Origin of the sequence: Kitasatospora phosalacinea (assembly GCF_000717185.1) — a bacterium.
Classification (GTDB): domain Bacteria; phylum Actinomycetota; class Actinomycetes; order Streptomycetales; family Streptomycetaceae; genus Kitasatospora; species Kitasatospora phosalacinea_A.
This window is the reverse complement of record NZ_JNYE01000068.1, coordinates 1-42,996: the sequence shown is the minus strand read 5'-3', so window position 1 is coordinate 42,996 and position 42,996 is coordinate 1. Positions and strand designations below refer to the sequence as shown.

41 protein-coding genes, 2 pseudogenes and 1 riboswitch are annotated in these 42,996 nt (G+C 75.2%); of the genes and pseudogenes, 26 read left to right on the top strand and 17 right to left on the bottom strand.

The features are described from left to right. Positions 1-635: carbohydrate binding domain-containing protein (locus OO57_RS25890; RefSeq protein ID WP_033255059.1), on the bottom strand; the 635-nt coding region annotated here is incomplete at its 3' end. Positions 636-1,050: 415 nt separating this feature from the next. Here OO57_RS25890 and tdh point away from each other — a divergent pair. The 4 genes from tdh to OO57_RS25870 all read left to right on the top strand — a co-directional run bounded on the left by tdh (position 1,051) and on the right by OO57_RS25870 (position 5,962). Further along, a complete protein-coding gene (gene tdh / locus OO57_RS25885) occupies positions 1,051-2,082 on the top strand; it encodes an L-threonine 3-dehydrogenase (protein WP_033255058.1) in 1,032 nt (343 codons plus the stop codon). Between the two features lie 63 nt (positions 2,083-2,145). Further along, positions 2,146-3,336 carry a glycine C-acetyltransferase gene (locus OO57_RS25880; RefSeq protein ID WP_033255057.1) on the top strand — a complete coding sequence of 397 codons (1,191 nt, stop codon included), beginning with the start codon at positions 2,146-2,148 and terminating at the stop codon, positions 3,334-3,336. A gap of 197 nt (positions 3,337-3,533) precedes the next feature. After that, positions 3,534-4,454, top strand: a complete 921-nt coding sequence (locus OO57_RS25875; protein WP_033255056.1) for a LysR family transcriptional regulator — start codon at positions 3,534-3,536, stop codon at positions 4,452-4,454. Positions 4,455-5,026: 572 nt separating this feature from the next. Next, the gene (locus tag OO57_RS25870; RefSeq protein ID WP_051778251.1) at positions 5,027-5,962 is read left to right on the top strand and encodes a Gfo/Idh/MocA family protein; all 936 of its coding nucleotides are present in this window, start codon (positions 5,027-5,029) and stop codon (positions 5,960-5,962) included. A gap of 68 nt (positions 5,963-6,030) precedes the next feature. Here OO57_RS25870 and OO57_RS25865 read toward each other — a convergent pair whose 3' ends face one another. After that, on the bottom strand, positions 6,031-7,161 hold the full coding sequence (locus OO57_RS25865; protein WP_033255055.1) for an LCP family protein: 1,131 nt from the start codon (positions 7,159-7,161) through the stop codon (positions 6,031-6,033). 301 nt (positions 7,162-7,462) lie between these two features. Then, positions 7,463-7,545, top strand: a riboswitch (ZMP/ZTP riboswitch). Positions 7,546-7,569: 24 nt separating this feature from the next. On the opposite strand from OO57_RS25865, the gene OO57_RS25860 reads away from it, so the two are divergent. From OO57_RS25860 to OO57_RS25850, 3 genes are all read left to right on the top strand, one after another. Next, positions 7,570-8,433 (top strand): bifunctional 5,10-methylenetetrahydrofolate dehydrogenase/5,10-methenyltetrahydrofolate cyclohydrolase, encoded by an 864-nt coding sequence (locus OO57_RS25860; protein WP_033255054.1) that lies wholly within the window; start codon positions 7,570-7,572, stop codon positions 8,431-8,433. A gap of 122 nt (positions 8,434-8,555) precedes the next feature. Continuing rightward, positions 8,556-9,590: a nucleotidyl transferase AbiEii/AbiGii toxin family protein gene (locus OO57_RS25855; RefSeq protein WP_033255053.1), complete on the top strand. Its 1,035-nt coding sequence runs from the start codon at positions 8,556-8,558 to the stop codon at positions 9,588-9,590. A gap of 77 nt (positions 9,591-9,667) precedes the next feature. After that, positions 9,668-10,324 carry an MBL fold metallo-hydrolase gene (locus OO57_RS25850; RefSeq protein WP_033255052.1) on the top strand — a complete coding sequence of 219 codons (657 nt, stop codon included), beginning with the start codon at positions 9,668-9,670 and terminating at the stop codon, positions 10,322-10,324. 25 nt (positions 10,325-10,349) lie between these two features. On the opposite strand, the gene OO57_RS25845 is transcribed toward OO57_RS25850, so the two are convergent. Both OO57_RS25845 and OO57_RS25840 read right to left on the bottom strand, forming a co-directional pair. After that, a complete protein-coding gene (locus tag OO57_RS25845; RefSeq protein WP_033255051.1) occupies positions 10,350-11,114 on the bottom strand; it encodes a glucose 1-dehydrogenase in 765 nt (254 codons plus the stop codon). Between the two features lie 203 nt (positions 11,115-11,317). After that, a complete protein-coding gene (locus OO57_RS25840) occupies positions 11,318-12,031 on the bottom strand; it encodes a TetR/AcrR family transcriptional regulator (RefSeq protein ID WP_081973966.1) in 714 nt (237 codons plus the stop codon). Between the two features lie 151 nt (positions 12,032-12,182). Between OO57_RS25840 and OO57_RS25835 the strand changes: the two genes are divergently transcribed. Then, the gene (locus OO57_RS25835; protein ID WP_051778250.1) at positions 12,183-13,205 is read left to right on the top strand and encodes a phosphatase PAP2 family protein; all 1,023 of its coding nucleotides are present in this window, start codon (positions 12,183-12,185) and stop codon (positions 13,203-13,205) included. 438 nt (positions 13,206-13,643) lie between these two features. After that, positions 13,644-13,838, top strand: coding sequence for a hypothetical protein (locus tag OO57_RS25830; RefSeq protein WP_033255050.1), 195 nt, complete (start codon positions 13,644-13,646; stop codon positions 13,836-13,838). 12 nt (positions 13,839-13,850) lie between these two features. On the opposite strand, the gene OO57_RS25825 is transcribed toward OO57_RS25830, so the two are convergent. The 5 genes and pseudogenes from OO57_RS25825 to OO57_RS44105 form a co-directional block, all read right to left on the bottom strand. Further along, the gene (locus tag OO57_RS25825; RefSeq protein ID WP_234337506.1) at positions 13,851-14,207 is read right to left on the bottom strand and encodes a hypothetical protein; all 357 of its coding nucleotides are present in this window, start codon (positions 14,205-14,207) and stop codon (positions 13,851-13,853) included. Positions 14,208-14,367: 160 nt separating this feature from the next. After that, complete coding sequence (locus OO57_RS25820) at positions 14,368-14,871, bottom strand: hypothetical protein (RefSeq protein WP_033255049.1); 504 nt, start codon at positions 14,869-14,871, stop codon at positions 14,368-14,370. A 10-nt stretch (positions 14,872-14,881) separates the two neighbouring features. Continuing rightward, the gene (locus OO57_RS25815) at positions 14,882-15,403 is read right to left on the bottom strand and encodes a GNAT family N-acetyltransferase (protein WP_033255048.1); all 522 of its coding nucleotides are present in this window, start codon (positions 15,401-15,403) and stop codon (positions 14,882-14,884) included. 62 nt (positions 15,404-15,465) lie between these two features. Next, positions 15,466-16,239: an HAD family hydrolase gene (locus OO57_RS25810; RefSeq protein WP_051778249.1), complete on the bottom strand. Its 774-nt coding sequence runs from the start codon at positions 16,237-16,239 to the stop codon at positions 15,466-15,468. A gap of 163 nt (positions 16,240-16,402) precedes the next feature. Beyond that, a pseudogene (locus OO57_RS44105) lies at positions 16,403-16,744 on the bottom strand (transposase); the annotation flags it as partial. Positions 16,745-16,862: 118 nt separating this feature from the next. Here OO57_RS44105 and OO57_RS44100 point away from each other — a divergent pair. The 7 genes and pseudogenes from OO57_RS44100 (at position 16,863) to OO57_RS25775 (ending at position 25,263) form a co-directional block, all read left to right on the top strand. Beyond that, a complete protein-coding gene (locus OO57_RS44100) occupies positions 16,863-17,615 on the top strand; it encodes a hypothetical protein (RefSeq protein ID WP_051778247.1) in 753 nt (250 codons plus the stop codon). Between the two features lie 60 nt (positions 17,616-17,675). After that, a pseudogene (locus tag OO57_RS41500) lies at positions 17,676-17,939 on the top strand (hypothetical protein); the annotation flags it as partial. Between the two features lie 168 nt (positions 17,940-18,107). Continuing rightward, the gene (locus OO57_RS25795; protein WP_199811325.1) at positions 18,108-19,709 is read left to right on the top strand and encodes an AMP-binding protein; all 1,602 of its coding nucleotides are present in this window, start codon (positions 18,108-18,110) and stop codon (positions 19,707-19,709) included. A 61-nt stretch (positions 19,710-19,770) separates the two neighbouring features. Next, positions 19,771-20,403, top strand: coding sequence for a TetR/AcrR family transcriptional regulator (locus OO57_RS25790; protein ID WP_033255047.1), 633 nt, complete (start codon positions 19,771-19,773; stop codon positions 20,401-20,403). Positions 20,404-20,735: 332 nt separating this feature from the next. Beyond that, entirely contained in the window at positions 20,736-23,078 is a 2,343-nt protein-coding gene (locus OO57_RS25785) for a SpoIIE family protein phosphatase (protein WP_234337505.1), read from the top strand. Between the two features lie 117 nt (positions 23,079-23,195). Then, the gene (locus OO57_RS25780; RefSeq protein ID WP_033255045.1) at positions 23,196-23,762 is read left to right on the top strand and encodes a hypothetical protein; all 567 of its coding nucleotides are present in this window, start codon (positions 23,196-23,198) and stop codon (positions 23,760-23,762) included. 97 nt (positions 23,763-23,859) lie between these two features. Continuing rightward, positions 23,860-25,263, top strand: coding sequence for an MFS transporter (locus tag OO57_RS25775; protein ID WP_033255044.1), 1,404 nt, complete (start codon positions 23,860-23,862; stop codon positions 25,261-25,263). A gap of 140 nt (positions 25,264-25,403) precedes the next feature. Here OO57_RS25775 and OO57_RS25770 read toward each other — a convergent pair whose 3' ends face one another. Beyond that, complete coding sequence (locus tag OO57_RS25770; RefSeq protein WP_033255043.1) at positions 25,404-27,065, bottom strand: FAD-dependent oxidoreductase; 1,662 nt, start codon at positions 27,063-27,065, stop codon at positions 25,404-25,406. A gap of 247 nt (positions 27,066-27,312) precedes the next feature. Between OO57_RS25770 and OO57_RS25765 the strand changes: the two genes are divergently transcribed. The 7 genes from OO57_RS25765 to OO57_RS25735 are packed head-to-tail and all read left to right on the top strand — an operon-like array spanning position 27,313 to position 32,470. Further along, positions 27,313-28,449, top strand: a complete 1,137-nt coding sequence (locus OO57_RS25765) for a SchA/CurD-like domain-containing protein (RefSeq protein WP_033255042.1) — start codon at positions 27,313-27,315, stop codon at positions 28,447-28,449. 44 nt (positions 28,450-28,493) lie between these two features. Further along, positions 28,494-28,922, top strand: a complete 429-nt coding sequence (locus OO57_RS25760; RefSeq protein ID WP_033255041.1) for a cupin domain-containing protein — start codon at positions 28,494-28,496, stop codon at positions 28,920-28,922. After that, positions 28,919-30,184, top strand: coding sequence for a beta-ketoacyl-[acyl-carrier-protein] synthase family protein (locus OO57_RS25755; protein WP_033255040.1), 1,266 nt, complete (start codon positions 28,919-28,921; stop codon positions 30,182-30,184). The genes OO57_RS25760 and OO57_RS25755 overlap by 4 nt, the downstream gene beginning before the upstream one ends. Further along, on the top strand, positions 30,181-31,401 hold the full coding sequence (locus tag OO57_RS25750; protein WP_033255039.1) for a beta-ketoacyl synthase N-terminal-like domain-containing protein: 1,221 nt from the start codon (positions 30,181-30,183) through the stop codon (positions 31,399-31,401). Before OO57_RS25755 ends, OO57_RS25750 begins: the two co-directional genes overlap by 4 nt. Positions 31,402-31,429: 28 nt before the next feature. Further along, positions 31,430-31,684 (top strand): acyl carrier protein, encoded by a 255-nt coding sequence (locus OO57_RS25745; protein ID WP_033255038.1) that lies wholly within the window; start codon positions 31,430-31,432, stop codon positions 31,682-31,684. Between the two features lies 1 nt (position 31,685). Then, positions 31,686-32,144, top strand: a complete 459-nt coding sequence (locus tag OO57_RS25740; RefSeq protein WP_033255037.1) for an SRPBCC family protein — start codon at positions 31,686-31,688, stop codon at positions 32,142-32,144. Between the two features lie 5 nt (positions 32,145-32,149). Continuing rightward, positions 32,150-32,470 carry a TcmI family type II polyketide cyclase gene (locus OO57_RS25735; protein WP_033255065.1) on the top strand — a complete coding sequence of 107 codons (321 nt, stop codon included), beginning with the start codon at positions 32,150-32,152 and terminating at the stop codon, positions 32,468-32,470. A 581-nt stretch (positions 32,471-33,051) separates the two neighbouring features. Here OO57_RS25735 and OO57_RS25730 read toward each other — a convergent pair. Together OO57_RS25730 and OO57_RS25725 are read right to left on the bottom strand one after the other, a co-directional pair. Next, entirely contained in the window at positions 33,052-34,137 is a 1,086-nt protein-coding gene (locus tag OO57_RS25730) for a methyltransferase (RefSeq protein WP_033255036.1), read from the bottom strand. Positions 34,138-34,174: 37 nt separating this feature from the next. Further along, complete coding sequence (locus OO57_RS25725) at positions 34,175-35,287, bottom strand: right-handed parallel beta-helix repeat-containing protein (RefSeq protein WP_081973961.1); 1,113 nt, start codon at positions 35,285-35,287, stop codon at positions 34,175-34,177. Positions 35,288-35,526: 239 nt separating this feature from the next. Here OO57_RS25725 and OO57_RS25720 point away from each other — a divergent pair, with 239 nt between their 5' ends. Continuing rightward, positions 35,527-35,811, top strand: coding sequence for a hypothetical protein (locus tag OO57_RS25720; RefSeq protein WP_033255035.1), 285 nt, complete (start codon positions 35,527-35,529; stop codon positions 35,809-35,811). Between the two features lie 92 nt (positions 35,812-35,903). On the opposite strand, the gene OO57_RS25715 is transcribed toward OO57_RS25720, so the two are convergent. After that, the gene (locus OO57_RS25715) at positions 35,904-36,587 is read right to left on the bottom strand and encodes a hypothetical protein (RefSeq protein ID WP_051778246.1); all 684 of its coding nucleotides are present in this window, start codon (positions 36,585-36,587) and stop codon (positions 35,904-35,906) included. Positions 36,588-36,901: 314 nt separating this feature from the next. Between OO57_RS25715 and OO57_RS25710 the strand changes: the two genes are divergently transcribed. Further along, positions 36,902-38,644, top strand: a complete 1,743-nt coding sequence (locus OO57_RS25710) for an alpha/beta hydrolase (RefSeq protein ID WP_199811324.1) — start codon at positions 36,902-36,904, stop codon at positions 38,642-38,644. Between the two features lie 7 nt (positions 38,645-38,651). Here OO57_RS25710 and OO57_RS25705 read toward each other — a convergent pair whose 3' ends face one another. The 4 genes from OO57_RS25705 to OO57_RS25690 all read right to left on the bottom strand — a co-directional run bounded on the left by OO57_RS25705 (position 38,652) and on the right by OO57_RS25690 (position 42,378). Further along, complete coding sequence (locus OO57_RS25705; protein ID WP_234337504.1) at positions 38,652-40,307, bottom strand: MFS transporter; 1,656 nt, start codon at positions 40,305-40,307, stop codon at positions 38,652-38,654. Continuing rightward, positions 40,304-40,858 (bottom strand): TetR/AcrR family transcriptional regulator, encoded by a 555-nt coding sequence (locus tag OO57_RS25700; protein WP_030461201.1) that lies wholly within the window; start codon positions 40,856-40,858, stop codon positions 40,304-40,306. The genes OO57_RS25705 and OO57_RS25700 overlap by 4 nt, the downstream gene beginning before the upstream one ends. A 219-nt stretch (positions 40,859-41,077) precedes the next feature. Next, the gene (locus OO57_RS25695; protein WP_051778245.1) at positions 41,078-41,473 is read right to left on the bottom strand and encodes a cell division protein SepF; all 396 of its coding nucleotides are present in this window, start codon (positions 41,471-41,473) and stop codon (positions 41,078-41,080) included. 377 nt (positions 41,474-41,850) lie between these two features. Next, positions 41,851-42,378, bottom strand: a complete 528-nt coding sequence (locus OO57_RS25690; protein ID WP_033255033.1) for a DinB family protein — start codon at positions 42,376-42,378, stop codon at positions 41,851-41,853. Between the two features lie 155 nt (positions 42,379-42,533). Here OO57_RS25690 and OO57_RS25685 point away from each other — a divergent pair, with 155 nt between their 5' ends. Further along, positions 42,534-42,902: a YrdB family protein gene (locus OO57_RS25685; protein ID WP_051778244.1), complete on the top strand. Its 369-nt coding sequence runs from the start codon at positions 42,534-42,536 to the stop codon at positions 42,900-42,902. Positions 42,903-42,996: the final 94 nt, after the last annotated feature.

Sequence of the window (42,996 nt, the reverse complement as noted above, 5' to 3'; positions counted from 1 at the left end):
AGCGTGCCGTTGCGGTACACGTCGTAGCCGGTCACGCCGACGTTGTCGCTCGACGCGCCCCAGGAGAGCGAGACCTGGGTGGCCGCGGTCGCGGTGGCGGTCAGGCCGCCCGGGACGGTCGGCGCCTGGGTGTCCGACGGGGTCCCGCCGGGGCCGTCCAGGCTGATGTCGTCCGCGTAGTACGTGCCCTGGCCGTACCAGCCGTTCAGGTACACCTCGGCGGTGGTCTGCGAGGCGCCGGTGGTGAAGTTGACCGTCAGCTGCTTCCAGTCGGACGCGGAGGGCGTCCAGGTCGAGGTGCCGCCGGTGACGCCGAGGTACACGTAGTTGCCGCGCACCCAACTCGTCAGCGAGTAGGCGGTGTTGGGCTGCACCGTGACGGTCTGGGTGCACTTGGCGTTGTCCGAGGCGCTGACCGCGCCGGCCAGCGCCTTGGTGCCGCCGTGGACGGGGGTCGAGACGACCGACCCGGTGCCGCCGGTGCAGGACCAGCCGCTCAGGGTGCCGGTCTCGAAACCGGGGTTGGTCAGGACGTTCGCGGCGCTGGCGCTGCTCGGAACGGTGGCGACGGCGGCCGTCGCCAGCAGCAGCGCGGCGGCGCCGACCGCGGTGGCGCGGCGGTTGGGGGCGTGCACGGGTACCTCCAGTGGGGGATGGGGGCGGAGGTGCGTAGGGAGCGCGCACAACAAAATGGACTGGACCAATTGGTTATGTCAAGGCTAGGTCAAAGCGCGGACAGCGCGCTGACGCACTGTCACCACCCCGCGCGCCCCCTCCCCGCACGGCCGGAACGCTGCTCCGTCCGGGTGTCTTGCGGCACGCCGGAGCCGGAGCCCGGGCCCAGCTCGGGCACGATCGTTCAGCCCAGCTGTGGCACCCGTTAAGAATTACTCGATGGACCGCACCCGCCGTGAACAGGCAGATTTCACCCTGCCCGGCCGGTGACCGCCGCACGCCGGGCCGCCCCACCGGTCCTGCCACCCCGCAGGGCCCGCCCCCGGACCCGCCGACCGGCAGGCCCGCCCGAACCCCGCGTCAGGAGCGCTCGCCGTGAAGGCACTCGTCAAGCTGAACGCCGAACCCGGACTCTGGATGACCGACGTCCCGGAACCGGAGATCGGCCCCGGCGACGTCCTGATCAAGGTCCTGCGCACCGGCATCTGCGGCACCGACCTGCACATCCGCAAGTGGGACGGCTGGGCCCAGCAGACGATCAAGACCCCGATGACCATCGGCCACGAGTTCGTCGGCGAGGTCGCCGCGGTCGGCGCCGCCGTCACCGACGTCGCCGTCGGCGACCTGGCCAGCGGCGAGGGCCACCTGGTCTGCGGCAAGTGCCGCAACTGCCTGGCCGGGCGCCGCCACCTGTGCCGCAACACCATCGGCCTGGGCGTCAACCGCGACGGCGCGTTCGCCGAGTACGTCGCGCTGCCCGCCTCCAACGTCTGGGTGCACCGCGTCCCCGTCGACCTCGACGTCGCCGCGATCTTCGACCCGTTCGGCAACGCCGTGCACACCGCGCTGTCCTTCCCGCTGGTCGGCGAGGACGTCCTGGTCACCGGCGCCGGACCGATCGGCATCATGGCCGCCGCCGTCGCCAAGCACGCCGGCGCCCGCAACGTCATGATCACCGACGTCTCCCCGTACCGCCTCGACCTCGCCCGCGAGCTCGGCGTCACCCTCGCCCTCGACGTCTCGCAGCACACCATCGCCGACGGCCAGCACCGGCTCGGCCTGCGCGAGGGCTTCGACGTCGGCCTGGAGATGTCCGGCCGCCCCGAGGCCATGCAGTCGATGATCGCCAACATGACCCACGGCGGGAAGATCGCGATGCTCGGCCTGCCCGCCGAGGACTTCCCGGTCGACTGGGCCCACGTGGTCACCTCGATGCTCACCATCAAGGGCATCTACGGCCGCGAGATGTTCGAGACCTGGTACGCGATGTCCGTGCTGCTGGAGGGCGGGCTCGACCTCACCCCGGTGATCACCGGCCGGCACGCCGCCCGGGACTTCGAGGCCGCCTTCGACGAGGCCGCCGGCGGCAACTGCGGCAAGGTCATCCTCGACTGGACGACGCTGTAAGCGCTTTCACGGCACGTGCCCTCACGGCAAGCCCGCTGAACCCTCGTTAGGAGCGACACCCCCGTGTTCGAGAACGTCCGCGACGACCTCGCCGCCACCCTCACCGAGATCCGCGACGCCGGCCTGTTCAAGCCGGAACGCGTCATCGGCACCCCGCAGTCCGCCGAGATCACCGTCACCTCCGGCAACGGCGGCCAGGTGCTCAACTTCTGCGCCAACAACTACCTCGGCCTCGCCGACCACCCCGCCGTGGTCGCCGCCGCCAAGGACGCCCTCGACCGCTGGGGCTACGGCATGGCGTCCGTCCGCTTCATCTGCGGCACCCAGGACGTCCACAAGGAACTGGAGCAGCGCCTCTCCCAGTTCCTCGGCCAGGAGGACACCATCCTGTACTCCTCCTGCTTCGACGCCAACGGCGGCGTCTTCGAGACCCTGCTCGACGAACGCGACGCCGTCATCTCCGACGCCCTCAACCACGCCTCCATCATCGACGGCATCCGCCTCTCCAAGGCCCGCCGCCACCGCTACGCCAACCGCGACCTCGCCGACCTGGAGAAGCAGCTCCAGGACACCCAGGACGCCCGCCGCCGCCTGATCGTCACCGACGGCGTGTTCTCCATGGACGGCTACATCGCCCCGCTGCGCGAGATCTGCGACCTCGCCGACCGCTACGACGCCATGGTCATGGTCGACGACTCGCACGCCGTCGGCTTCGTCGGCCCCACCGGCCGCGGCACCCCCGAACTGCACGGCGTCGCGGACCGCGTCGACATCGTCACCGGCACCCTCGGCAAGGCCCTCGGCGGCGCCTCCGGCGGCTACGTCGCCGCCCGCCGCGAGATCGTCGCCCTGCTGCGCCAGCGCTCCCGTCCGTACCTGTTCTCCAACTCGCTCGCCCCGGTGATCGCCGCCGCCTCGCTCACCGTGCTCGACCTGCTGGAGACCAGCGACGACCTGCGCGACCGGCTGCGCGCCAACACCGAGCTGTTCCGGACGAGGATGACCGAGGCCGGGTTCGAGATCCTGCCCGGCGAGCACGCCATCGCCCCCGTCATGGTCGGCGACGCCGCCCGGGCCGGGCGCCTCGCCGAACTCCTGCTGGAGCGCGGCGTCTACGTGATCGGCTTCTCCTACCCGGTGGTGCCGCACGGCGCCGCCCGGATCCGGGTCCAGCTCTCCGCCGCGCACAGCACCGAGGACGTCGAACGCGCCGTCGCCGCCTTCGTCGACGCCCGCGCCGCACTGGACGCCTGACCCGCCGCCCCGCGGCACACGGACCAGGTGCGGGCACCCTCGACCGCGCCATCCCTGCGGGCCGCCCCGACCCCCCTCCAGGGGCGGCCCGCCCGGCGCGGGGAGCCGGGCCCGGCTCCCCGCGCCGACCACCCCCACAGCGGCCCCCGGCCACCCGGCGTCCCGACCGGCCCCGCCGCGCTGGCAGAATCGACCCCGTGATCGACGCACGACGGCTGCGGACCCTCCGGGCCGTGGCCGACCACCGGACGGTGACCGCCGCGGCGGCCGCGCTCTACCTCACCCCCTCCGCGGTCTCCCAGCAGCTCGCCGCCCTCGAACAGGAGACCGGCCACACCCTGCTGGTCCGCGACGGCCGCGGCGTCCGCCTCACCGCCGCCGGGGAGATCCTGCTCACCCACGCCGACGCCGTCCTCGCCCAGCTCGAACGCGCCGAGGCCGACCTCGCCGCCTACGCCTCCGGCGCCGCCGGGGAGGTCACCGTCGCCTCCTTCGCCACCGGCATCGCCCTCGTCCTCGCCCCCGCCGTCACCGCCCTCGCCGACACCGCCCCCGACCTGCGGGTCCGCGTCCTGGACGCGGAGGGCGACGCCAGCCTGCCGATGCTCCTCGACGGACGCGCCGACATCGCCGTCGCCGTCGAGTACCGCGGCGCCCCGCGCCCCGACGACCGCCGCCTCACCCGCCTGCCGCTGTACGCCGAACCCTTCGACGCCGTCCTCCCGCTGCACCACCCGCTGGCCGCCTCGGCCGGGCCCGTCGCCGTCGCCGACCTCGCCGCCGAACCCTGGATCGGCCCCTACCCCGGCAATCCCTGCCACGACGTCGTCCTGCTCGCCTGCGAGCACGCGGGCTTCCAACCCCGCCTGGTCCACTCCTCCGACGACTTCCGCGCCGTCACCGCCCTGGCCTCCGCCGGAGCGGGCGTCGCCCTCGTCCCGCGCTCCGCGCTGCGCGACACCGAGCGCACCGCCGTCGCCGTCCGCCCCGTCGACAGCCCCCTCGCCACCCGCCGGGTCTTCGCCGCCACCCGGGCGGGCGCCGAACTCCACCCGCTGATCCGCCCCGTGCTGGCCACCCTCGCCCGCACCGCGGCCCACCTCGACCACCCGGCCTGAACCCGCCCCCCCCAGCGCACCTTCGCGGCCGCCCCGGGCCGGGGAGCGCCGTCCACCGCCGTGCAGATGCCGAAGACCCGGTCGTGGCCCGTCCAGCCGTTCACCCGGCCGCGGTTGTTGCTGATCTGCACCCGCCGCCGGGCCGGCTCCAGGGCCGGGACCAGGTGCAGGTGGACCGTGCCGGAGACGCGGGCCAGCACGACGTCGCCCACGGCGAGCCTCTCCGGGTCGACCGGCGCGACCGAGACCAGTTGGCGGCTGCGGATCAGCGGCACCATCGAGGAGCCCGTCGGACGGAACTCCACCGCGGCCCCGGCAGCCACCCGGGCCGCCACTGCATCGAGCATTCCCATCGCGCGATCGTGGCAGGGCCGCCCGCCCGGCTCCACCGGTCTTCCGGCGGCCCGGGCCGGGGCGCACGCGCCGCCGCGCACCCGGCGGCGGCCGCCGGCCGCGGCCCGCACCGACGCGAATCGGCCGATCCAGCAGCGTTCCGACAGCTCAACGAGCGTCCTGGCATATGCTGCCGGATGGTCAGGGACGACCACCAACCACCCTCGCAGGAGTGCCCGATGAGCGATCACCAGACCGGCCGCAGCACGACCCCGATCCCGATCGGGGTCGTCGGGCTCGGCGACATCGCGCAGAAGGCGTACCTGCCCGTCCTCACCGCCCAGCCCGGCATCGACCTGCGGCTGATGACCAGGGACCGGGCCAAGCTCGACCGGATCGGCGACGCCCACCGCCTCCCGTTCCGCACCACCGACCTCGGCGAGCTGATCGACTCCGGCATCCGGGCCGCGTTCGTCCACGCCGCCACCGACCAGCACGTCCCGATCGTCGAGGAACTGCTCACCCGCGGCGTCGACGTGTACGTGGACAAGCCGCTCGCCTACGACCTCGACGGCGCCCGCCGCCTGGTCGCGCTGGCCGAGCACACCGGCCGCTCGCTGCTGGTCGGCTTCAACCGCCGCCACGCCCCCGGCTACCTGCTCGCCGCCGATCGCCCGCGCGACCTGATCGTCCTGCAGAAGCACCGCGAGGGCCTGCCCGAGCGGGCCCGCACCCTGGTCTACGACGACTTCATCCACGTCGTCGACAGCCTGCGCTTCCTCGTCCCCGGCGAGATCGAGCACGTCGACGTCCGCTCCCGCACCCGCGACGGCCTGGTCGAGCACCTCGTCCTGACCCTGGCCGGGCGCGGCTTCACCGCCCTCGGCATCATGAACCGGGTCTCGGGCTCCACCGAGGAGGTCCTGGAGGTCTCCGGCGCCGACTCCAAGCGCGAGGTCCACAACCTCTCCGAGGTCGTCGACCACCGCGGCCAGCCCACCGTCCGCCGCCGCGGCGACTGGGTCCCGGTCGCCCGCCAGCGCGGCATCGAGCAGGTCGTCCTGCACTTCCTGGACGCCCTCCGCTCCGGCAAGGTGCTCGACGCCGCCGACGCCCTGCGCACCCACGAGCTGTGCGAGCTGATCGTCGAACGCATCGAGGCCCAGGCGGTCTGAGCCCCCCGGGGGGGACGGGGGCTGGACGGGGACGGGACGGGGCGGTCGCAACCGCGGTGCGGTGCCCGTCAGTTGTGGGCGGCGGCGCTCGCGGAGGGGCGCCTGCCGGTGCCCGGGGAGGCGGTCGGCGAGGCGGTCGGGAGGGGGCGGTTCTCGCGCAGCGACAGCCACAGCGCGGCGGCCTTCGCCTCGTCGGCGACCACCCGGTTGTGGTCGATCCGGTCGGCGACCACCGGCAGCATCACCGTCTTCATCCGCTCCGGCTGCAGGCCCTTCAGGCTCTGCGCGAAGGTCAGCAGCGAGGTCAGCGAACCGAGCTCCTGGTCCGTGGTGAGCGCCTTGGTCGCGGCGTCCGCCACCCCGTACGCCCGGGTCGGGTCCGACAGCGTCCCCTGCCGCTGCAACTGGCTGAGCACCGCGAGCAGGAACTTCTGCTGCAGCCCGATCCGCCCCAGGTCGCTGCCGTCGCCGACGCCGTGCCTGGTCCGCACGAACGCCAGCGCCTGCTTCCCGTCCAGGGTGCTCGTCCCGGCGGGCAGCCGCAGCCCCGAGTACGGGTCGGTGATCGGCGCGTCCACGGTGACCGCGACGCCGCCCATCGCGTCCACCAGGCGCTCGAACCCGGCGAAGTCGATCTCCACGTAGTGGTTCATCCGCAGCCCGGTCATCGACTCCACGGTCTTCACCACGCAGGCCGGACCGCCGCTGGTGTAGATCGAGTTGAACATCACCCGGGTCGCGGCGGGCAACTGCTGCCCCCCGGCGGTGGTGCACGCCGGACGGCTCACCATGGTGTCGCGCGGGATGCTCACCACCGTCGCGGCCGACCGCCCCTGCGGGATGTGCACCACCATCGTGGTGTCCGAGCGGGCCGTCCCGCCGGTGTTCCCGCCCGCCAGGTCGCCGTTCTCCCCGTTGCGCGAGTCCGAGCCCAGCACCAGGATGTCCTGCGCCCCGTCCGGCAGCGGAGCCGGCCGGTCCGTCCCCAGCGCCCGGTCGATGTCGACCGTCCCCAGGTTCCCCTCCAGGTGCCGGTACGCCCAGTACGCCCACCCGCCCGCGGCCAGCGCCAGCACCAGCAACCCGCCGCCGCAGACCAGCAGGACGCGTCGAGCCCGCGTCCGCTTCCGCGTCCGCCGACGCCGCGGTGGGGCGGGGGCGTCCGGGGCCGCGGTCGCTGTCTCATCGGTCTGCGCCATGCTCGTGCGTCCTCCTGTTTCGTGACGCACGGATATGCCGGTACGTGCGCGGAGGACATGTTCTCATGTGTTTTTCGCCGGAACTCCGCGGGGACGATCACGCCCCCGGCCGGAACCCCTTCGCAACCGCCTGACCACGCACGGTACCGGCCGGATCCCGTCCCGCCCGTGCCCGTTCCCGCTTCTCCCCGGCGCCCCGCCGCGGGAGGACCGATGCGCCCCGGAATTCCAACGCGCTTTCCCGGCCGACGGATCGGGGGTGAATTCGGGGGCGCGGCCGCGGCCGGTCCGGTACCGTGACGGCGGGGGCCGTGACTGGCGCACAGGTGGAGCACCACCGGGGAACGGCCGTCCCCGTCGATGCCGCGCGCCTGGGCGAACTCACCACCCACCCCAGGGAGTTGCCCGATGACGCAGACCCCCGGCCAGGCCCGTCCGATGGACGGCACCGCCCTCGCCCGCCGCCTCACCGACGAGACCGCCGCCGCGGCCGCCGACCTCCACCGCCGCACCGGCACCGCCCCCTGCCTCGCCACCGTCCTGGTCGGCGACGACCCGGCCTCCGCGACCTACGTCCGGATGAAGCGCACCCGCTGCGCGCAGGCCGGCATCCGCTCCCGGCACACCGCCCTCCCCGCGGGCACCGGAACCGCCCGGCTCGTCGACACCGTCGCCGAGTTGTCCGCCGACCCGACCGTCCACGGCATCCTGCTCCAGCACCCCGTCGGCCCGCACGCCGACGAGCGCGCCGCCTTCGAGGCGATCGCCCCGGCCAAGGACGTCGACGGCGTCACCACGCACTCCTTCGCCGCGACGGCCTTCGGCCTGCCCGGCTTCACCTCCTGCACTCCCGGCGGCATCGTGCGCCTGCTCGACGAGTACCGGGTCGACCTGCGCGGCAAGCACGCGGTCGTGGTCGGCCGCAGCGCGATCCTCGGCAGGCCCGCGGGCATGCTGCTGCTCGCCCGCGACGCCACCGTCACCTACTGCCACTCCCGGACCGCCGACCTCCCCGCGTTCCTCCGCGAGGCCGACGTCCTGATCGCGGCCGTCGGCAAGCCCGAACTCATCCGCGGCGACCACCTCAAGCCCGGGGCGGTCGTCATCGACGCGGGCTACCACCCCGGCGGGGTCGGAGACGTCCACCACGCCTCGGCCCGCGAGCGCGCCGCCCTGATCACCCCCGTGCCGGGCGGCGTCGGGCCGATGACGATCGCGGTGCTGCTGGCCCAGACGGTGGAGGCGGCGCGGCAGCAACTCGGCGTCGCCTGACGGGAGCCGGGCGGGGCGAGGGCGGGGCGGGCCGGCGCGGGGGACGGGCGAACCGCCGGGGTGTCCGGCCCGCCCGCTACCGTCGTCCCCGCCCCGTCCCCTCCGCCGATCCGGGAACCACGGTGAACGACCGCACCCACCAGCCGAGCGCCGCCCGGCGCGCCGTGCTCGACCACCTGCTCGCGCTGATCGCCGACTCGCCGTGGGCCGAGTCGCTGGTGCTGCGCGGCAGCGCGGTGATGCCCGCCTGGGTCGGCGCGGCCGCGCGCGAACCCGCCGACCTCGACTGGATCCTGCTGCCGTCCACGCTCGTCCCGGTCGACCCCCGCGACCCGTACCCGCACCTGCCCGACCTGGCGCCCGTCCGGCACTGGCCCGAGGCCGCGGACGGCGCCGGGGCGTACGAGATGTGGCGCTTCGAGGACTTCGACACCCGCGGCCTGCGCGCCCGCCTCCCGCCCGAGGGCCTGCACTGGGTACCCGCGGCCGAACCCGAGGCGGACGGGCCGCACCAGGTGCTCCGCGCCCTGGTCGAACGCCACCCGCAGGTCGCCCCGGGCATCCGGCTCGACCCCGACTCCGTCGTGGAGACCGGCGGCTGGTCCTACTGGCCCCCGAGCACCGACGAGGAGCGCGACGACGCCGACCACGGGGAGCCCGGCGTCCGGGTCGCCCTGCGCTGGACGGCGGAGGGCACCGGGGGCGGCGAGGTCACGGTCGACTTCGCCCGCGACGAACGGATGCCCCAACCGCCCGTCCGCACCGCCGTCCCGCGCGCCTGGGCCGGGGCCGGGGCCGGGGTCGGCGGTTCCGGAACCACCGGCCCCGGCGCGACCACCGTGCTGACCGCGAGCCGGGAACTCTCGCTCGCCTGGAAACTGCTCTGGCTGCGCGCCGACGGCGAACGCGCCCGCGCCAAGGACCTGTACGACGCCGTCCTGCTCGCCGAACTCTGCGCCCACACCCTCGACCCCGCCCTGCTGCGCCGCGTCCTGGCCCGCGAACCGGGCCACCCCGGCACCCTCCGCCCCGCCGACCTCACCGCCCCGCCCGCCGACTGGGCCGCCCTGCGCGCCGCCCACCCCGCCGCCACCGGCACCGCCGACGCCTGGCTGGCCCGCCTGCGCACCGCCCTCGCACCCCTGACGGACCGCTGAGGCGCTCCTGACGCGGGGTCAGCGGCCGCCGCGAAAAGGGGAGGCGCACCGCCCCGGACCGGCGCTACGTTGGCCGGATGCGCCTGACGAAGTACGCCCACGCCTGCGTCCGGATCGACTCGGCCGACGGCGCCCGCTCCGTCCTGATCGACCCGGGCTGCTGGACGGAGCCCGAGGCCTTCGACGGCGTCCGCGCCGTGCTCTACACCCACGGGCACGCCGACCACGTCGACGCGGCACTGCTGGCCGCCGCCCGCGCCGCCGACCCGCAGCTGGAGGTCTACACCCACCCCGAGCTCGCGGCCGAACTCGCCGCGCACCCCGCCCTCACCGGCCCCGCCCCCGTCGCCGTCCGGACGGGGGAGGGGTTCACCGCCGGCGGCTTCGCGGTGCGCGCGGTCGGCGGGCGGCACGCGGAGACCATCGACGGGTACCCGGACTGCGCGAACCTCGGCTACCTGGTCGAGGGCGTCTACCACCCCGGCGACTCGCTGCACGTCCCGAACGGCCCGGGCGAGGAGGTGCACGCCCTGCTGCTGCCCGCGGGCGGCCCCTGGCAGAGCCTGCGGCAGGCGATCGAGATGGTGCGCGCCGTCCGCCCCGGGCGCACCTTCCCGATCCACGACGCCCACCTGAGCGAGATCGGCACCGAGAACTTCGACGGCTGGCTCGGCGGGGAGGCGGGCACCGACTACGCCCGGATCCCGCGCGGAGGGTCCGTCCTGCTGGACTGACACCCCGCCCCTACTGCCCCGTTACCTACTGCCCCATCACGTAGCGGACGGTCGGGCCGGTGGTCCAGCCGCCGTCCACCGCGAGCTCGGCGCCCGTGACGTACGAGGCCGCGTCGGACAGCAGGAAGACGGTGGCCGCGGCGATCTCGGGGGCCTCGCCGACCCGGCCCATCGGCGTGTTGGGGTAGTTGCCCTCACCGCGCTGGATCCCGGTGGACGCCGTCATCGGCGTGTAGGTCATGCCCGGGTGGACGGAGTTCACCCGGATCCGGTCGGTGCCCAGCTCCACCGCACCGATCTTGGTCAGGCCGCGCACGCCCCACTTGGACGCCCCGTACCCGGCGGTCAGCGCCAGGCCCATCAGCCCGGCCGCCGAGGAGATGTTCACCACCGAGCCGCCGCCCGCCGCCCGCAGCGCCGGGACGACCGTCTTCATGCCGATGAACACGCCCGTCAGGTTGATGTCGAGCACCTTGCGGAAGTGCTCCACCGACTCGTCGACCAGGAAGCTGCCGGTGGAGATGCCCGCGTTGTTCACCAGCCCGTGCACCGCACCGAACTCGGCCTGCGCGTACGCCACCACGTCCGCCCAGTCCTGCTCCGAGCTGACGTCGTGGTGGCGGTAGCGGGCCCGCTCGCCCAGCTCCGCGGCCGTCGCCGCGCCGTCCTCGTCCAGGACGTCGGTGATCAGCACGTTCGCCCCCGCCGCGACCGCCTGCTTCGCGGTCTCCGCGCCCAGCCCCCGGGCCCCGCCGGTGATGATGACGGTCTTGCCGGTCAGCTCGCTCATGACTTGCTCCTCGGTGCTCGCACGCGCGCGCCTCGTGGGCCCGCGCTCCTTGCTTCCTTGCTTCAGTGCTGTGTTGCCCTGTCGCTTCCGTACTGCGCCGGGGTGCGGTGCGGTTCGCTGCACCCCGGCGCCACCGGGCCCGCGCGGGGTCCGGATGTTCAGGGCCCGGACGTTCAGGGCCCGGAGGTTCAGGGCCCGGAGGTTCAGGGCCCGGGGGCTCCGGGCACCGGCGCGGTCAGCAGGCCGGTGCAGACGGAGACGAGATCGGCGAGGTACGCGCGGTCGTCGCTCAGGGTGTGCTCGCCCTCGGCGAGCTGCCGGGCGCGTTCGGCGAGCGCCGCCCCGATCAGGGTCAGCGCCAGGTCGATCCGCTCCAGCCGGACGGGCTCGGGCGCCAGCGGGAGCAGCGGCGCCTCCAGCTCCAGGATCAGCCGCCAGTAGAGGGTGCCCGCCAGCCCGGCGTGCGGACGCCGCTCGCGGATGCCGCTGCGGTGGCTGACCTGGGTGGAGATCCGCAGGCAGTCCCGGCCGCGCTCGGTGCGCAGCTCGGTGGCCTCCGCGTCGATCAGCGCCCGCAGCAGCTCGCCCAGCGGACGCCCCTCGGGCCGCGGCAGCCGCTCGGCCAGCGCCCGCTCGGTGCGCTGCTGGCGCTCGGCCATCACCGCGTCCAGCAGCCCCTCGCGGGAACCGAAGTGGTACTGCACCGCGGACGGGTTCGCCTGCCCGGCCCGCCGCACCACCTCGCGCAGCTGCGCCCCGTGCACGCCGTGCGCCGCGAACAGGCGCTCGGCGGAACGGATCAGCAGCTCCCGGGTGGAACCGGTGCCGGTGCCGGTGCTGTCGTTCTCGGTTCCGCCGGTGCTGTCGCTGTCGCTGCTCGCCGGGGTGCTTCGGGCACCCGTTGACTTCCTCGCCATGCCTCCACATTAATGCTCGGCATTATTAATGTCGAGCATTAGGCCGATCGGCCCCAGCTGCCACCCGTCCGTGTGTCACCTGGGAACTCGCTGGGAACCCCGGCGCGCGGCACGAGGAATCTCCAAGCCGCACTTGCTAGCTTCGTGACGCATGATCGACTCGTCCCACCTGGCAGCCCGGTCACGCTCCCTGGCGCTCCACCTGCTGTCCCGCCTCAGACTCCGGCACCTGGCCTGGCCGGTGTTCGCCATCGCGTTCTGGTGGTACCTGGCGGTGTACGGCCTGCCCTACGCCAACGACGTGGTCTTCCTCTGGCTGATCTCCGCCCTGGTCGCGGCGTCCGTGCACAGCGGCGGCCGCAAGGGCTGGCTGTACGTGCTGCGGGACTGGGTCCCGGTGATGGCCGTGGTCTGGGTGTACTCCCTGCTCCGCGGCTACGGCGCGCACACGCCCTGGCGCCCGCACTACGCGCCGCAGATCGCCTTCGACGAGGTGCTCGGCTTCGGTGAGACCTGGACCGTCCGGCTGCAGGACTGGCTCTACCACCCCGGCCACCCGCAGTGGTACGACTACGCCGCCGTCACCGTCTACATGTCGCACTTCTTCGCGGTGTTCGTGATCCTCGCCGTGCTGTGGAAGCGCAACCACGCCCGGTTCCGGCACTTCCTCGGCTGCTACCTGGCGATCACCGCGATCGGCTTCGTCACCTACGTGCTCTACCCGGCCGACCCGCCGTGGCTGGCCGCGCTCGAACACCACATGCCGGCCGTCAACCGGATCGTCGCCACCGTCCTCGACAACAGCGGCCTCCACCGGGCCGGCACCATCTTCGAGAACGGCAGCAAGTTCGCCAACGACGTCGCCGCGATGCCCTCGCTGCACGCCGCCTACCCGATGATGATCGCCCTGGTGTTCTGGCCCAAGGCGGGCCGCACGCTGCGCGTCCTGCTCGCCGCGTACCCCCTGGCGATGGCCTTCACCCTGGTCTACGGCGCCGAGCACTTCATCATCGACATCCTGGTCGGCTGGGCCTACGCCTGGGCGATGGTCACGCTGGTCAGCCGCTTCGTCGCCCGCCGCGCCGCGGCCCGGGCCGCGAAGGGCGGGGCCGCCGTCCCCGCGCCCGCCGAACCGGCCGCTCCCGCCGCCGAACCGACCGTCCCGGCCGTCTGACGGCGGACGGCACCCCACCCCGTGGGCCCCGGCCCCGGCCCGGCAAGGTGGTGCCGGACCGGGGCCCTTCCCGTGCCGCCCCCGCCCTCCGCGCAGCCCCGGACGCCCCCGTCCGGGGCTGCTGTGCGCGAGCCGGGAACTCCCTGGGCGTTCGCTGTGAATCGAACTGTCCCCGCGCCCGTGCCGGTGGGCCGCCCGGGTGAACCCGGCGGGCCCGCGGACGGTCCGGTTCCGGTTCGATTCCTGTCCGGTACCGGCCCCGGGGGCCCGCCGGGTCGGACGGGTACGGCGAAGGCTTTGCCAATCCGTGGCGGAGTCTTGTTGCGCCCCCCGGTAGCGTCGTGCGGAACCCAGCAGGAGGACCCGCATCATGGCCGCACCCCAAGCCCCGTCAGCGCCCGGCGCGCGCCCCCGACCCGCCGGCCGGCCGACGGCCCGATGATCTCCGGCCACCTCGCCGCACCCGCCCTGTGGACGGTCCTGACCCCGCTGGGCGTCCTGCTCTCCGGCCTCGGCCTGGCCTCCACGATCCGGATCCGCCCCGGCACCGACCGGCCCCGCGACCACCTGCTCGGTCCGCTGCTGATCGCCTCCGGCATCCTGGTCGCGGGCTTCGGCCTCTGGATGCTCTGAACCCCGCCGGGCTCAGCCGTCCGTACCGGCCGCCCCGGCCGCCCCGTCCGCGAACCAGTGGCCGATGCCGGTCCAGTCGAACCCCGACCGCCACGCCGTCTGCCCGTTCGACCAGCCGACCAGCGCGTCCACCACCCTGGTGAGGGAGACCGTCAGCGTCCGGTAGTGCTCGGCGGCGACGCCGTCGCGGTACTCCAACTGGTAGACGCCGTTCTCCTGCAGGCGCACCTGCACGTACCAGTCGCCCTCCGGTTCGTCCGCGCCGAACCGCTCGAGGACCAGGTGGGAATCGCCCCGCTGCATGTTCGCCACGAGCCGGCTCAGGGCGGCCGGTCCGGGATCGCGCATCGACAGTCCGCGCTCGGTCATCGCGTGAAGCATGCGTGGAGCATGCCGCACCTCACCGACAGCGCGGCCGCCGGGGTCACCGCCGACCGCCCCGGACAGGGGCGGCCGGCCGGGCGCGGCGCGGGCAGCACCGCGGGCATCCGCCCCGCGGCGGCGGCCGGTTGGCGCCGCTGCGCCTTCGTCAGCGGGTCGAAGAGCAACCGCCGCACCTCAGCGCCGACACCTCGCCGACGGCGAGCAGCAACTGGATCGGGAACTCCGGATCGCTCTGCCCGACCGACAGGCCCACCCAGCGCGCCGCCCCCGGCAGTCGCCACACCAGGGCGCGGCCGCTCAACATCCCCAGGAACTCCAGCGGTTCGGGCAGCGGGGCCGAGTCGGCGGCCTCCACGTAGCTCCACAGGTCCACGGCCTCCGGCGCGCCCCAACGGGCCGTCAGCAGCGCCGCCAGCGCCTGCTCGGCGTCCTCGATCTCCTGCTCCGCGGGCTCCACCACCTCGGGGCCCCGCCCGTCCCAGAAGTCCCGGCTCTCCTGGAGCACCAGCAGGTGGAACCCCGGCCCGCCCCACCCCTCGGGCGCCCAGTACTGCCCCGCCCGCGCGGGGAACGGCAGCGCGCACAGGCGCTCGACCACCGCCATCCGCTCGGCGGCGACGGACTCGGGGGAGGGGCGCTCGGTGGACATGCCCCGGACGCTACCGGCCCCGGCCGACAGCCTCCGCCACCGCGTCCAGCTCGCACCGGTACCAGGCGCCCTCCTCACCGCCGAGGTCCTCCGGAGCGGCGGGGCCGACGGGCACGAAACCGGTCTTGAGCAGGACCCGCCGGGACGCGGCGTTCCGTTCCGAGACCGCCGCCCGCAGGTGCCCCAGCCCGTACCGCACCGCGGCCAGCCGGACCACCTCCCGCACGGCGGCGGTCGCCACGCCGCGCCCGCCCGCGTGCTGCGCGACCCGGTAGCCGAGCACCGCGCCGCCGTCCGCGATGTCGACCAGGTTGAACCTGCCGAGCACCGAGCCGTCCTCGGCCAGCAGCAGGTGGAACGCGCAGGCACCGGTCTCCTGCTCGGCCAGCAGGGCCCGGTGCCGCTCCGCGTACCGGGCGAAGAACGCGTCCCCGCGGTCGGGAACCGAAGCCGCGAAGTACGCGCGGTTCGCCACTTCGAAGGCCAGCACCACCTGCGCGTGATCGGCGCGCAACAGCGTCAACTCGGGCATCCCCCAAGCCTACTCGGCCAGTCGCCGCGCCAACGTCCCGCTCCTGCACGGCCCTGGCCCGCTCAGAGCGGTGGCCGGGACAACGGCCCGCCCGGCGCGGTGAGTTCGGCGAGCGCGGTGAGCTCCTCGATCCGCAGCACCGCCCCGCCCCCGCCGGGGCCCGGGGACGCGTCCGGGGCCGGGGACGGCCCGCCGGTGACGAAGTCGATGCCGCGGTCCAGCCAGACGCCGGTGAGCCCGGCGGCGGCGGCCGCGGCGACGTCGCTGGAGAGCATGTCGCCGACGTTGGCGGCCCGTGCGGGGACGGTGCGCAGCGCGCGGCAGGCGGCGGCGTACGCGGCGGGCTTGGCGCTGCCGAGCTCGGTCGGGGTCAGGACGGCCTCGAAGTGCTCCAGCAGTCCGAAGCGGGCCAGTTTGGCGCGCTGCTGCGCCGGGTCGCCGTTGGTGAGGACGGCGAGCCGCGGCGGGCGGGGGAGCCGGTTGAGGGCCTCCAGGCCGGGCCGCACGTCGGGGTAGCACCGCCAGGCCTCCTCGAACGCGGGGAGGTAGCACTCGGCGATCCAGGCGTCCAGCCGCGCCGGGTCCGCGGGGGCGGGTGCGCCCAGCAGCGGCAGGAAGGCCGCGGCCCGCCGCCGGTGGTGCTCGGCGAACGAGCACCCGCCGCCCAGGTACTCCCGCATGTGCCGCGCCTCCAGCGCCCACCACGCCGCCGCCAACTCCTCCGGCGCCGCCGTCGCGCCCGGGGCCTCCCGGCCGATCCGGTCGATCGCCGCGAAGACCGCACCGCGGTGGTCGACCAGGGTGCCGTCCAGGTCGATGAAGATCACGTCCGTCATGCGGGGAATCATCCCGCGGCGCCACCGCACCCCGGCCCCGGCCCCGGTTGGCCCCGGCCCCGGCCCCGAGGAGATCGTCCACCGGATCCGCGCACCCGGCGAAGGCCCCGCGGAGCACGTGCCGCCCCGGTGGGCGCTAGCCCGCGGGGCAGCGTCACCCGCCGCCCCGCCGGGCCCGCTGGCGCGAGTCGTCGACCGCCGTCCGCGACCAGTCCAGCTCGCCCGCCCGGTAGAGCTCGTCCAGCAGCACCCCCTGCAGCCGGTCCCAGACCCCGGCGTCCTGCCAGTCCCGCAGCCGGCGCCAGCACGTCATGCCGGAGCCGTAGCCCAGCTCCTGCGGCAGCCACTCCCACTGGATGCCGGTGTGCAGCACGAACAGGATCCCCTGCAGGCAGCCGCGGTCGTTCGCGGACGGGCGCCCGAGGCCCTGCCGCCGCACCGGCAGCAGCGGCTCGATCCGGCCCCACAGCTCGTCCGACACCAACCACGGCGGTCTCTTCCCCACGGCAGGCCCAACGAGCCGCCGCCCGGACGGACATGGGAAGCCACCCGTTCGGCCACCCGCCCGCCCGCGCCATCCCCGTGCGGCCCGGGGCGTCGGTACCGGCGGGCAGACTGACCGGATGCTGATCGACGGGTACGCCCCCGGCCCCCTGTTCGCGGCCGAGGCCCTGCTGGACCGGCCGGGCTTCTGGCCCCACCACCTGCTGGGCCTCTGCCACGCCACCGCCGCCGCCACCACCGACACGGAACCGCCGCAGCCGGAGTGGTTCGGCGCGGACGGCGCGGACACCGACGCGCTGGCCGAGGAGTTGGAGGACGACCGGGCCTGGCCGGTCTTCACGGTCGCCTTCGCGGGCGGCCACGCGCTGCTCGTCGTGTACCGCAACCAGGACGGCGCCCGCGGGGTCGAGCACCTCCTCGTGCACCCGGAGTGGAGCCGCCCCGAACTCGTCACCGCCACGGACGACCCCCGGTACGGCCCGGGGCTGTCCTGGCCGGAGCTCACCCGCATCGTGGACGCGCCGCCCCCGGCGGGCCCCGGCGTCCTGGCCCCGGAGGCCCGGCTGCTGCTCCTGCTGCCCGCGCTCGCCGCCGCCCCGCGGCACGTCGCCGCCGCCACGGCCCGCGTCGCGCGGGCGCTGCTCGCGGTCGGAGCCCCGCCCGCCACCGCACCCGCCACCGCGGCCCGCCTCCTGCGCGCCACCCGTACCGACCCCGGGCACGACCCCGACGCCCTCTCACCCCTCAGCGGCGGCACCCCGGCCCCGGCCGGAGCCGCCCCGCGGTCCGCACTGCTGCGCACCGTCTCCCTCGCCCCGTCCGCGCACCGGGCCCTCGCCCGTGCCCTCGCCGGGCAGCCCCGCACCCCCTGACCGGGCCCCAGCGGCCCGCCTCCTGCGTGGTGCCACCCGTACCGAGCCTGCTGCTCCACCACCGTCCCCTGGCCGCACGCCCCCGCCACCCTCGCCTTCCGGGCCACCGACGGCCCCACCTGGCACCTCACCCTCTCCCCGTCCGGCGCCCGCGTCACCCGCACCCGCACCCCCACCCCCACCACGGCCCCCGACGCCAGCCTCCGCGGCACCGCCGCCGAGATCCTCGCCGTCCTCCACGGCCGCACCCCCGTCGAGGCCCTCCCCGTCGAGGGCGCCCCCGAGCCCTTCCACCAGCTCTACGACTGGGACCCCGAGGCCTGAAAGCCCCCGCGCAGCGCGACCCCGCCCCCTCCCGCCCGCCGAACGTGCGGGACGCCCGTACGCCCGTAAGCCCGTCACGCGCCCTGGTGGCGGCCCGCGCGCCCCCGGCACGCTGGCAGCCGCGCCCGCACCCCGCGGCCGCGACCGCCGAGCCGCCCGGAGATCCGCATGGTGTTCCACAGCGACTACCCGCCCGTCGCCCCGCTCGACCGGCCGCTCCACGAGGCCGTCCTCGGTGACTGCGCCACCGGCGAGCACGCCGACCGCCCGGCGCTGGTGGACGGGCTGACCGGGCGGAGCGTCAGCTACCGGGAGCTGGACGCGGGCAGTCGCCGCCTCGCCGCGGGGCTGGCCGAGGCCGGGGTGGCCGAGGGCGACGTGGTGGCGCTGTTCAGCCCGAACTCGATCGCCTACCCGCTGGCGTTCTACGGCACCACCCGCACGGGGGCGGCCGTCGCCCCGGTGGACCCGCTCGCCACCGCTGCCGAGCTGGCGGGCCGGTTGCGCGACTGCGACGCCCGCTGGATCGTCACCACCGCCGCGCTGCTGCCCGTCGCCCGGCAGGCGGCCGCCGAGCACCCGGTCGCCGAGGTCTTCGTCTGCGACGAGGCCGCGGGCCACCGCTCGCTGGCCGACCTGGCCGCCACCGGCGCCTCCGAACCGGAGCCGCGGATAGACCCGGCCGCCGACCTGGCGGCGGTGGCGTACTCCAGCGGGACGACCGGCCCGCCCAAGGGCGTGATGCTCACCCACCGCTCGCTGTCCAGCAACCTCGCCCAGGTCGACGCCCTGCTCGGCCCGGCCCCCGGCGAGCGGGTCCTGGCGGTGCTGCCGTTCTCCCACGCCTACGGTCTGACGGCCCTGCTCAACCGCCCGCTGCGGGCCCGCTCCACCGTCGTCGTGCTGCCCGGCTTCGGCCTGGAGCAGTTCCTGGCGACGATCCAGTGCCACCGGATCGAGGCGGTGCACGTGGCCCCGCCGATCGTCCTCGCGCTGGCCAAGCACCCGCTGGTCGACCGCTTCGACCTGTCCTCCGTCCGCTACGTGCTCTCCGCCGCCGCCCCGCTGGCCGCCGAACCGGCCGCCGCCGCGGCCCGCCGCCTGGGCCTGCCGCACCTGCTGCAGGGCTACGGCATGACCGAGCTCTCCCCGCTCACCCACGTCGTCCCGCCCGGCGACCCGAACCCGCCGGTCGGCACCGTCGGCCGCCTCGCCCCCGGCACCGAACTGCGGGTCCGCTCGCTGGACGCCCCGCACCGCGACCTCGGCCCCGGCGAGGACGGCGAACTGCTGTTCCGCGGCCCGCAGGTGATGAAGGGCTACCTCGGCAAGGAACCCGACACCCCCGCGACCGTCGACCCGGACGGCTGGCTGCACACCGGCGACCTCGGCCGCGTCGACGCCGACGGCTGGCTGTTCGTCGTCGGCCGGGTGGAGGAGCTGATCGGGCACGGGGGCCGCCGGGTCGCCCCGGCCGAACTGGAGGCCCTGCTGCTCACCCACCCGAGCATCGCCGACGCCGTCGTCGTCGGCGTCCCCGACGCCCGCGGCGCCGAGCACCCCAAGGCGTATGTGGTGCCCGCGTTCGGCTGCGAGCTGGCCGAACAGGAGGTGGTCGAGTACGTGGCCCGCCGGGTCGCCCCGGACCGGAAGGTCCGCGCGGTGGAGTTCCTGGAGGCGGTGCCGAGGTCCGCCGACGGCAAGGTGCTGCGCCGCGAACTGCGGGCCCGGGCGGCGGAGCGGGGACGGCGGCCGGACGGCGGTGCATAGGATCGGTGGCGCCGGGGCCCACCCGCAGCCCCGGCCCGAACGCGCCGACCAGGAGCCGCCGATGACGTCCAGCACCCCCGCCGCCCGCACACCCCGGCAGGACCGCTCGCCCCGGCAGGACCGCAGCCGCGCCACCCGCCGACGGCTGCTGGAGGCGGCGGTGGAGTGCCTGGCCGAGCTCGGCTGGAACGGTTCCACGGTGCTGGTGGTCGCCGAGCGGGCGGGCGTCACCCGCGGCGCCGCCCAGCACCACTTCCGCACCCGCGAGGACCTGTTCACCGCCGCCGTCGAGCACGTCGCCGCCGAACGCCTGGCCGCCGTGCTGGCGCGGGCCGAGCAGCTGCCGCCGCCCGGCCCGGCCCGCACCGAGGCCGTGGTGGAGATGATCGTCCACCTCCACACCGGCCCGCTGTTCCGCGCCGCGCTGCACCTGTGGGCGGCCGCCGCCACCGAGCAGCCGCTGCGCGAACGCATCGTCAGCCTGGAGGACCACGTGGGCCGGGAGGCGCACCGGGCCGCCGTCGAGTGCCTGGGCGCCGACGAGTCCGCCACCGGCGTCCGGGAGACCGTCCAGGCCACCCTCGACCTGGCCCGCGGCCTGGGCCTGGCCAACCTGCTCACCGACGACGGCCCGCGCCGGGCCGGCGTCGTCCGCCAGTGGTCCCGCCTGCTGGACGCCGCGCTCGCCGGATGACGCCGCGCTCGCCGGGTGACACCGCTCCGGAACGGTCCGTGACCGGCAGTTGGGGGTCGCACCCTTGCCCGAACCGGTCCGAATCGAGCACACTCTCATCTTCGGTCCGACCGCCCGCACGACCACCAGTCGCCAGCGCCCGGCGGGCCGTGCAGTCTGGTGGAAGCCGGAACGACCGGCAGAACCGGGGAAGGTACCGGGCAGGTGGCCAACTGAGCACGCACGGGTTCGAACACAGGCCCGGCCGCGACGCGGCGGGCGCCGCTTCCGCGCGCCTGGCCGGGCACCGCCTGGTCCCGCTGGCCACCGCCCTCGTCCAGGAGGACGGCCGGGTGCTGCACTGGAGCCAGGAGGCCGAGGCGCTCACCGGCTGGAGCGCCGAGCAGGCCATCGGCGCCCACCCGGTCCAGCTGCTGCTGCCCGAGCAGGACCGGGCCGCCGCCGAGAAGCTGTTCGACCGCCTGGTCGCCGGACGCGGCTGGTCCGGCACCCACCCCGTCCGCCGCCGCGACGGCTCCACCGTCGAGCTGGAGTTCCACACCTACCCGGTCACCGGGCCCGACGGCCGCACCCTGCTGCTGGCCACCGCCTCCGACACCGAGGCCCTGCACGAGGTCGAGTCCGACCTGGCGATCCTGGACGGCTTCTTCGACCAGTCCCCGATCGGCCTCGCCGTCTACGACACCGAACTGCGCTTCGTCCGGCTGAACGAGGCGCTCGCCCGGATCAACGGCCTCAGCGCCGAGGAGCACCTCGGCCGCCGGATCTCCGCCGTGCTGCCCGGCATCAACGCCAACGAGATCGAGAACGTGATGCGGCAGGTGATCGCCACCGGCAAGCCCGTGGTCGACGCCCGCTCGCACGGCCGCGTCCCCGGCGACCCGCGCCGCGACCGGGCCTGGTCGGCGTCCTACTTCCGGCTGGAGGACTCCACCGGCAAGGTGCTCGGCGTCTCCTCCTCGATCATCGACGTCACCGAGCGCTTCCAGGCCGAGGCCCGCGCCTCCCGCGCCCAGGAGCGGCTCACCCTGCTCGCCTCGGCCGGCGCCCGGATCGGCACCACCCTCGACCTCAAGCGCACCGCCGAGGAGATGGTCGAGGCGATCGTCCCGAAGTTCGCCGACTTCGCCACCGTCGACCTGCTGGAGCCCGTGCTGCGCGGCGAGGAGCCCGCCCCGATCCAGCCCGACCGCCCCATCCAGGTCCGCGCCGTCGCGGTCGGCGAGGCCTACGGCTCCGGCCTGACCAACGTCTCCGACACCGTCGGCGGCACCACCGAGTACGGCCCGCACCGGGTCTACGCCCAGTGCCTGCGCAGCGGCCGCCCGCTGCTCAAGCCGCACGTGGACGAGGAGGTGCTGCGCGGGCTCGTCCCCGACCCCGAACGGGTCGCCCCCGGCATCGCCGCGGGCATCCACTCCTACCTGCTGGTGCCGCTGATCGCCCGCGGCATGGTGCTCGGCGGCGCCGAGTTCGTCCGCACCCGCAACCCCGAGCCGTTCGGCGCCGCCGACGTCTCGCTCGCCGAGGAGCTCGTCGCCCGCACCGCCCTGGCCATCGACAACGCCCGGCTCTACCGGCGCGAGCGCGAGACCGCCCTCACCCTGCAGCGCAGCCTGCTGCCGCAGGAGATCCACCGCACCCTGGGCCTGGAGATCGCCCACCGCTACCTGCCCTCCAGCGTGGTCAGCGAGGTCGGCGGCGACTGGTTCGACGTCGTCCCGCTGTCCTGCGGACGCGTCGCCCTGGTGGTCGGCGACGTGATGGGCCACGGCATCCGGGCCGCCGCCACGATGGGCCAACTGCGCACCGTCGCCCGCACCCTGGCCACCCTCGACCTGCCGCCCGAACAGGTCCTCGGCCGCCTCGACGAGACCGCCTCCGCGATCGGCGAGGGCCAGTTCGCGACCTGCGTGTGCGCCGTGTACGACCCCGTCGACCGCAGCGTGGTGATCTGCTCGGCCGGCCACCTGCCGCCCGTCCGGGTCGACCCCGACGGCACCGCGCACGTCATCGACCTGCCGCCCGGCGTCCCGCTCGGCATCGGCGGCGGCGCCTTCGAGTCGGTCGAGTTCACCCTGCCCCCCGGCGCCACCTTCGCGCTCTACACCGACGGCCTGGTCGAACGCCGCGGCCGCGACCTCGACGAGGGCATCGACCTGCTCGCCCGCACCCTCGCCACCCCCGGCCGCACCCTGGAGGAGAGCTGCGACGCCGCGCTCTCCGCCCTGGTCACCGACGGCACCGAGGACGACATCGCCATGATCATGGCCCGGGTCCTGCCCGTCCCCGCCGACCGGATCGCCACCCTGCTGCTGCCCAGCGAGGGCCCGCTGCCCGCCCGCGCCCGCCGCTTCACCCGCGCCACCCTGGACGCCTGGGGCCTGTCCGCCCTCACCGACTACGCCGAACTGGTGGTCAGCGAACTCGTCACCAACGCCCTGCTGCACGCCGACGCCCCCCGCCGCCTGCGGATCTTCCGCGACCGCACCCTCACCCTGGAGGTCTCCGACGCCGGGGGCCAGCCGCCCCGGCTGCGCAGCTCCGCCGAGGAGGACGAGGGCGGCCGCGGCATCCACCTGATCAGCGAGCTCGCGCACCGCTGGGGGAGCCGCCCCACCAAGCACGGCAAGGTGGTCTGGGCGGAGATCGAACTCCCGTACCGGGCGGGCTGACCGCGGGCCGACCGCGGGCCGCCCCGGCCCGACACCCGCCCGGGCGCGACCGCTCGCCCGGCGCACCGGGCTGACGGAGAGTCGGAGCAACCACGCCGTCGACCGGAAGGCCCCGCCGTGCACCTCCGCCCCCTCGTCGCCGTCGGCCTGCTCGCCCTCGCCGCCGGAGCCGCCGCCCTCACCGCCCCGGCCCCGGCGCCCGCCGACGAACCGTCCCCCGCCCCGGCGCCCGGCACGGCCTCCTCCCCGGCGCCCGGCACGGCCCCCTCGCCCTCGCCGGAGGCCTCCCCTTCGTCGGAGGCCTCGTCCGCGCCGGAGGCGCCCCCGACCGCCGTCACGATCACCGGCGCCGCCGTCGACCCGAAGGTCCCCAGCCGGGTCCGGGTCACCCTCGCCTACACGTGCGCGCCCACCGGCCAGCCCCGCTCGCTGAACACCTCGGTCGAGCAGCCCGACCCCGAGGACCCCGCCACCACCGCCTTCGGCGCCACCCGCACCTCCCCGACCCTGGTGCTGTGCGACGGCACCCCGCAGGCCCAGACCGTCACCGTCCAGTCCAAGACCAGCACCTGGCTCACCGGCACCGACTCCGTGGTGGTCACCACCCTCACCGACCTCGGCGCCACCCCGCCCGCCGTCGCCGACGCCCGCCGGATCCGCCTCGACCTGCCGCCCGTCCCCTGACCCGGCGTCAGCCGACCGGCCCCCGCCCCCGGCGCGCCGCCCGCCCGACGCCGCCGACGCCTCCGAGACTGGACGCCGGACGGAAGGGGACCCCGCCATGGCCAGCCAGCCCACGACAGTCGACGCCCGCACCCCCGAGGTGCGCCGCTGGCGGGCCCTCGCGGTGTGCCTGGTCGCCGGGTTCATGACCCTGCTCGACGTCTCCATCGTCAACGTCGCCCTGCCGTCGGTGCGCAGCGGACTGCAGATGTCCGAGGCCGGGCTCCAGTGGGTGCTCTCCGGCTACTCGCTGGCCTTCGGCCTCGTCCTGGTCCCGGCCGGACGGCTCGGCGACGCGGTCGGCCGCCGCCCGGTCTTCCTCACCGGCCTCGCCCTGTTCACCGCCACCAGCGCACTGGCCGGCGCCGCCCAGAACGAGGCCTGGCTGGTCGTCGCCCGGCTGCTCCAGGGCATGGCCGGCGGACTGCTCGTCCCCCAGGTCTCCGGCTTCATCCAGCAGCTCTTCCGCGGCGAGGAACGCGCCCGCGCCTTCGGCCTGCTCGGCACCACCATCGGCTTCTCCACCGCCGTCGGCCCGCTGCTCGGCGGCCTGCTGATCGCCGCGTTCGGCACCGCCGAGGGCTGGCGCTGGGTGTTCTACGTCAACCTGCCGATCGGCCTGGCCGCGCTGCCCTTCGCCAGCCGCCTGCTGCCCGCACCCACCCCCGACACCTGCGCCCGCCGCGACTTCGACCCGGTCGGCGTGCTGCTGCTCGGCACCGGCACCGTCCTGCTGCTGCTCCCGCTGGTCCAGGCCCAGTGGCACGACGCCCGCAAGTGGCTGCTGCTGGCCTGCTCCGCGCTCGTCCTGGCCGCCTTCGCCCAGTGGGAGCGCCGCTACGCCCGGCAGCGCGAGCCGCTCGTCCACCCCGAGCTGTTCGGCACCCGCTCCTTCACCGGCGGCGCGCTGGTCTCGCTGCTCTACTTCGCGGGCTTCACCGCGGTCTTCTTCGTCTTCACCATCTACCTGCAGTCCGGCCGCCACTACAGCGCCCTCCAGGCGGGCCTGGCCATCACCCCCTTCGCCCTGGCCTCCGCGGTCGCCTCCACCGCCGGCGGACGCCTGGTCACCCGGTACGGCCGCCGGCTGATCGCCGCCGGCCTCACCACCGTCGCCGTCGGCCTCGCCCTCGCCGCCCTCGCCGTCCACCTCTTCGACGGCCCCGAGGTCGGCTGGGCCACCGCCCTGCCGCTGCTGCTGGCCGGCCTCGGCAGCGGCCTGGTGGTCTCCCCGAACCAGGCCCTCACCCTCAACGAGGTCCCCGTCGCCCGGGCGGGCTCCGCCGGGGGCGTCCTGCAGACCGCGCAGCGGATCGGCTCCGCGGCGGGCATCGCCACCGTCGGAGCCACCTTCTTCTCCCACCTGCACACCCCCGCCGACTACCCGGCCGCCTTCCAGCTCAGCCTCGCCGTCGTCCTCGCCTTCGTCCTGCTCGCCCTGCTGGCCGCCGCCCGCCACTGAGCCCCGCCAGAAGCCCGGGGGACGCGCCTTCAGGGGCTCGGGGAGCGGCGAGCCCGTGCTGCTGCCGGTCGGAGCCCGTCGGGGGTCCGTGCTGCTCCGGGCCGGGACAGCGACCCGGAGCAGCGAACCGCCCGGACCGCCTACAGCCCAGCGACCCCCCGCACCGCGACCCGCAGCGCCGCCACTGGGTCCCCGACCGGGCTGCCCGCGCGCCAGCCGACGAACCCGTCCGGACGGACCAGCACCGCGCCGCCCTCGCGCAGCCCGTAGACCGCGGGCCAGCCGCTCGGCCCGGCGGGGCGGGGTCCGGCCGCGGGGGCGTCGGGGACGGGCTCCGGGACGAGGTCGCCGCCCTCGCCGACCAGCAGGCACCTGATCGGCACGCCCGTCTCCCCGGTCACCGTCCGGGCCGCCTCCGGCCACCGCCCGCCGCCCGCCGCGGTCGCCAGCAGCACCGGCTCGCGCTCGAACAGGTCCAGGGTGGACAGCCGCCGCCCGTCGCGGTCGCGCAGCCACAGGTGCGGGGCCCGGGTGCCGACCTCGCCGGTCGCGGCGAAGCGCTCCGGCACGACCCCGGCGGTGGCGTCCGCGCCGACCAGCGCGCCCTCGGGGTAGCGGTAGCCGAGCGCGACCGCGAGCACGTTGGTGCGCGGCCCGCCGACCGGTGCCGCGTCGAAGCCGGGGTGCTGGTGCTCGACCGAGCGCGCCGCGGCCCGGGCCGCGGTCTGCACGGCGACCGGCCGCCGCTCCGCCCCGTACGACTCCAGCAGGCGCGGCCCGCCCCAGCCCGCCAGCACCGCGGCGAGCTTCCAGGCCAGGTTGTGCGCGTCCTGGATGCCGGTGTTGGAGCCGAACGCCCCGGTGGGCGGCATCTCGTGGGCGGAGTCGCCGCACAGCAGGACCCGCCCGGCCGAGTACCGGTCGGCGACCCGTTCGGCGGCGTGCCAGGGGGCGCGGCCGGTGATCTCCACGTCGAGGTCGGGGACGCCGGCCGCGGCCCGGATGTGCGCCGTGCAGCGGGCGTCGGTGAAGTCCTCGACCCGCTCGCCGCGCTCGGGGTGCCAGGGCAGGTGGAAGACCCACTGCTCGCGGTTGTCGACGGGCAGCAGCGCGCCCGCCCCGGCCGGGTCGGTCAGGTAGCAGGCGATGAACAGCCGGTCGCCGACCACCTCGGCGAGCCGCTTGGCGCGGAAGGTGACGGAGACGTTGTGGAACAGGTCGCCGCGCCCGGACTGCCCGATGCCCAGCCGCTCGCGGACCGGGCTGCGCGGCCCGTCCGCGGCGATCAGGTAGTCGGCCCGCACCTCCCGCTCCTCGCCGGTGGCCCGGTCGCGCAGCAGCGCCGTCACCCCGTCGGCGTCCTGCTCGAAGGAGACCAGCTCGGTGTTGAACCGGAGGTCGCCCCGCCGGGCGGCATGCCGCAGCAGCACCGGTTCGAGGTCGTTCTGGCTGCACAGGCACCACCCGGACGGGCTGAACCTGGCCAGCCCGCCGCCCGGGTCGATCTCCCGGAACAGCCACTCCTGCTCGCCGCCGGAGAGCGTCTCGGCCTGCAGGATGCCGTGGTTGTCGGCCAGCACCGACGCGGCCGCCCGGACGTCGTCCTCCACCCCGGCGACCCGGAACAGCTCCATGGTGCGGAGGTTGTTGCCGCGGCCGCGCGGGTGCCGGGAGGTCTCGGCGTGCCGCTCCACCAGCAGGTGCGGCACGCCGAGCCGGCCGAGGAAGAGCGAGGCCGACAGCCCCACCAGCGAACCGCCCGTGATCAGGACCGGAACCCGGTCCGCCATCTGTGTGTTCATCAACTCTGCTCCATCCGTGCAGGGCGCTGGGCGCGCCAGACCGGACATCCATCCCCCGTCGCTGACGGACACTCAGGGTGCTTCGCCCGGATGGCCCCGAAGTCTCGCGCGGCCCCCGCCGGGCCGTGACGATCGAGGGCGAACCATCGCCCGTCCGCCGACCGCCTCGACCGCCACCGGCCGGGGGCCCTCAGCGGCAGGGGCCATCCGCAGACGAACCGCGAACCGACGACAGGAATCCGCCACCATGACCCTGCTCTCCGCCACCGAGGAGACCACCACCCGCGCGAGCCTGCCCACCCCGGGCCGGCTCCGCGTCATCCTGATGCTGGAGGTCTACGAGGGCGCCCAGGACCGCTTCCTGGAGGCGTACGAACTGCTGCGCTACCAGGTCTCGGCCGTGCCCGGCCACGTCAGCGACCAGCTCTGCCAGTCCATCGACGACCCGTCCCGCTGGCTGATCACCAGCGAGTGGGAGAGCGCCGAACCGTTCCTGGCCTGGGTCGACAGCCCCGCCCACCGCGAGATGGTCAAGCCGATGCACGGCTGCGTCCGCGACAACCGCTCGCTGCGCTACACGGTGCTGCGCGAGACCCACGGCACCACCGCCACCGACACCACCGCCCCGCCGCTGCGCCCCGGCGAGCACCACCCCGGCGTCCCCGCCACCCCCCGCCCCGGCCCGGACGGGGTGGTGCGGCACGCGCTCAGCTTCACCGTGCAGCCCGGCGCCGAGGCCAAGGCCGCCGAACTGCTGGCCGGCTACCGCTCCCCGCAGGCCCGGGTCGACGACACCACCCGCCTGCTGCGCACCTCGCTGTTCATGCGCGGCAACCGGATCGTCCGCTGCGTCGAGGTGGCCGGAGACCTGGTCGCCGCACTGCGGCACGTCGCCCGGCAGCCCGAGGTGCGGGCCGTCGAGGAGGCGATCAACCCGTACCTGGAGGAGGACCGCGACCTGGACGACCCGCTGTCCGCCCGCGACTTCTTCCAGCGCGCCGCCCTGCCCGCCGTCCACCACCACGCCTCCCTGAAGACCGGCCCGGTGCAGCGGCACGCCTACCTGTACCCCGTCCGCCCCGGCGCCGGCGCGGCCCTCGCCGAGCTGCTCTCCGAGGAGGACGAGCACGCCGCCGCCGACCCCGGCGGCCCGCTGGTGCGCGCCACCGTCCACCGCAGCGGCGACCTGGTGGTCCGGCTGGTCGACCTGCTGGGCGACCCCGCCGACGACCCCGCCACCGCCCTCGGCCTGGCCGGACCGCTCGCCGCCGCCGTCCTCGGCAAGCTCGCCGAACCCGCCGAGCGCACCCACGACGGCCTGCGCCGCCTGCTCGCCGAGTGCGCGATGACCCCCGTCACCGACCGCACCTCGGCCGAGGACTGACCCCCACCCTTCCCTGCACACCCCGCCACGAGAGGAAGTCCACCGTGACCACCGAGATGCCACGCATCGTCCACGTCGACGACGCGCCCCCCAACCGCAAGCGCGGCGGAGACCTGCGGGCCATGCTCACCCCGCCGGCGTGCGGGGCGACCAGCGGGTTCATGGGGGTGGCGATCGTCGAACCGGGCGACCGGATCGGCGAGCACTACCACCCGTACTCCGAGGAGTTCGTGTTCGTGATCTCCGGCGAACTGGAGGTCGACCTGGACGGCGTGCCGCAGCGGCTGCGCCCCGACGAGGGCCTGATGATCCCGATCGGGATGCGGCACCGCTTCCGCAACGTCGGCAGCACCGAGGCCCGGATGGTCTTCCACCTCGGCCCGCTCGCCCCGCGCCCCGAACTCGGCCACGTCGACACCGAGGAGACCGCCGCGGAAGCCGGACCGCCGGAACCCGCCGGGGCGGCCTCGTGACGCGCCGGGTCGCGGTGACCGGGATCGGCGTGGTCGCCCCCGGCGGCATCGGCGTCCCCCGGTTCTGGTCACTGCTCACCGAGGGGCGCACCGCCACCCGCGGCATCACCCTGTTCGACCCGGAGGGCTTCCGCTCCCGGATCGCCGCCGAGTGCGACTTCGACCCCGCCGCGCACGGCCTCACCCCCGAACAGACCGCCCGCAACGACCGGTACGTGCAGTTCGCGATGGTCGCCGCCGCCGAGGCGGTCGCCGACGCCGGACTCGACCCCGGCCGCGAGGACCCCTGGCGGATCGGCGTCTCGCTCGGCACCGCCGTCGGCGGCACCACCCGGCTGGAACGCGACTACGTCCTGGTCAGCAGCCGCGGCGAGCACTGGGGCGTCGACCACGCCCCCGCCGCCCCGCACCTGGAGCGGGCGTTCTCCCCCTCCACCCTGGCCTCCGCCGTCGCCGAGCAGATCGGCGCCCACGGCCCCGTGCAGACCGTCTCCACCGGCTGCACCTCCGGCCTGGACGCCGTCGGCTACGCCGCCCTCGCCATCGAGGAGGGCCGCGCCGACGTGATCGTCGCCGGGGCCTGCGACTCGCCGATCTCCCCGATCACCGTCGCCTGCTTCGACGCCATCAAGGCCACCTCGGCCCGCAACGAGGACGCCGAGCACGCCTCCCGCCCCTTCGACGCCGGCCGGGACGGCTTCGTCCTCGGCGAGGGCGGCGCCGTCCTGGTGCTGGAGGAGTGGGAGCACGCCAGGCGGCGCGGCGCCCGGATCTACGCCGAACTCGGCGGCTTCGCCACCTTCGGCAACGCGTACCACATGACCGGCCTCACCCAGGAGGGCCTGGAGATGTCCCGGGCCATCGACCGGGCGCTGGCCCACGCCGAACTCCCCGGCGAGGCCGTCGACTACGTCAACGCGCACGGCTCCGGCACCAAGCAGAACGACCGGCACGAGACCGCCGCCGTCAAGCGCTCCCTCGGCGAGCACGCCCGGCGCACCCCGATGAGCTCCATCAAGTCGATGGTCGGGCACTCGCTCGGCGCGATCGGCGCGATCGAACTCGTCGCCTGCACCCTCGCCCTGCACCACGGCGTCGTCCCGCCCACCGCCAACTACACCGAGCCCGACCCCGAGTGCGACCTCGACTACGTCCCCCGCACCGCCCGCGAACTGCCGCTGCGCCACGTGCTGTCGGTCGGCAGCGGATTCGGCGGCTTCCAGTCCGCGGTGGTGCTGAGCAAGGTGGAGGCAGCTGCATGAACCAACGCTGCGCGGCGATCACCGGCATCGGCGTGGTCGCACCCAACGGCATCGGCGCCGACGACTACTGGAAGGCCCTGTGCGAGGGACGCTCGGCACTGGGCCCGATCGACCGGGAGGGCTGCGAGCACCTCCCGCTCCGGACGGCCGGCCTGGTGCGCGGCTTCGACGCCGAGCAGTACGTCGAACCCCGCTACCTCGTCCAGACCGACCGGTTCACCCACTTCGCGATGGCCGCCGCCGAACTCGCCATGGCCGACGCCGACCTGGCCGACCACCCCGACGACCCGTACGGCGTCGCCGTGGTCACCGCGGCCGGCTCCGGCGGCGGCGAGTTCGGCCAGCGCGAACTGCAGCACCTGTGGGCCGAGGGGCCGCACCACGTCGGCCCCTACCAGTCGATCGCCTGGTTCTACGCCGCCTCCACCGGCCAGATCTCCATCCGCGGCGGCTTCAAGGGCCCCTGCGGCGTGGTCGCCTCCGACGAGGCCGGCGGCCTCGACGCCCTCGCCCACGCCGCCCGGGCCGTCGCCCGCGGCACCGACGCCGTCCTGGCCGGAGCCGCCGAAGCCCCCGTCGCCCCGTACTCGATGGTCTGCCAGCTCGGCTACCCCGGGCTCTCCACCTCCGAGGACCCCGAATGCGCCTACCGCCCGTTCGGCAGCGACGCGGTCGGGTTCGTGCCCGCCGAGGGCGGCGCGATGTTCGTCGTCGAGGACGAGCACACCGCCCGCCTGCGCGGCGCCCGCCCCCGGGCCCGGATCGCCGGGCACACCGCGACCTTCACCGGCGCCGCCCGCTGGGCCGAGAGCCGCGAAGGACTCGCCCACGCGATCCGCGGCGCCCTCGCCGAGGCGCGCTGCGCCCCCGACGAGGTCGACGTGGTCTTCGCGGACGCCCTCGGCGTCCCCGAGGCCGACCGGGCCGAGGCCCTCGCCCTCGCCGACGCCCTCGGCGACCACGCCGGGCGCGTCCCCGTCACCGCCCCCAAGGCCGGCCTCGGCCGCGCCCACTGCGGCGCCCCCGCCCTGGACGTCGCCGCCGCCGTGCTCGCCCTCGAACACGGCCTGGTCCCGCCCACCCCGCACACCGCGGACTGCCCGTACGGCCTCGACCTGGTCACCGGCTACCCGCGCTCCGCCGACCTGCGCACCGCCCTGGTGCTCAGCCGCGGCCTGATGGGCTCCAACTCCGCCCTGCTGCTGCGCCGGCCCTGACCCGTCCCGACCCCCGAAGGAGCACGACATGCCCTCCGAGATCACCTACGAGGAACTCGCCACCCTGATCAAGACCCGGGCCGGCGTCGCCGTCACCGTCGACGAACTCGCCGACCCCGGCTGCATGTTCCTCGACCTCGGCGTCGACTCGCTCGGCGTGCTCGGCGTCCTCTCCGACGTGGAGAACCGCTACGGCGTCTCCATCGACTCCTCCGACCTGCTCGGCAGCCCCGTCGCCGAGTTCCTGCAGACCGTCAACTCCTCCGTGAAGGCTGGTGCCTGAGATGCCCGGACACACCGACAACACCGTCGTCATCAACGCCCCCGTCGACCTGGTCTGGGACGTCACCAACGACCTGGAGAACTGGCCCCAGCTGTTCAGCGAGTACGCCTCCGTCGAGGTCCTCGACCGGCAGGACCAGCTGGTCCGCTTCCGGCTCACCATGCACCCCGACGAGAACGGCCAGGTCTGGAGCTGGGTCTCCGAGCGCGAGGCCGACCGCGACAAGCTCGTCGTCCGGGCCCGCCGGGTCGAACCCGGACCGTTCGAGTTCATGGAGATCCGCTGGGAGTACGAGGAGCACCCGCAGGGCACCAGCATGCGCTGGATCCAGGACTTCGCGATGAAGCCCACCGCTCCCGTCGACGACCTCGGCATGACCGACCGGATCAACCAGAACTCCAAGGTCCAGATGGAGCTGATCCGCGCCAAGGTCGAGCACCGCGCCGGGGCGGCCCGGTGAACGACGTGCACCGCGCCCTGATCGTCGCCCGGATGAAGCCCGGCACCGCCGACCACATCGCCGGCGTCTTCGCCGACTCCGACCGCGGCGCCCTGCCCGGCCTGATCGGCGTCACCGGCCGCAGCCTCTTCCAGTTCGGCGACGTCTACCTGCACCTCATCGAGTCCGAGCGCCCCGCCGGACCGGAGGTCGCCAGGTACGCCCAGCACCCCGACTTCCGCGACGTCAGCGAACGCCTCGCCGTCTACGTCGACGCCTACGACCCGGCGACCTGGCGCAGCCCCAAGGACGCCATGGCGCAGGAGTTCTACCGCTGGGAGCGCTGAACGCCGCGCCCCGAGGACGCGGGGACGGGAGAGCCGCCGCCGAGCGGACCGGACCGGCGGACCGGGGGCGCTGCGCAGGCCGCGGCGCCCCCGTCCACGGCAGCCGCCGGACGGGCACCCGGCACGCGTGCCCCGACCGCGGGCACCACGGGCGGCCCACCGCTCCCGAACGGCTGGAGCAACTGCACACCGACCCGGGCACCGCCGAGAACATCCGGCCGGTGCCCGCTCTGCATGCCCCGCTCGGCATGCCCCGCTCGGCACGTCCCGCTCCGGCACGCCCCGCTCGGCCCCGTCGGCAGCGGCCTGACCGGGGCCCTGCCGTGCGCCGCCGTACGTCGACGTCGACGGCGCCCTGACGGCCGACCGGTCCGTTCTGACGACCGGGCAGCCGGCCAGCCGGTCGGCATCCGCGAAGCCGAGCAGCCCGACTCCACAAGGATCCGCCGGGACGCCGTCCGCCCGCGCAGCGGCCCGGAACACCGCGGAAGGGGCTGCCCGGCGGGTTCCGGGCAGCCCCTTCCGTCGCGGTGCCGTGGTTACGGCGCCATGGTTACGGCGCCGTGGTTACGGCGCCGTGGTTACGGCACCGTGCAGGAGAAGGCGTGCAGGTACGGGTTGACCGGGGCGACCGCGTCCAGCCGCAGGCCGGACTCCGCGATCAGCGAGGTCAGGCTGCCCAGCGTGTGCTTGGCGCCGCCCACGTTCAGCAGCAGCAGCAGGTCCATCGCGGTGGTGAACCGCATCGAGGGGGAGTCGTCCACCAGGTTCTCCACGATCACCACCCGGGCGCCCGGACGCGCCACCTGGCGCAGGTTGCGCAGCGTCCGGCGGGTGGAGTCGTCGTCCCACTCCAGGATGTTCTTCACCAGGTACAGGTCCGCCTGCACCGGCACGGCGGTGCGGCAGTCACCCGGCACCAGCCGGGCCCGGTCGGCCAGCGAACCGCCCGGCAGCAGCCGCGGGTCCGCGTGCTCCACCACCTTCGGCAGGTCCAGCAGGGTGCCGTGCAGCTCCGGGTGGCGCTCCAGCAGTTCGGCCACCACCTGGCCCTGGCCGCCGCCGATGTCGGCCACCGAGGCGACGCCCGCCAGGTCCAGGAAGTCCGCCAGGTCCTGCGCCGACTGGCGGCTGGACTGGGTCATCGCCCGGTTGAACAGCGCCGCCGACTCCGGGGCGTCGTCGTGCAGGTACTGGAAGAACTCCTTGCCGAAGGCGTCGCCGAACACGCTGCGCCCGGTGCGCACCGCGTCGTCCAGCCGGGACCAGGACTGCCACGTCCACGGCTCGGTGCACCACAGCGCGATGTCGCGCAGGCTGCCCGGCTCGTCGCTGCGCAGCAGGCGCGACAGCGGGGTGTGCCGGTAGCGGCCGTCGGGCTCCTCGGCGAACACCTCGTAGCAGGCCAGCGCGCGCAGCAGGCGCCGCAGCGGCCCCGGCTCCACGCCGAGTCGCCCGGCCAGTTCCTCGGCCGTGGCGGGCTCGTCCTGCAGCGCGTCCGGCAGCCCCAGGCTGGCGGCGGCGCGGACCGCGCCCGCGCAGGCGGCGCCGAACACCAGCTCGCGCAGCAGCATCGCGGGCGGGACGGCGGGGACGGCGGGGGTGGCGGGGGTGGCGGGGACGGTGGGGTCGGGTCGGACGGCGGTGCTGGTGGGGGCGGAGGTCATGGGCGTGGCCTTTCGTCGGGGGGATGGTGAAGGGGGGTCAGCAGAGGCCGGTCGGCTCGGAGGTCCGGCAGGCGTTGCCGGTGAACGCGTTGCCGGTCCCGTGAGGGTCCCGGTCGGCGAGGTCGGCGGGCAGGTTGTCGCGCAGCGCGTTGCCGGTGACGGTGGCCCGCGCGTTGGGCGCGCCGACCACGCTCGGGTACAGCACGACGCCGCCGGACATCGGCGACGTCCCGGAGTGGTCGCTGACCTGGTTGCCGGAGACGGTGACGTCCTCGGTACCGGTCAGCAGGATGCCGGTGCCCTGGACGGAGTCCAGCCGCGGGATCGGCGGGCAGTACCGGTTGTTGGCCCGCACCACGTTGTCCCGGACGGTCAGCGCCCCGGCCCGCGGCACCCCGTCGTCGCCGACCACGAACACGCCGCCGCAGTTCCCGTACGCCAGGTTGGCCTCCACCGTCAGGTCGCGGACCCGGCGCAGCTGCAGCCCGATCCGGTTGCCGGACAGCCGGTTCTCGGACACCTCGGTGCCCCGGGTCTCCAGCGCGCCGCCCTTGCGGTCGTACCAGTTGGCGACGAAGATCCCCGCCTGGCCGTTGTCCCGGGCCTCGTTGTCGGTCAGCACCGTACGGGTCGACATCTCGACGCTGATGCCCTGCATGCCGTTGTCGTGCACGGCCACCCGGCGCACCGTCAGCCGGTCGGTGACGGCCGCGCCGATCCCGTTGCGCGGGAAGCCCGCCACCGTCAGCGACTCCACCGCCACCCCCGACAGCGTCCGCACCGGCACCCCCTGGTCGTCCGAACTGCCGGTCACGCACACGCCGTTGCCTGCCCGCGCGCAGGCGCTCCGGTCGGCCGGGTCGGGCACCAGGACGGTGGCGGAGCCCTGTCCGCGCAGGGTCACGCCGTCGGTGGCGAGCGTCACGCTGCCCGGGTAGCGGCCCGCGGCGAGTTCCACCACGTCGCCCGGGACGGCCGCGTCCAGGGCGGCCTGAACGGACGCGCCCGGTGCGACCCGGTACACGGCCGGACCGGTGGGGGCGGCCGCCGCCGGGGCGGCGGTCAGCGCGAGGGGCACCGAGACGGTGCAGGACAGCAGGGCGACGGCGGCCCGGACCAGCGGGCGCGTCGGAGCGAGGAGAACAGTCATCGAAGAGGAGCCGGCTTCCGGAAGTCGCGGTCGCGGACGGCATGCGGCACGCCCGCCGCCTCGAAGCTAAGGTCGCGCCCCGGCCCCGGCCAGCCGGGGCGCTCGCACGGGTTGCCCGCACCCGCCGACCGGGTGGCGAAGCACCCGAACGGGGCGGCGGGTACCACCCGTACACCCGATCGGGGGGCTGTGCGGCCGGGCACCGGGCCGGTACCCGCGAGCCGAACCACTATGGACCCATGGACATGCAGAGTGGACGAATCGCCGAGCAGACCGAACTCCGGACGACCGAACTGCGCCTCGCAGGCGCCGGCCGCACCGACCGCACCGACCTCGTGGACCTGGGGGAGCTGGAGGACCTGGGGGAGCTGGAGGAGTTGGGGGAGCTCGTGGACGAGCTCGCCGGGGCCGCGTCCGGAACCGCGCCGGGGCCCGAGCTCGCGGCCGATGCCGACGGCGCCGCGGGGGACGCGGACGACCCGGCCTGGGACTACGAGGACGTCATCCTCCGGTCCGTCAACTGAACGCCCGCCCCGCGGCGGAAGGACCGCGACACGGAGGCGCCCGCACGCTCGGTACCTGCTGAGCGGGCGGGCGCCTCGGCGCGCGGGGCGGGTCAGTAGCGGTAGGCCCGCACCACCACCGGGATCAGGTTCTGGCCCCGCAGCTTGCTGAACACCACCGGATTGGCGGTCGCGCCCGCCGCCAGGTTCTCCACGCCGACCACCTGGCTGTCCACGCTCTTGCCGCTGTTGTCGGTGAAGTCGACCTGGATCGCGTAGGAGCGGGTGTCCAGCGTGCTGTTGGTGACCGTGACGATCGCCGCGGTCAGGTCGCCCGAGGTCGCGTTCGGCACCCCGGTCAGCGTCACGTCCGACGACCCGTTGCCCGAGCCCGGGGCGTTCGCCAGCGCCTCCGCGGCCTTCGCCCGGGTGGCCTCCAGTTGGGCGTTCACCGAGGCCTCGAACGAGGCGGCCCGCTCCGAGGCGGACGCCTGCGCCGCCGACACCGAGGCCAGCGCCGACTCGTGCGCGGACGCGAAGGCGGACGGCGGCTCCCCGGAGAAGCTCGCCGACTCCGGCGGCCCGACCGTGAACGTCGACATCGCCGCCTGCACCGGGTTCTCGCCCGAGGTGCCGCCGCAGGCCGCCACCACCGTGATCCCGGCGACCGCACCGGCCAGCGCCAGCGACACCCGCAGGCCGCGCCGCACCGGGCGCCGCTCCGGGCGCCGCGGCGGCCCCACCGGACCCTGCCGGACCAGCCCCCGGCCCGAACCGTTCCGCTCCGCGTCTCGCATCGCGATGCACCCTTTCGTTCAGAACCGCGCCGGGCCGTGCACGCCGCGGTCGTTCCGGCAGGCCCACGGCCCGCGCCCGGACATGCGGAACCGGACGTCCGCCTCCGCCCTACGCCCCCATCGTCGGAGCCCCGCGCCACCCGGGGCCAGCGGCGCTGCGCCATTGGGGGGAGCTGGACGGCCCGTCAGATCGGCGGCGCGGGCGGCGAGATACGTATGGCAGGAGGCTGCGGCTCCCGCGGGGTCCGCCGCGGCCCTCGTGACGGGCGCCGGTCGTGGGCGCCGGTCGTGGGAAGAGGCTGTGGGAAGCGGTCGTGGGAAACGGGAAGGCGGCGGTGGTGGGGGCGACGGCGGCGGGGCCGGCGGGAGCGACGGCGGCCGGGGCGCGGCGGATCGTACGGCGACGGCCGGGCTGGGGGGCGGTGGCCGGGGCGGTGCTGTTCTACTGCCTGTCCTTCACGCCCTCGCTGCTGCCCCGCCCCTGGTACCTGCAGGCCGCCGCCGGGGCGATCACCGCCGCGTTCGGCTACGGCCTCGGCGGCTTCCTCGGGTTCCTCGCCCGGGTGTGCTGCCCGGCGGCCGGGGAACGGGTGCGGCGGGCCGGGTGGTGGGCGCTGGCCGCGGTCGGCGGCGCGGCGGTGGTCACGGCCACCGCGTGGAGCGTGCGCTGGCAGGGCGACCTGCGGCGGGCCGTCGGCATGGACCCGCGGACCACCTGGTGGCTGTGGGCCCTGGTGCTCCCCGTCGCGCTGCTGCTCGGCGCCCTGCTGGTGCTGTGCGCCCGGGCCGTCCGGCTCGGCACCCGCTGGTTGCGCCGGATCCTCGGCCGGGCCGTCCCCAACTGGGCGGCCGCCGCCGGGGCCGCCGCGCTCGCCGCCGTCCTGGTGGTCGGCTTCGTCGAGGGCTTCCTGCTGCGCGGACTGCTCGACCTGGCCGAACGCGGCGCCGCCCTGACCGACCGCTCCACCACGCCCGGCACCGTCCGGCCCACCTCGCCGACGCTCTCCGGCAGCCCCGCCTCCTACGAGAGCTGGGCCAGCCTCGGCGTGAAGGGCCGCGACTTCATCGGCAGCGCCCCCACCGCCGCGCAGATCTCCGGCTTCACCGGCCGCCCCGCCAAGGACCCGGTGCGGGCCTACGTCGGACTGCGCTCGGTCGACGGCACCGAATTCGAGCAGGGCGCCCGGAGCGCCGCGGGCCTCCAGGAGCGCGCCCGGCGCGCGGTCGCCGAACTCGAACGCGCCGGGGGCTTCCGGCGCAAGGTGCTGGTGGTGCTGGGCACCACCGGCAGCGGCTGGGTCAACGAGCGGATCGCCAAACCGGTGGAGTACCTGTACGACGGCGACAGCGCCGAGGTCGCCTTCCAGTACTCGTACCTGCCGAGCTGGATCTCCTTCCTCACCGAGGGCGAGGCCACCGACGCCGGGAAGGCCCTGTACGACGCGGTGCACGCCCGCTGGTCGCAGCTGCCCGCCGACTCCCGGCCGCGGCTGACGGTGGCGGGCGAGAGCCTCGGCTCGTACGCCACCGAACGGGCCTTCCCCGGCGGAGTCGAGCAGCTGACCGGGCAGACCGGGGGAGCGCTGCTGGTCGGGCCCACCCCCGACAACCCGCTGCGCGAGACGGTCACCGACCGGCGACAGCCCGGCAGCCCCGTCTGGCGGCCGGTCTACCAGGACGGGCGCAACGTGCGCTTCGCCCAGCTGCCCTCCGACTTCGCGGTGCCGCCGGGCGCGGCCTGGGAGCAGCCGCGGGTGGTCTACCTGCAGAACGGCAGCGACCCGGTGGTGTGGTGGGAGCCCTCGCTGATCTGGAGCGAGCCCGAGTGGCTGGACGGGCAGCGCGCCCACGACGTCTCCCCGACCATGCGGTGGTACCCGCTGGTGACGTTCTGGCAGGTCACCTGCGACCTGGCCGCCTCCGAGGCGGTGCCCGAGGGGCACGGGCACCGCTACGGGCTGATGCCCGCCGAGGCGTGGGCCCGGATCGCCCCGCCCGAGGGGTGGACCCAGCAGGACACCGACCGGCTGGTGGCGTACCTGGCGGACCACCCCTGACGGGGGCTCAGCGGTGGGCGTGCTCCCTGGCGTGCGCCTCGCTGGGCGTTTCGGCCGGGGCTTCGGTGTGCTGCTCGGCGGGCGTTCCGGCGGGTGTTTCGACTGGCGTTTCGGTGTGCTGCGCGGTGGGCGTTCCGGCGGCGGCAGCGGCGGGGGAGGGCCGGTGACGCAGCAGGCGGTGGGCCAGGGCGGCGGCCGCCAGCAGCAGGGCCGCCGAGGCCCAGGCCGCGACCGTGACGCTGTGCACGAAGGCGTCGTTCGCACTGGCGAGCAACTCCCCGGCCGGGCCCGCCGGGAGGGCGGCCGCGGACTCCCGGGCACCGCCCAGCGACTGGGCCGCCTGCTCCGCGAGCGCCGGGTCGACGCCCGCCGGGACGGACAGCGACCCCGCGTACAGGGCCGTCACGATCGAGCCGACCAGGGCGATGCCCAGCGCCGCGCCCAATTCGTACGCCGTCTCCGACACCGCCGAGGCGGCACCCGCCTTGGCGGCCGGGGCGGCACCCAGCACCAGGTCCGAGGAGAGCGTGTACACCACGCCCTCGGCGGTGCCCAGCGCCAGGAAGGACGAGCCCAGCAGCAGGTAGGCGCTGTCCACCCGGACGAAGCCCAGCACGCCGATGCCCAGGCCCATCACGAACAGGCCCACCGTCAGCACCCGGCGGGCACCCGCGCGCCGCACCAGCCGGGCCGTCAGCAGACCGCCCGCCACCGAGCCGACGAAGGCCGGCATCTCGGCGAAGCCCGCGTGCAGCGGGGAGTAGCCGCGGACCAGCTGCAGGTACTGCGACATGAAGAAGATCACACCGGACAGGCCGATCAGGCAGATCAGCGAGGAGACCACCGCCGCGGTGAACCGCGCGTCCCGGAACAGCCGGACGTCCAGCAGCGGCGCCTCCAGGCGCAGCTGGCGCCGGACGAACACCGCCAGCGCGGCCGCGCCCAGCGCGAACACCAGCGGGGTCGTCCACCGCTCCGGGCCGTGCACGGCGAACTCCTTGACGCCGTACACCACGCCGATCACACCGGCCATCGACAGCAGCACGCTCGGCACGTCCCACCGGCCCGGACGCGGATCGCGGGACTCCGGCAGCAGCCAGGCGCCGAGCACCAGCAGCAGCACCATCACCGGCAGGTTCAGCAGGAACACCGACCCCCACCAGAAGTGCTCCAGCAGCACGCCGCCCACCAGCGGGCCCAGCGCCGCACCGGCCGCCGCGCCCGCGCCCCAGACGCCGATCGCGGTGGCCCGCTCCTTCGGGTCCGGGAACAGCGTGCGGATCAGCGACAGCGTGGACGGCATGATCGTCGCGCCCGCCACGCCCAGCAGCGCCCGGGCCAGGACCAGCCACCCCGGGCCCGGCGCGTACGCCGCCAGCAACGAGGCCGCGCCGAACGCGACCGAGCCCGCCAGCAGCACCCGCTTGCGGCCCAGCCGGTCGCTGAGCGCGCCCATCGACACCAGCAGGCCGGCCAGCACGAAGGAGTAGACGTCGCCGATCCACAGCAGCTGGGTGCCGGACGGGCGGAGGGTCTCGGTGATCGAGGGGATGGCGAGGGAGAGCACTGTCGCGTCCACCGCCACCAGGGTGACGGCGAGCACGAGGACGCCGAGCCCGGCCCAGCGGTGGCCGGACCGGACGGCGACGGGGGTGGAACTCATGGGGTATCAGATCTCCGTAGAGCACCGCCGAGGAACAGCTCGGCGAGCGAGAACGCGCTTTCGCGGGGGGCGAGCCGGCCTTCCTGCACGGCCCAGCCGATGCCGGCCACCAGGTCGAAGAACGCCTCGCTCAGCCAGGCGGCCGAGAGCTCGACGCGGAACACCCCCTCCTGCTGCCCGCGCAGGAACAGCGCGCGGACCCGGGCGTCCTGGAGCTCCCAGAGGTCGTTGATCTCCTCGTGGTCGTACAGCTGGTTCTCCCCGGCCAGGAAGGCGCACAGCGCGGCATCCGGCACCACCGCGTCCACCAGCCGGCGCAGCGCGGCCTCGGCGTTGCCCTCCTCCACCCGCGCGGTGTCGAGCGCGGCGGAGAAGCGGCGCAGGCCGAGGGCGCCCACCTCCAGGATCAGCGCCTCGCGGCCCGGGAAGATCCGGTGCAGCGTGGCGCGGCTGATGCCGGCGGCGCGGGCGATCTCGTCGAGATGGGCCGTGGGGCGCCGGGACAGGATGCCCACGGCTGCCTCCAGGACGGAGTCGCGGTCGGTTGCCATGAGATGAGGATAGCGCAACTGAGACATTCATGTCTCATTATTTCGGCGCGTGTCTCAGCGGGCCGCGCGTGGCCGGTGGGGTGGGCGGAGGGGTGGCCGGTGGGGCGTTCCCCGGGAACGCCGAAGACCCCGCGCGGGGCGCGGGGTCCGTGGGCGTGCGGTGGTGTGCCGTGCTGTGCGGTGGCGGGCTGTATCGTGGCGGGCCCGGAGGGCGGGCGGTCAGCTCTGGTTGTAGAAGCCCGACTCGTCGAGCGGGCGGTCGATGACCGTCACCTCGACGTCGGCCGGGGTGAGCAGGAACACCCGGCGGGCGATCCGCTCGATGCCGCCGCGGGTGCCGAAGATCAGGCCGGAGGCGAAGTCGACCATCCGCTTGGCCTCGGCGTCGTCCATCTCCGTGAGGTCCATGACCACCGGGACTGCGGCGCGGATGTGCTCGCCGACGGTGCGGGCGGCCTCGAAGCCGGTCGGACGGAGCGAGACGATCTTGGAGGGGCCGGTCTGGACGCTCGGCAGCGTCTCCTCGCCCTCCCAGGATTCCTCGTACGCCGCGGCCGGGTAGCTGCCGGAAGGCATCAGCCACCCGTTGTGGTGCTCGTCGCGAAGTGCTCCCATTAGCCGCGCCTCCCTGTCTCGTTCCGTACTCGTCCCCCGGGGGACGACGGGTCGTTTTGACACGTCATCCACTTGTTGGAACTGTCCGAGTATCGCACTGATCACCGCAGATGTGCCCGCTTGCACCCGCCGGACGGGGTGTGGCGCGGGGGAATATCCGTCGTTGTCCGGATACCCGCAATGACGCGACCGCTCGGCGAACGGTTGCGCGCGACGACCCTATCGGTGGTACCCGGACGCTAGTTGACTCACTGTCAACAATCATGTAACGGCTTCACTCCGGGGTGGCGGAGTGCAGCCGGGCGGGGCGCAGCCGGGCGGGTGCGGGGCGGGGTGTCGGGCGGGGTGTCGGGCGGGCGCGGGGCCGCGCACGCGGGTCACTCGCCGGTGGAGCCGTCGATCCGTTCCCGGAGCAGGTCGGCGTGGCCGTTGTGGCGGGCGTACTCCTCGATCATGTGCACCAGGATCCAACGGAGCGTCACCTCGTTGTCGCGCCAGCGGCCCGCGCCGACCGTGTCCAGCGGCAGGCCCTCGACGGCGGAGCGGGCGAACGCCACCTCCGCCTGCCAGGCCGCGGTGTCGGCGACCGGATCGGCCCCGTCCACCAGGTCGAAGTCGCCGTCCGGGAACTCCTCCGTCCAGTAGCGGCCGGACGGGTCCAGTTCCTGACCGGCCAGCACCTCGCGGAACCAGTGGCGCTCCACCTCCGCCATGTGCCGCACCAGCCCGAGCAGGGAGAGCGAGGACGGCGGACAGGCGCGTTCCCGGAGCTGTTCGGCGCCCAGGCCCTCGCACTTGAGGGCGAGCGTGGCGCGGTGGAAGTCCAGCCAGGCGCCGAGCATCGTCGCCTCGTCGGCGGCGAAGGGCGGGCTGGTGCGGACGGTGGCCGGGCGCGTGTTCGTCATGCGGACATGGTGGGGCAGCCCGGTCGTGGCGGGCGAGCCCTTTTCCGCTCCGCCGGGCGGCCCTCGGGTGGGTGCGCGGCCCCGGGCGGGGCGATCGGTGTGGTAGGAAGAGCGGATCATCGGTCGGTGTGGCGGGGGAACGGGCAGGTGCGGTCGTGCGCAAGGTGGTGACGGGAACCCAGCTGATGCTGCGTCTGCTGCTGGAACTGGCCGCGCTGGTGGCCCTGGCGGTCGGCAGCTACGGGGCGTGGCCGGACGGCCCGGCCGCACTGCGGGTGCTGATCGCACTGGCACCGGTGGCGCTCGCGGTCGTGCTCTGGGGACGCTACGCGGCGCCCCGGCGACCGGTCCGGGACTCGGCGGCGCTCTGGTACGGGGTGCAGCTGCTGATCTGGGGCGGCGCGGTCGCCCTGCTGGCGATCGGCGGACACCCCGGGTGGGCCGTCGGGCTCGGCGCCGTGATGGTCGTCAACACGGCGGTGCTGTGGTCGCTCGGCGAGTGGTCGCCCGCCGTGGAGCACTAGATGATTGATGCCAAGGGCTAGTGGTCGTAGGCGGTCAGCGAGCGTTTGACGGGTTGGCCGGTGTGGTCGTTGTGCCAGATCACGCTGGTCAGGG

Coding starts and splice junctions, on each gene's coding strand:
- OO57_RS25870 (WP_051778251.1), top strand. CDS start 5,027: ATGAGCGATCACCAGACCGGCCGCAGCACGACCCCGATCCCGATCGGG.
- OO57_RS25865 (WP_033255055.1), bottom strand. CDS start 7,161: ATGGCGCAGACCGATGAGACAGCGACCGCGGCCCCGGACGCCCCCGCC.
- OO57_RS25860 (WP_033255054.1), top strand. CDS start 7,570: ATGACGCAGACCCCCGGCCAGGCCCGTCCGATGGACGGCACCGCCCTC.
- OO57_RS25850 (WP_033255052.1), top strand. CDS start 9,668: ATGCGCCTGACGAAGTACGCCCACGCCTGCGTCCGGATCGACTCGGCC.
- OO57_RS25845 (WP_033255051.1), bottom strand. CDS start 11,114: ATGAGCGAGCTGACCGGCAAGACCGTCATCATCACCGGCGGGGCCCGG.
- OO57_RS25840 (WP_081973966.1), bottom strand. CDS start 12,031: ATGGCGAGGAAGTCAACGGGTGCCCGAAGCACCCCGGCGAGCAGCGAC.
- OO57_RS25835 (WP_051778250.1), top strand. CDS start 12,183: ATGATCGACTCGTCCCACCTGGCAGCCCGGTCACGCTCCCTGGCGCTC.
- OO57_RS25830 (WP_033255050.1), top strand. CDS start 13,644: ATGATCTCCGGCCACCTCGCCGCACCCGCCCTGTGGACGGTCCTGACC.
- OO57_RS25825 (WP_234337506.1), bottom strand. CDS start 14,207: ATGACCGAGCGCGGACTGTCGATGCGCGATCCCGGACCGGCCGCCCTG.
- OO57_RS25820 (WP_033255049.1), bottom strand. CDS start 14,871: ATGTCCACCGAGCGCCCCTCCCCCGAGTCCGTCGCCGCCGAGCGGATG.
- OO57_RS25815 (WP_033255048.1), bottom strand. CDS start 15,403: ATGCCCGAGTTGACGCTGTTGCGCGCCGATCACGCGCAGGTGGTGCTG.
- OO57_RS25810 (WP_051778249.1), bottom strand. CDS start 16,239: ATGACGGACGTGATCTTCATCGACCTGGACGGCACCCTGGTCGACCAC.
- OO57_RS44100 (WP_051778247.1), top strand. CDS start 16,863: ATGCTGATCGACGGGTACGCCCCCGGCCCCCTGTTCGCGGCCGAGGCC.
- OO57_RS25795 (WP_199811325.1), top strand. CDS start 18,108: ATGGTGTTCCACAGCGACTACCCGCCCGTCGCCCCGCTCGACCGGCCG.
- OO57_RS25790 (WP_033255047.1), top strand. CDS start 19,771: ATGACGTCCAGCACCCCCGCCGCCCGCACACCCCGGCAGGACCGCTCG.
- OO57_RS25775 (WP_033255044.1), top strand. CDS start 23,860: ATGGCCAGCCAGCCCACGACAGTCGACGCCCGCACCCCCGAGGTGCGC.
- OO57_RS25770 (WP_033255043.1), bottom strand. CDS start 27,065: ATGAACACACAGATGGCGGACCGGGTTCCGGTCCTGATCACGGGCGGT.
- OO57_RS25765 (WP_033255042.1), top strand. CDS start 27,313: ATGACCCTGCTCTCCGCCACCGAGGAGACCACCACCCGCGCGAGCCTG.
- OO57_RS25750 (WP_033255039.1), top strand. CDS start 30,181: ATGAACCAACGCTGCGCGGCGATCACCGGCATCGGCGTGGTCGCACCC.
- OO57_RS25745 (WP_033255038.1), top strand. CDS start 31,430: ATGCCCTCCGAGATCACCTACGAGGAACTCGCCACCCTGATCAAGACC.
- OO57_RS25740 (WP_033255037.1), top strand. CDS start 31,686: ATGCCCGGACACACCGACAACACCGTCGTCATCAACGCCCCCGTCGAC.
- OO57_RS25730 (WP_033255036.1), bottom strand. CDS start 34,137: ATGACCTCCGCCCCCACCAGCACCGCCGTCCGACCCGACCCCACCGTC.
- OO57_RS25725 (WP_081973961.1), bottom strand. CDS start 35,287: ATGACTGTTCTCCTCGCTCCGACGCGCCCGCTGGTCCGGGCCGCCGTC.
- OO57_RS25720 (WP_033255035.1), top strand. CDS start 35,527: ATGGACATGCAGAGTGGACGAATCGCCGAGCAGACCGAACTCCGGACG.
- OO57_RS25715 (WP_051778246.1), bottom strand. CDS start 36,587: ATGCGAGACGCGGAGCGGAACGGTTCGGGCCGGGGGCTGGTCCGGCAG.
- OO57_RS25705 (WP_234337504.1), bottom strand. CDS start 40,307: ATGAGTTCCACCCCCGTCGCCGTCCGGTCCGGCCACCGCTGGGCCGGG.
- OO57_RS25700 (WP_030461201.1), bottom strand. CDS start 40,858: ATGGCAACCGACCGCGACTCCGTCCTGGAGGCAGCCGTGGGCATCCTG.
- OO57_RS25695 (WP_051778245.1), bottom strand. CDS start 41,473: ATGGGAGCACTTCGCGACGAGCACCACAACGGGTGGCTGATGCCTTCC.
- OO57_RS25690 (WP_033255033.1), bottom strand. CDS start 42,378: ATGACGAACACGCGCCCGGCCACCGTCCGCACCAGCCCGCCCTTCGCC.